Source organism: Cohnella mopanensis, from assembly GCF_022352055.1.
Taxonomy (GTDB): domain Bacteria; phylum Bacillota; class Bacilli; order Paenibacillales; family Paenibacillaceae; genus Cohnella; species Cohnella mopanensis.
In genome coordinates, this window is record NZ_JAKRWM010000001.1 from 689,122 (window position 1) to 746,792 (window position 57,671).

Sequence of the window (57,671 nt, forward strand, 5' to 3'; positions counted from 1 at the left end):
ATCGGATTTCCATATGAATATTCTGGCAACCATTACGCTCTGTTTGTCCAAGTGTCCGAAAGTACCGTGGAATCATTCGCTCAAATTTTACTTATTACGGCGTTGCTAATCAATTTACTCGTTGGATGTATAATCATCATCGTTGGCGCCCGTTACTTGGTGAAGCCGCTTCGCGGGATGAAAGCGGCTGCCGAGAGAATGGCCAAGGGCGAGTTCGACATCGAGCTTAAATGGGGGAAGCGGAAGGATGAACTGGGACAGCTCGCGCAAAGCTTCAATTACATGGCCACTCAGATGAAGCAGCTCGAATCGATGAGGCAGGATTTCGTCTCGAACGTCTCCCATGAAATTCAATCCCCATTAACGTCGATTTCGGGATTCTCTAAAGCGCTGCAGGAGAGCGATCTGTCGGAAGAGGAGAGAATCCGGTATTTAAGCATCATTCAGAACGAGAGCGAGAGACTGTCCCGTCTGAGCGACAATTTGCTAAAGCTAGCCTCCTTGGATTCGAAACGCCATCCGTTCGAACCAAGAATCTATGATTTGGATGAACAGCTGCGCAAAGCCGTCGTCGCCTACGAACCCCAATGGTCAACTAAGTCATTGGAATGGCGGCTCAATTTGCCAAAAACGAAAATCGTAGCGGATGAAGACCAGCTTAATCAAGTGTGGAATAATCTAATCGGCAACAGCATTAAATTTACGCCAGCTGGCGGTTTAATTACCGTAAGCATCGTCAAACATACCGATCTAATCGAGGTCATCGTAACCGATTCAGGAATCGGAATTCCTGCTGAAGAGCATGCGAAAGTGTTCGAACGATTCTATAAATCGGATCAATCGCATAACAAAAAGCATTCGGGAAGCGGCTTAGGACTTGCGATCGTGAAGAAGATCGTCATGAGGCACAGGGGAACGGTACAATTGAAAAACAATCCTAACGGAGGCACGATCGCCATCGTAATGCTGCCGAATCGTTTATAATCATCGCAAAAAAACCAATGGGCAAAGGACATTCCTTCCTTGCGCCGTTGGTTTTTTTTCATGTCATAGTATATTCACATTCGTGTTGTACACTGATGCAGAACGAACAGGTAAGAATTTCCACCAACGTAGTGGCATATCGATATGAACTTGCAGGAGGGTTAGCTGTTGAAGTCATTAATCCAGTTTTCTATGAACAAAATTGCGGCGATGCTCATCTTAATCGCAATCGTGCTAGGAGCAGGAGGTTTTTCGGGGAATTCGCTTAAGGTGGAGAATATGCCCGATATCTCTTTCCCTTATGTCATGATCAATACGAATTATCAAGCTTCTCCGCAAGATGTAATGAACCTTGTTACAAAACCTATCGAGAGCAAAGTAGCCAACGCGGTAGGCTTAAAGATGCTTAGCTCGACTTCGAGCGATGGCTTATCATCGATTTTCCTCGAATTCAATGAAAAGGTAAATATCGATAAGACGAAACAAGATCTGCAAAGCTTAGTTCAAGGCGTGAATTTACCGAGAGAAGCCGGTAGACCGATCGTTGCGACGATAGGATATGCTTCTTTCCCCGTCTATTATTTGGCTGTCCATGCGAAAGATAAAATGTCCCAAACAGAGCTCGATCAATTGTATGAAGAAGAGTTGAAGCCAGGCTTTGAATCCATTAATGGGCTGGACCACATCGATACGATTGGAGCACGCAAATCCTCCTTGGATATCCAGTTGGATGCGGGAACCCTGGCAGCTTATGGCTTAACGCCAACGATGGTAACGGGCTCGTTACAGTCCTCGATGACGAACGGTTCGGTGGGGATCGTCAAATTTAACGGAAATTCTCAGATCGCCCGGGTTAAGGGTGAACTAGACAGTTTGTACGAGATGGAAAATACGGAGATCGTGACGCCAACCGGCCAAACGTTACTCTTAAAGGATATCGCGGTTATACAAGCGATCAATGAATCTACCTTTATCGCTAGAATTGACGATAAGCCTGCAATTGGAATTCATTTGTACAAATCCGGGGCTACGAATGCCGTTGATTTCTCCAATGCTACGAATGATCTGATCAAGGGTTGGGAGGTAACCCATCCGGGAATAGCCTTCAACAAAGTATACGACAGCGCCGACGAAGTAAGAGCTTCGATAAGCGGTTTGTTAAGAGAAGGCTTGTTCGGTATTATCCTAGCTTCGCTGATGATCTTGTTGTTCTTGCGCAACATGAGAATGACGTTGATCGTCATCGTGTCCATCCCGTTATCCATCTTGATCACCATGGTCATGATGAAGATGATGAATCTGACGTTGAATATCATGTCTCTCGGAGGTATGTTCATTGCCGTCGGACGAATCGTGGATGACAGTATCGTCGTCATCGAGAGCATCTACGCGAATCTGCAGAAAGCGCAGAAACGAAATGAATCGGTTATTCTTCTTGCCGTGAAACAGGTTGCGATGGCCATCTCGTCTTCTACTTTCGTTACGGTAGGGGTATTCTTGCCGATCGCATTCGTGTCGGGGATCATCGGAGGTTTCTTCCGTCCGTTTGCCCTCACGGTGTCTTGTGCGTTGCTCGCTTCTTTGCTCGTTTCTCTTACGGTCATTCCGATGTTGGCGAAACTCATGGTGTTAAGGAACTCCAAAGCGGTATCCGTTAAGGAACATGAGGACGGCAAAGTGACCTTGTTCTATGAAAAAGTATTGGTGTGGTGTTTATCCCATCGGATCAAAACGTTATTATTTTCCGGGGTTTTGTTGATTATGACGATCGTGATCACGGTTCCGAACTTGCCGACCGGATTTATTCCGGAAGGCGAACCGGAGAAGAAAATGGACTTTACGATCAAACTGCCCTACGATACGTCCTTCGATAGTACCAATCTGCAGGCGGTACAAATCGAGAAATTGTTCAGGGAAGCTAAAGATAAAGAAGATAAGGCATTATTTACGTTCGTAGAATCGCTCGTCGGTTATAGCGGCAGCGAAGATCGCGTTCCTTATGTTATCGATTTGATTACGGAAGTGAACGATCAAGCCGATCCCGAGCTTATCAAGGAACAATACAGCAAACTTATGCTGGCTCAACTTCCTAAAGGTTCGGAAGTGCTTCCGGGAGCGTTATCGGGGGGGAGCGGTTATTCCTCGGTCGATTTCACGTATGTCATCTACGGGGATGACCAACAAATTCTAGAACAAGCATCTGCGTCGATCAAAGCGAAAATGAAAGAATTCAAAGAACTCAAAGAAATTAAAGACAGCTTGGGTGATGCTAAAACGGAAGTTGAAATTACGGTTAATCCGTCGAAAGCTCGACAATTCGGCTTATCCGTCTCGCAAATCCATGATTTAACCGGCGAATGGATCGGTAGGTACGAACTGGGTAACGTCCGTCTGGACAATATTGGTTATCGTACGGCGATCGAGCTTGCCCCTAAGGACAAAAACTCGATTGAACAGTTAGGCCGAATGCCGATCCAAACGACGAACGGCAATACGGTGTTCTTAAACGAGGTCGCGAAGCTCGAGGAAGTGAAGTCTCCGCTTGCGCTACAGCGAGAGAGCCAGAAGTTAATGGTGAGCTTGACGGCGAAGATTGATTCCGCGGATAAAGGCGCGATCAGCGACAAAGTGTCGAGTACATTGAGCCAGCTAGAGCTTCCTGCGGGGGTAACGACTTTGACTCGGGGAGTCAGCTCGGACATGGAGGAAGGGTTCTCGCAATTGTTTGCCGCTATGGGTGCGGCCATTGCGATCGTCTATTTGATTATGGTGCTTTGTTTCGGCAATGCCGGAACTCCGTTCGCTGTATTGTTCTCCTTGCCTTTGGCGGTCATCGGCGGATTGCTTGGTTTATTGATCGCCCGAGAGTCGATTAATGTGACGTCTCTGATCGGATTCCTGATGCTGATCGGTATAGTCGTGACGAATGCGATCGTGCTGCTTGATCGAACGCAACAGCTCAGAAAAGAAGGATATCTCGTTCGGCATGCTCTAATCGAATCCGGGAAAGTGCGACTAAGACCGATCATCATGACGGCTGGTGCAACGATAGCGGCGATGGTTCCGTTAGCGCTTGGAATCTCTCATGGCACATTGATCTCCAAGGGGTTAGCCGTGGTCGTGATCGGCGGCTTGGTTACTTCGACAATCTTGACGCTCGTCGTCGTTCCGATCATCTACGAGTTAATCGAATCCATGAAAGCGAGAGCGAGCCGTCTGTTTCGCCGCGGCGAACAAACGGACCAACACCAAAAACTGAGTATTTAATTTTGTGAATAAGGAGTTAGAGCAGATGAGAAAATCGATATGGGCGTTAGTTCTAATCATGGTTAGTTCCGCGGCGATTGCGGGGTGCTCGTCCAGCGCTTCGACGGAGGAGGCAACGGCAACGTCAGTAGCAACGGATAAAGTATCCGAAGTGAAAACCGAAGCTATACGGAAGATGAGTATGGGAGAACCGCGGGAACAATTGGCTGAAGTGATCGCATCCGCTCGGGTGGATATTACGGCGGAAGCCGGCGGTCTCCTGGTGAAACAGGTTAAGAATAATGGGGACCAGGTGAAGGCGGGAGAAGTGATCGCCATTATAGATAATAAGAATGCCTTCATCGAGAAAGAGAAAGCGGAAGCCGCGCTCAAGAGTGCCGAGATGTCGCTTCTTAATTCATCGGTAGAGTTAGCCGCTAGGCGGTTGGAATTGTCGAATGCGGTCGACAAAATGAAGGATTTAATTAAGCAGCAAACGAGAGACGGGGACGAGACCGGTAAAGACGAAACGCAGAGGAATCTTCAGGTTTCCATGAAGCAGCTGGAGGCTTTGCAAGGCAATAAAGCAACCGCGGCTTTGGAAGCGCAAGTCGATACCGCGAAGTTAGTGTTCGAACAAGCGGAAACGTCTTGGGGTAACGGAGTGATTAAAGCCTCCGCCAGCGGAGTATTAACCGACGTGAAGGCCGATTCCGGAACGAGCATTCAAGCCGGAAGCTTGTTCGGCATCGTGCAAAATACGGATAAAGTCAAGCTCAAGGCGCAATTGACGGAGCCTGCAGCTGAGCTGGCCAGTAACAAAAAGGAGCTTGTATTTAAGCTTTCGAACGATGACGGAACGCAGAGAAAAGCGAAAGTCGTCTACCTCTCGACTATTCCCGATGCTAGCACGCGCTTATATGCTATGGAGTTGGAAGTAGATAATGCGGATCATGTTCTTAAGCCTACAAGCCGGGTTCAACTTCAACTAACGACACCTGAAGAAGAGAACGTTGTTGCCGTTCCTTCATTGAGCGTATTGAGGGAGGGGACGGAAACGTTCGTATTCATCCTCGCGGCGAACAAAGCAGAGAAGAGACCGGTTACGCTTGGCCGAATTAACGGACCTTACCAAGAGGTGCTAAAAGGGCTTAACGTTGGCGATGTATTGATCGTGTCCGGCCAACATGCGTTGGAGGCGGGGCAATCCGTTAAAGTCGTCCAATAGGATGATTATTGCGAATGATGGGAAACAAGGGGAGGCATTTCGTATGGACGTGAATGGAGTATACGATACTTGGGTCACTCCCCATTTGGTTGAATTGAAAAAATATTGTTTCTATTTGACTAGATCACAATGGGAAGCGGAGGACTTGTTCCAAGAGTCGCTGCTTAAGTCCTTGGTATTCTTCGTGCATACGGAGCCGTACTTGGACGTTAAGCTGTTCTTAATGCGAGTGGCCAAAAACCTGTGGATCGACGAATGTCGCAAAAAGCAGAGAAGAAGCCGGCTAGCGATAGTCGAACAATCGAAAACCTATTACACAGATAACGATTACGTCGAAGTTCGGAGCATGATCGAGTGGTTATCCGAGAGATTTGCGAGAAGAAATATCGAGATTTGGCTCTTATTCTATTATTTCGGTTACTCCATGCAAGATATCGCCCGCGATATGGGTTGCACACAATCGACGGTCAAATCCATCCTATTTCGTACGCGTGCGCTCCTGCGCAAAAGATTTGAATTATCCGTCACTCGTAAAGTAATCCCTTTCGACGTTGAACGCTGGTCGCATGCGATAATGCAGGATCGGCCGCTAATGCTATTGACTAGAGGTTAATATTCAGAGCCCTGAACCGAATTCGGTTTAGGGCTCTTTCTATGCTATAATCAACACAGTAAATTACATGAGAGAATAGGGAGCATTCAACCTAGATGAAAATACGAAGCCGAACTGTATTCTTATTGTTTTTATTGATTACCGTCTATTCCAGCATTAATTATTATATTGGATGGCATCTCACCGATTGGCTGGATGCTCTGGAAGTTTCGTATTCGCCTTGGCTCTTCTGGATCCCGTTCGGTATTGTTGCGTTTAGTTATATCGCGGCTAGGATATCACTGCCGGGAATGCTCACGTCGGTAGGCAGACTGCTCAAAGTGATCGGTTCTTATTATATCTTCATCATGGAAGCCGGATTCCTGCTGTTCATCCTATCGGATCTGGTAGAGCTAATTCTTTATTGGACCGGAGTTTTGCCCGCGAACTACTCGCTTTATTCCGGTAGCGCCGTAATCGCCTTACTGGCCATCTTCACCGCAAGAGGGTCCCGTAATGCTTGGAGTCCGATTGTCAGGGAATACGAGCTGGATATCGCCAAAACGCCGATCGCGGGGGGGCAGAAGGAATGGACGGTTGCGATGGCTTCCGACATTCACTTGGGAAACACCGTTGGCCGCAGACATCTCGCTAAATTAGTCAGCCGGATGAACGCGATGGAGCCGGACTTGATCTTGTTGCCGGGCGATGTCATCGATGATTCGATAGAGCCGTTCCTTCGCAATCGAATGGGCGAAGTGCTCGGACAATTAAAGGCGAAACGCGGCATCTACGCGGTGCTGGGCAACCATGAATATTATGGCGGACATATCGACCAATATGTTGCCGAAATGAACAAAATCGGCATACGGGTATTGAGAGACGAGACTGTTGATATCGGGGATGAGCTCAGCATAGCCGGACGCAAGGACAAGTCGGCGGAGTCGATGGAGCCGGCTAAGAGACAAGCTGTCAGTGAACTCATTCAAACTCTGGATAAGGACAAGCCGATCATTCTGATGGACCACCAACCGACGAAGTTCGCGGCGGCAGCGGATGCGGGAGCAGACGTTATGTTGAGCGGTCATACGCATCGGGGGCAATTCGTGCCGAACCATTTGTTCACGAAGAGATTATTCGAGCTCGATTGGGGTTATATGAGGAAAGGCGCAATGCACGTCGTAGTCTCTTCCGGCTTCGGAACGTGGGGGCCGCCGATTCGCCTCGGAAGCCGTAGCGAAATCATTAAACTTAAGATTAAACTAGGTAAAGTTTAATTAATAACATTAAAGCCTTTCTATTGCATCGATTTAGATGCAATAGAAAGGCTTTTTTTATGGATTAGGCTTAATAAAGTTACATTTAAGGACATATGCGATTTTATATTGTGTCACATATAATAATATGTTATACATTAAATATGTAATAATAGTTCATTGGAGGGTTCTATATGGAGAGAGAATTAGCGTTGGAAATTGTTCGCGTAACGGAATTGGCAGCATTAGCATCCGCCCCGTGGATGGGTCGTGGAGATAAAATCAATGCGGATGGAGCAGCTACTTCCGCTATGAGGGCGATGTTTGACTCGATATCGGTTAACGGCACCGTTGTCATCGGCGAGGGGGAAATGGATGAAGCTCCAATGCTGTACATCGGAGAGCAAGTCGGAAGTTTGAATGGACCGGAAGTAGACGTCGCCGTTGATCCGCTGGAAGGAACCGAGATCGTCGCCAAGGGCTTGAACAATGCGATGTCGGTTATCGCCATCGCGAACAAAGGGGATTTACTGCATGCGCCGGATATGTATATGGAGAAGTTAGCGGTAGGTCCTCAGCTAGTCGGCAGACTCAATCTGACGGATCCGATGGAAGTAACATTAAAGAAGGCTGCGGACATCTTGAGTAAGAACGTATCCGAGCTTACGGTGATGGTGCTGGATCGCGTAAGGCATGAAGCTCTGATCAAGACGTTGCGCAAAGTCGGCGTAAGGATCAAATTTCTGTCGGATGGAGATGTGGCGGGCGCGATGGCTCCGGCATTTCCCGAGGCGGGAATCGATTTGTACGTCGGATCGGGAGGAGCCCCGGAAGGCGTATTAGCCGCTGCAGCGCTGCAGTGCCTGGGAGGAGAAATTCTAGGAAGACTGATGCCTTCGGATGCCAATGAGTATGCGAGATGCTTGCAAATGGGCATCGACGATCCCTATAAAGTATTGACGATGACGGATATGGTGGGAACGGATGATGTGATATTCGCGGCAACCGGCGTGACGCCCGGAGAGTTTTTGGGAGGCGTGCGATACTTGCCGGACGACCGCGCGGAGACGCATTCCATCGTCATGCGAGCAAAGACGAAAACGATCCGTTTTATTAAAGCGATACACTATTTGCCTAATAAAAAATTTATCAATGATTAATCCTTTAAAAAGACCCGAAAAGCTCGGGTCTTTTTTTGTTTTTGTTTGATTATCATGTATTCAAAAACAAACGGGTGTGTTAAAATCAAAACAAACACAAATAAACATCATATTCGGAGGTATTATCATGGTACAAAGCTTGTGGGAATCATCGAAAGCATCAGAACAGCAAAGCGGTTTGGATCAACTCGTATACCGTTCCAATATCATTGGCACGGATCGTCGCGTATGTAACTTCGGCGGCGGCAACACGTCCACGAAAACGATCGTTAAAGATTTCCGCGGCCTCGATACGGAAGTCATGTATGTTAAAGGTAGCGGGTCCGACCTTGCTTCGATGAAAGCCGGCAATTTCACAGGCTTGCGCATGGATGATATTCGTCCATTGTTCGAAAAACCGGAAATGTCCGATGAAGATATGGTTGCCTATTTGGCGAATTGCATGATCGATTCCAAGCATCCGCGCGCTTCCATCGAAACGCTGCTACATGCTTTTCTTCCATTCAAACACGTTGACCATACGCACCCGGATTCCATTATTAGCCTGTGCTGCGCCGATAACGGCAAAGCGCTTGCCCAAGAAATTTTCGGAGACCGTTTCGTATGGGTTCCTTATATCCGTCCTGGCTTCACTTTGTCCAAGATGATCGCTGAAGGCGTTCTGAACAATCCTAAAGCTGAGCTAGTCTTGATGGAGAAGCACGGTCTTGTCACATGGGGCGATACTTCGGAAGCTTGTTACGCGCAAACGATCAAGATCATCACGGAAGCGGAAGATTTCATCGAAGCTCGCGTGAACGAAGCCAAAGTATTCGGCGGAGTAAAACATTCGACACTGGACGCAGAAGTTCGTAAGAGCATCGCGGCACAAGTGATGCCTACTATTCGCGGCGCGGTAAGCGATGCTAAGAAAATGATTCTTTCCTTCGACGATGCGGACGATGTCCTGCAATTCGTCGGCGGACAAGATTCCGCTACATTGTCCCAAGTGGGCGCTGCTTGCCCGGATCATCTCGTTCACACGAAAGTCGTTCCGTTGTTCATCGACTGGACTCCGAACGCGGAAGATGTAGAAGGCTTGAAAGCGAAGCTTAAAGAAGGCGTTGCTGCCTATAAAGAAATGTACAAAGCATACTTCGAGCGTAACAAGAACGAGGGAGACGTGATGTTCGAAGCGGCTCCGCGCGTTATTCTTATCCCGGGCGTAGGGATGATCAATACCGGCAAGAGCTGGGCGATGTCCCAAGTAAGCGGAGCACTATACCACCGTGCGATCGCGGTTATGAGAGGCGCAACGGCACTTGGCAATTTCGTTTCTTTAGTGGAGAACGAATCCTACAACGTGGAATATTGGCCGCTTGAGCTTTACAAGCTGAGCTTGGCTCCGGCAGAAGCGGAATTTTCCCGCAAAGTAGCATTCATCACAGGCGGAGCAGGCGGAATCGGCAGCGAAACGGCTCGCAGACTCGTATCTGAAGGCGCTCACGTTGTGCTTGCAGACCTGAATCTGGAAGGCGCTCAGAAAGTTGCGGACGAAATCAACGCGAAGTACGGCGAGAACCGTGCTCTTGCCGTTAAAGTAGACGTAACCAGCGAAGAGTTGATCCAAGCGGCATATGCAGAAACGGCTCTCGCATACGGCGGAGTTGATATTATCGTCAACAACGCAGGTCTTGCGACTTCGAGCCCTTTCGAAGAAACATCTCTTAAAGAGTGGAATTTGAACATGAACGTGCTTGGAACCGGATATTTCCTCGTTGCTCGCGAAGCGTTCAAAATGATGAAAGAGCAAGCCATCGGCGGTAACATGGTATTCATCGGTTCCAAGAACTCCATCTATGCAGGTAAGAACGCAACGGCATATAGTTCCGTTAAAGCATTGGAAGCACATCTCGCGCGTTGTATCGCTGCGGAAGGCGGAGAGTACGGTATCCGCGTAAACACGATTTTGCCGGATGCGATTCTGCAAGGCTCCGCGATCTGGAACGGCAACTGGAGAAACGAACGTGCGGCCGCGTACGGTATCGAGCCAGACCAATTGGAAGAGCACTATCGTAAACGCACGACGCTGCTTGTCAACATTTACCCTAGAGACATCGCGGAAGGCATCGCTTTCTTCGCCTCTTCCAAGTCCGAGAAAACGACGGGTTGCATGCTGACGATCGATGGCGGTGTTCCTGCGGCATTTACTCGATAAACCGGAGGTTTCGTTCATGCACAGATCACGAGGAGAGAAGCTCTGGTACATTCCGGACGGCTACATTCCCGAGACCAGCGCAGGTCAATTAACAAGCCATGAATCCATTTGCGTATTGAACACGGCATCCGAGGAAGCGTTGCTGAATATTACGATTTACTTCGAGGATCGCGACCCATTGGAGAACATAATGGTTGTCGTATCCGGAAGACGGACGAAACATATCCGAACAAGCTCATTACATCAGGAAGGGACGCCGATTCCGGTCGGCGTTCCGTACGCTATCGAAGTTCAAAGCGACATTCCGGTCATCGTCCAATATAGCAGGCTTGATTCCACGCAAGCCGAGAATGCTCTTATGTCCGTTATGGCCTATCCGATTATGTAACCGCGCAGACGAAGAGGAGGAACAAGCATGCAAGAACGTATCAAACGCAATTACGAAGCCGCAAAAGAGCAATATGCTCAGCATGGCATTGACGTAGATGAAGTGCTTAACCGTCTTGAAAAAATTAAAATTTCGATGCATTGCTGGCAAGGAGACGATGTACGGGGGTTCTTGAACAAGGATCAAGACTTGACCGGCGGAATCTCGGTTACGGGCAATTATCCGGGTGCCGCGAGCACGCCGGATGAATTACGCACCGATCTGGAGAAAGCGTTCTCCCTTATTCCAGGTAAACATAAAGTTAATCTTCACGCGATTTACGCGGACACGGACGAGAAGGTCGAGTTGGACCAGCTTCAACCGAAACATTTTCAGAAGTGGGTAGATTGGGCGAAAGAGCAAGGGCTCGGCATGGATTTCAATCCAACTTGTTTCTCCCATGAGAAATCTAAGGATGGATTCACGCTTAGCCATCCGGATGCGGAAATTCGCCGTTTCTGGATCGACCACTGCAAAGCGTCGCGGAAAATCGGAGCCTATATCGGCGAAGAGCTCGGACAAACTTGCGTAACGAACGTATGGGTACCCGATGGTTTCAAAGACGTTCCAGTCGATCGTATGGCGCCAAGACAACGCTTGAAGGATTCGTTGGATGAAGTTTTCGCGGAAGAGTTGAACCCTGCTTACAACCTAGATGCGGTAGAAAGCAAGCTGTTCGGCATCGGATCGGAAGCTTACGTCGTAGGGTCCCATGAATTCTACATGGGGTACGGAATCCGCAACAACAAGCTGATTTGCCTAGATGCGGGCCACTTCCATCCGACGGAAGTCATCTCCAATAAATTGTCCTCGCTCGCTTTGTTCGCGGATGGTATTCTGTTACATGTAAGCCGCCCGATGCGTTGGGACAGCGACCATGTCGTTACGCTTGACGATGAACTGATCGAAATCGGACGCGAGCTCGTTCGCGGAGATTTGCTTGGCAAAACGCACATTGGTCTCGATTTCTTCGATGCGAGCATCAATCGCGTTGCTGCATGGGTAATCGGTACGCGTAATACGATCAAAGCATTGCTTCGCGGTATGCTGGATCCGATCGATACGTTGAAGAAGGCGGAGCTTGAAGGCGACTACACGACTCGCCTTGCCTTAACCGAAGAGTTCAAATCTTATCCGTTCGGCGCGGTGTGGGATTATTATTGCGAGAAAATGGGCGTTCCCGTTCGCGAAGAATGGCTTGCGGATGTTAAAACCTACGAAAATGAAGTGCTGCTGAAACGCGGCGTTTAATTTAACATAAGGGTGATTCAAGATGTCGAGCATTCTCGCGTTTGATCTCGGGGCTAGCAGTGGAAGAGCGCTGCTAGGCCGGCTTGAGGGCGGAAAGATCGAAGTAGAGGAGCTTCATCGATTTTCCAATGATCCCGTGCAGGTGGGCGACCGTCTGCACTGGGACATTTTACGGATATATCACGAGATTAAGCAAGGATTGCTGAAAGCCAAGCATCAAGGCATAGAACTCAAGAGCATGGCGATCGATTCCTGGGCAGTCGATTTCGGCTTCATCGGCAAGAATGGCGAATTAGTCGGCAATCCCTATCACTATCGCGATCGGCATACGGACGGCGCGATGGAAAGCTTATTCGCGCAAATTCCTCCTTCGGTCATTTTCGCGCGTACGGGCATTCAGTTTCTTCCTTTCAACACGATTTATCAGCTCTACGCGCTGAAAGAAGCGAATTCGCCTTGGCTTAAAGAAGGCAACCGATTGCTGATGATCCCGGATTTACTTCGTTATTTCCTGACCGGCGAGATGCATAACGAGTTCTCGAACGCGACGACGACGCAACTCTACAATCCGTTAACAAGGTCATGGGATTCCGAGTTGTTGCGATTGCTAGAGCTTCCGAAGTCATGGTTTGGCGACGTATTAAAACCAGGTTCGCAAGCTGGGGTTGTTCAAGCTTCCGTATGCGAGGAGTTGGGTATTCCATCCATTCCCGTCTATGCGGTTGCCGAGCACGACACCGCTTCTGCGGTTGCAGCCGTTCCGGCGACGGAGAAATCGTTCGCTTACTTAAGCTGCGGTACTTGGTCACTCATGGGAACGGAAGTAGATAAGCCGGTTATTCATGAGCTGGCGCAGAAGATGAACTTCACCAACGAGGGCGGAGTCGCGGATACTTTCCGGCTGCTTAAGAACATTATGGGGCTGTGGATTCTGCAAGAATGCAGAAGAGAGTGGGAGAGAGCAGGAAAATCGTACTCGTTCCCCGAATTGGTTCAAATGGCTTCCGATGCGAAGCCGTTAACGACGTTTATCGATCCTGACGACTCCATCTTCCTTCCAACGGGAGATATGCCATCGAGGATTACGCAATATTGCGAGCAGACGGGTCAGCAAGCCCCTTCGACGGTCGGCGAGTTCGTACGCTGTATTCTCGAGAGCTTAGCGCTGAAGTACCGTCATGTGTTCGAGTTAACCGAACGGCTGTCGGGCCAGAGCTTTAACGGATTGCACATGGTCGGAGGCGGTATCCAAAATACGCTGCTGTGCCAATGGACGGCGAACGCGCTCGGCAAGCCGGTGTGGGCTGGACCTTCCGAAGGCAGCGCGATCGGAAATCTAATCGTTCAATGGATCGCCCAAGGCGAATTCTCGGATATATGGGAAGCGCGTAAAGCGATACGTAATTCTTTCCCGATAACGGTGTATGAACCGATGAATGGGGAAGAGTGGAACGCGGCGTATGTTCGATTCCGTGCTTTGACGGGACTAACGGAAGCGGAATAATACAGGTTCGTGAAAAGAGGGCAGACATGCTAGTTGCGGAGCGCTATGAGAAAATCGTGAGCCTGGTCAATGATCGGGGAAGCATTCGGGTATCGGAGCTGAGCGATCTGTGCCAAGTGACGGAGGAGACGATCCGCAGGGATCTTGACCGGTTGGAGCAAGCCGGCCGTCTTCGCCGCTCCCATGGCGGCGCTGTTAGCGTCAAAGATACGGTGGTGCATCCGGAAATTCCTTACGCGGTTCGTGAAATCACGAACGCGGACGAGAAGAAGAGGATCGCGCTGGAAGCGATCAAACGGATACAACCGAAAGATCGGATCCTTCTGGATGCGAGCTCGACCGCATGGTATATGGCAACCGATGTGCCGGACGTTGCGCTCACCGTTCTGACCAATTCGATCAAAGTCGCGACGGAGCTTAGCAGCAAGGAGAAGATCGAAGTGATTTCGACGGGGGGCATACTGGCCCAACGTTCGTTATCCTTCGTCGGCCCTCTGGCAGAACGTTCTCTGGATGCCTATCATGTAGACAAAGTGTTCCTATCGTGCAAGGGCGTTCATCTGGATCGAGGAATTAGCGAATCCAACGAATTGCAGGCGCGCATTAAGGAGCGGATGATCGGAATGGCGGACGAGGTCATTTTGCTCGCCGATTCCAGCAAGTTCGGCGTTCAGGCGTTTACGCACGTTGCCGATCTGTCGGAAGTAGACGTGATCATTACCGACCGCCGCATGCCCCAAGAGACGATCAACCAACTGGAAGATCGGGGAATTACGGTCGTGATTGTATAAGGATTTTGGGGTTCGCACGCCTGGGATCAGAAGGAAGGGGATGGAACAGAGGACGCCATGTCCCAACAACGTGGCATAATCTGTTCCTTCTCGCCAATTAACCTATTCAACTTGTCTGATAACCTGATATTATATAGCTATAAGAGGAAAAGGGGTGCAGCATGAAAGTTTCCTTATTCATCACCTGCCTTAGCGACGCGATCTACCCAAGAGTCGGGGAAGCGATGGTGCGCTTGCTGGCGAGGTACGGCGTTAAGTTGGAGTTCCCTAACGTTCAGACTTGTTGCGGACAGCCGGCCTTTAATAGCGGCTATTGGAAAGAAGCCCGTACGACCGCCAAGACGATTATTGAAGCTTTCGAGGATTGCGATTTCGTCATCTCGCCATCGGGTTCGTGTACCGGGATGATCCATCATTATCCGAAGCTGTTCGAGGACGATGCGGTCATGCATGAGAGAGCGCTGCGGCTTCAGAGCAAATCTTACGAGTTTACGCAATTCCTTGTTCAAGTGCTTGGCGTGACGGATGTCGGAGCGACGTTCCCACATAAAGTCACTTATCACCCTTCTTGTCATGGTAGCCGCTTGCTTGGCGTCAAAGATGAGCCGATGGCGCTCATGAGCAACGTGAAAGGGCTAGAGTTCGTTCCGTTGCCGTATGCGGATGATTGCTGTGGGTTCGGCGGAACGTTTGCCGTGAAGATGTCGGATATTTCCGGAGCGATGGTTACGGAGAAAGTCGATCACGTCAAAGAAACCGAAGCCGAAGTGCTTGTCGGGCTGGATATGGCTTGCTTGATGAATATCGGCGGCAATCTGCGCTATCGTAACGAACCCGTCCGAGTGATGCACTTGGCAGAGCTTCTATATGAAGGAGTGAAGCAAGCATGAGCCATGCGCCAGGACATTCCGGCGGAGCGACGGTCAAAGCAAGAGCGGAGCTCGCGCTGAACAACGAGTTTCTTCGCAAAGCCGTCAAGTTTACGACCGAAAGGCTCAAGAACGGCAAGCTGAAAGCGATGGAGGATCACGGTAACTGGGAAGAATGGCGGGAGAGAGGCAGGCAGATTCGTCTTCATACGATCGCCCATCTCGATTACTACCTCAACCAGTTTGTTGATAATGCCCGTGCTAACGGCGTGCATGTTCATTTTGCGGATACCGCTCAAGATGCGGTTACAATTTCGCTTGCCATCGCAGAGAGAAAAAGCGCCAAATCCGTCGTGAAATCGAAATCGATGGTGTCGGAGGAACTTCACCTTAATCAAGCCCTCGAATCTATCGGCGTTGAAGCGATCGAGACAGATTTGGGCGAATATATTATCCAATTGGCGGGAGAAGCGCCATCTCATATTATTATTCCGGCCATTCACAAGAACCGTTATCAAATCGCGGATCTTCTCTCGGAAGATGCGGGAGAAAAGCTCGAAGCCGATACTAAGGTGCTTGCCGGTTACGTTCGCAGAAGGTTGCGGGCGAAATTCCTCGAAGCCGATATCGGCATGACAGGGTGTAACTTCGCGATTGCCGAGACCGGCTCGATGGTCTTGTTCGAGAACGAAGGCAATGCGCGTATGGTGACTACACTCCCGAAAACGCAAATTACGCTAATGGGGATGGAACGGATTATTCCTTCTTGGGCGGATCTCGAAGTGATGGCGACGTTGCTTCCACGTTCCGCGACCGGTCAGAAGTTGACGATGTACATGTCCGGTATTACGGGACCTCGTCGTTCGGAAGACGCGGACGGTCCAGATGAAATGCATATCATTATCGTCGACAACGGACGTTCGTTGCAGCTAGGCGATCCGGAGTTCCAGGAGCTGCTGAATTGCATTCGTTGCGGCGCTTGCTTGAACGCTTGCCCGGTTTATCGCCACATCGGCGGCCATGCTTACGGAGGAACGTATAGCGGACCGATCGGCGCCGTGTTGACGCCTTCCTTGCAGAAAAACATCGCCGAATGGGATGACATCGCCAACGCTTCGAGCTTGTGCGGCGCGTGTTACGAGGCGTGTCCCGTAAAAATACCGCTTCATGAGATGCTCGTTTACTTGCGTCGCCGTAAAGTGGAAGCCGGTCATGGGAACAAAGTCGAAGGTGCCGGCATGATGGGCTTCGGAGCTCTCTTGTCTAAATCCGGTCGCTTCAAGACCGTACTCAAACTCGGTAAACTCGGACAGAAGTTCGTAGCTCGCAACGGAGAGATTCGCTTGAAGGTCGGACCGCTTAAAGGCTGGAACACCTACCGAGTGACGCCAAGCTTGCCTAAGAAATCGTTCCGCGAGCAATGGGGTACGATGGATGCGGAAATTCGCGAAGGGCTTAAGGAAATGGCGCCCGAAATGAAACAACGGATGGAGCAAATCGTCAAAGACAGGACGAAAGGGGGAGGCAACGGACATGGACACAGCTAAATCGCACCAAAATTGGTTGTTGGAGATGGAAGCACAATCCCGCTCCAAGCAAACCAGCTTTATTAACGGCATTTCCGCTAAGCTGAGAAGACCGATGGTTACCGAACCTCCTCGTCATCCTTATCGGGGATCTCCCGATTTCTGGAATGCTTACGAATGGGATGAGCAGGAGAGAATCGATAAATTTACGGAAAACTTTCAAAGCGTGGGCGGTCACGTTGAACGTCTATCGTCGATGGATGAGGTACGGAGTTTTATCGCGGATAAAGCGAAAGAAATGAGCGCCAAATACGTCATCCGGCAAAACCAGCCTGAGCTCGAAGCTCTCCATTTGGAATCGGAGCTACCCGAAGCGAGTATTTCGGTATGGAATACGGATCCCGATCAGCATTGGAAGGCACGTTCGGCTGAAGCGGATATCGGTGTAGTGCTCGTAGACCATGCGGCTGCTTATACAAGCTCGATGGTTGTGTTATCCTCGAAGGATAAGGGGCGCTCCGTGAGTCTGCTTCCTACGGTATTGATTGCGATTATTCCCCTCGACCGATTGAAGACGCGCATGGGCGAAGTAATGGTCCATTTCGACGAAGGCGGACGTGAAAGCTTGCCGGCCGGCATCCATTTTATCTCCGGACCGAGCCGTTCCTCGGATATCGAGAATGATTTGACGATCGGTGTACACGGACCGGGAATCGTGTATGCTATAATCGTCGGTTAATAACGGAGGCTGCTAGCAGATGGAGATGACTCGTCTAACGAAGCGCAATCATTACGAGGAAATTAAAGATCAGCTGCAACGGATGATCGCGGACGGTACGCTGAAGGTTGGCGATAAGCTCCCTTCGACGAAGGAGATGTCCGAGAGCTTCGGTGTCGGAAGATCAACGACTAGAGAAGCTCTTAGCGCTTTGAAAGCGATGGGGCTGATCGAGATCCGTCAAGGCGGAGGCTGTCGGGTCATTCGCAATTCGCCGACGGAAGTCGCGTTACCGGAACTTGATTCCTTGCGAATGAACAGGAATACTTTGTTAGAGTTGCTTGAGGCAAGACAGTCTCTGGAAGTGTCGAACGCGGCGATCGCTGCAACGAAGAGGACGGATAAGGATTTGTCGGAGTTCGAATCATTGATCGAAGCAATGGCCAGATCGGTCGGCGAGGATCTGGAAGGAGAGCGAACGGATCTACTGTTCCATCTTACGTTAGCTAAGGCTACCCATAATACGATCATGGTCCGTTTATTCGAGTCCATTGCCAATCAATTGGAGACGGCGATCCGCGAAATTCGCAGGGTGGAGCTGTATGCCAATCATCAGGTTGCCAAGCAACTATACAAGGAACATTCCGCGATCTTCGAGGCAATCCGCATACAGGATTCGGAGCTTGCGGCGAAGAGAATGAAGCAGCATTTGCAGCACGTGGAGAACATTTTAACGAAATATATATGAAACAAGAGAACGAGTTCGGGTATCTATCCGGGCTCTTTTTTTATGAAAAATAAGGATATAATTACAACTTTTTTGGTAAAGTTTCGTCTATAGCTTTGTTGTATAAAAAGATTATTGGACGGAGTGAGCGGCTTGGAAATCAATAACGGTTGGTCATGGAAGCACGTATTGGCGTTAATAGCAGCAATTCTGGTTGGATTGGGATTTCCATTCTCATCCGCAAAGGGCAGCGACTTGTCGACTCAAGCCAACAGACTCTTCTCGAATGTAAAGCAGGTCGAAGCCGGGCAATTCGGCGGGTTTGCCGTTAAGGAAGACGGGAGCGCTTGGGCTTGGGGAACATACAAAGACGCTAACGTTTATTATGCAACGACATCCGCTTTCTCGCCGATCAAACTATCTATCGATAACGTGAAACAAATTTCGAGAGGCGATCGCTTCTATTTATTGCTGAAAAAGGACGGAACAGTATGGTCTGTCGGCGCGAACGAACACGGGCAGCTCGGAAACGGTACGCAGAACGATACCATCGTTCATGATCCAGTCCAAGTTAAGGGACTATCGGACATCAAAGCCGTATCGGCCGGAAGTTATCATAGCCTGGCAATCGATGGAACAGGGAAAGTGTGGGCTTGGGGCGGCAATGATCAAGGACAGTTAGGCATCGATTCCAGGGAAAATGCAGTCAAGCCGGTGCAGATCGATGGCTTACCTTCCATCTTAGCCATAGAGGCCGGTCAAAAGGGTTCCATTGCGCTCGGCAACGGGGGAGAGATTTGGTCCTGGGGACTTAAGAAAGAGGTCACTAACGGGCCTGACGAGGTTCGTAAACCCGCTCAAATCAAAGGCAATGGCGAATTCGTTGCTATCGCAGATGCCGATGATCGGGGAGTCGCATTGAGTCACGATGGAACAGTATGGACTTGGAACAATTATTCTTTCGATAAATCGGCTGACCTCTTAAATCCAATTCAAGTTACAGGCCTAAAGGACATCATCTCGATATCGGCCTATTCTGCGGTTAAATCGGACGGCACCGTTTGGCAGTGGCAACAAAATGGCAAGGGAAGCTCGTATAAGCAAGTACAAGGCATCGAGAGAGCTATTAAAGTCAGTGATACGTGGCAACATCATTTCGCATTGTTGGAAGACGGGCATGTTTTGTCTTGGGGAGACAATTATTTCGGGAATACCGGTTTAGGGTTGTTGGACCAAAGAATCGATTCTCCGCAAGCAATCAAAAACTCTATTGGCATTTTCGTAGACGGTCAAGCAACGGATATGGTAACCCCACCTCTAATCGTGAATCAAGTCACATATGTTCCTCTAAGGGGTATTTTCGAGAAGTTAGGCGTTACGGTAAAATGGGACGTTCCATCGCGGTCGGTCATCGCGACCAAAGGTGAAACGACAATCGTCTTGAATTCCGTTACTGGCCAAACGACCGTTAATGATAAGGTTATCCCTTCCGAGCAGAAGCCGTTAACCATTAGAGGCAGTACTATGGTACCCTTGCGCTTAATTGGCGAAACGATGGGGGCTACCGTGAAATGGGACCCGGAAGCCTATGCGGTGAATATTACTCAGGTCAAAGATTAAGAGGGGGTTCAGAGGTGTGCCGGATAAGTTGCGTAAATCGTTAATGTTATTAACTATATTATTCATCTTTTCTGGATGTACTTCTGAGAAGAGCGAGAGCAAACAATCAGATGTAGTCACTCCGACGGAAAAGCTTCAAATCGTCAAAGATCCTGAAGGGATAGACGAACGAGCAACAACCGTCAACTACTCGTCGGAGGCGATCAAGACAGCCGCTTCCGCTAAAGATGCCGTTGCTATGTTCGAAGGTTACATCCCACTGCTGATACCGGAACAGTTGGACTCGATGTTGTTGGAGCTGGAGGATTACTATCGCTCCGATCGAGAGAAGGTTTATGAAGCTTTAAGAGAAGCTAATGAAGCAGGAACCTTCGAAAGGTTGGATAACCCCGTTACAAGCGAGGACATCGCGCGATTCCCGGATGATGTTAAACGGATCGTTACGGATGCGATTGCGGGCAAATATAAGTTTGTCGCGGGAGAAGGCGTTATCGATCCGATCTTGGATTACCATGCACTGACGGATTACAAAGCCTATTTAAGTCCGGCGGTTGGAGCTTATTTAGAATTAATGTCAATCGACTCAGATCAGGAAATGTTTGCAGATGGCAGCATCATCATACCTTGGGAACAAATAGGGGAACGCGCATTAAAAGCGGAGGCCTATTTGAACGAGTACCCGGACTCCCCTCGATATGAACGCGTGAAGGTGGTATTGCAGGGATATATTTCGAGCTTCTTCTTAGGAGCTAGCAATAGTACGCCTTTTGAATCGGGAAGGGAACTAGACCCCGAAGTTAGTAAAGCCTTCGATGACCTCGTTTCTTCTGATGGGAATTCTTTTACGGGTCAACTAACGCAAGAGTATAGTGCGCTCGTCGTCCGCCTTGGAGAAGAACTACCAGCCGTCGCAGATGCGAACAACGATCCTTTTTACGAACATCTCATGAAGTTTCTCGACACGCTGGAGGGACGCATTAACGAACAGTTCAAATCCCCTTTTGATTCGAAGCAAGTTCGTTTTGTTTACATGTCTCCGCCGATACCGAAGCAAACGGTGAACACTTTGTATTCGGACCAAAATTCGAAACGTGTATCGCAATTGTTAAGATGGCTGGATCAAGCGGACCCCATAGAAGGAGCCGGGCTCACGGATCCGTTACATGGTCGAAGCATGGCTGTGGAGATCGTCTATGAGAACGGTTCGACGCAAACCATTCGCCCGGCATGGAGATGTAGTAGCACGAAAGACGCACAAGGGAATACGGGCACGGACTGTAAGCCGGTAGAAGATACAGTGTCGATTACGGATTCAAGCGGAGCCCATGAATTTGCGTTGTCGGCAACTTTATTTGAATTCGTGAACAAGTCGTATCGAGAGTGGATGCCTGACTTAAAGCCTTATGAAATCCCCGAGAAAATATCGCTGAATCACGCTTTTCAAGTTATAGGGCATGGATCGTTGATGGAAAAAATGTACGTTAAGCTATCCAAAGATAACAAAGTCGTCTGGCGTAGCGATGAAATTGTCGTCGATCATGGCGAGTACGTTATCGAGGGAACTCTCGATAGGAAGAATGTACTCCCAGGACAATATCAGGTTGATCTTATCGGGGTGCCTTATCCGGGATTCGAAACGGTTACAGGCGGACATGCGGGAATAGGAACGTCGGTCGAAGTTGTGAAATAGGCTTGGTTAGGAGTATCCTATAATGAATAGCTTACGGGAGCTGGTCCAAGTCGTTCGTATGACAAGGACCGGCTCCTTCCCTATACGGAACCCTTCATATTCCGGAGTTTTTCAACATCAATCGCCAATAATCGTGCAACGCTATGAATTTAATCCCGTAATCCCTATAATAGTATCAATATGGATTTTATTAAGAGAGGATTTTTCCGATGAATTTTGCCAGCAAGCTTGTTCAAATGGTCAAAGATCGTTTCGTTCAGCATAATCTCAAATCCTATTCGGACAAGCTGCGGGAGATCAGCGCGCTGAAGCTGGAGTCATGGGATGATGAACGGTTACAATCCGAATCGTTAAAGCTTAAAAATAAAGCGCAAAGCGGAACATCCTTAGACGATATTCTCGTAGAAGCTTTTGCCATTGCCGGGGAAGCGGCGAGCCGCGTACTCGGAATGCGCCCTTTCGATGTGCAATATATGGCAGGCACCGCACTTCATGAAAGAAATATGGTCGAGATGCAGACCGGCGAAGGGAAAACACTTGCCGCAGTCATGCCGGCTTATTTGAATGCTCTTCAAGGAAAAGGCGTTCATATTCTGACTTTTAACGATTATTTGGCCGGAAGGGACGCCGAGTGGATGGGACCCGTCTATCGGTTTCTCGGTTTATCCGTCAGCTACGTCAAGGAAGGGATGTCTATAGAAGAGAGACAGCGGGCGTATGCCGCCGACATTACGTACGTGACGGCCAAAGAAGCCGGATTCGATTATTTGCGCGATACGATCGCCTTGAAGCCGGAAGGCATCGTTCATCGTCCTTTTCACTTTGCGATCGTGGATGAAGCCGACTCGTTGTTGATCGACGAAGCACGGGTGCCGCTTGTTATTGCTGGGGAAATCGCTTCGACTAGCAGCGATGGAAGCCGGATGGCGAATTTGGCGAGGGAGCTTAAGCTGGGAGAAGATTACGACTTCGACGAGAATAAACGAAATGTTTACTTAACGGATACTGGCGCGGAGAAAGCCGAGCAGATATTACGCAGCGGCAATCTGTACGAAACGCATAACAGCCATTTGTTAACGTCATTAAATTGTGCGTTGCATGCGGAGTCGCTCCTCAAGAGAGACGTCGATTACATGATCCGAGACGGCAAGCTGGAATTAATCGACTTGCATACGGGCCGCGTGGCCGAGAATCGGCACTGGCCTGACGGTCTTCAGGCTGCGGTAGAAGCGAAGGAAGGCATGGTGTCGAAATCGTCCGGTAAAATACTAGGAACGATCACGTTACAGCATTTGCTGAGCTTGTATCCCAAGTTTAGCGGGATGACGGCTACCGCCCAAGATTCCGCCGAAGAATTCGATGAAACGTATTCGTTAAACGTCGTCCAAATTCCGCCGAATCGCCCTAAAATCAGAATCGACCATGAAAGCCGGATCTTCACTCATAAAGAGGCGAGATTAAAGGCGCTAGTGAAAGAAATCGCGGAAGTGCACGCGACGAAACGTCCGATTCTGATCGGGACGAGCAGCGTAGAAGAATCGGATCAGCTTTCTGAGCAATTGAACAAAGCGGGCGTTCCTTGCCATGTTCTTAATGCCAAGAACGACGAGAAGGAAGCCGAGATTATCTCGAAAGCCGGGGAGCTAGGTGCGGTAACCGTATCGACCAATATGGCGGGTAGAGGCGTGGATATTCGGTTAGGCGGAGGGGATCCGCAACAAGCGGAACAGGTAGCGGAGCTTGGCGGGTTGTACGTCATCGGCACGCATATGAACGAAAGCGCCCGAATCGATAATCAGTTAAGAGGGCGCGCGGGCCGTCAAGGCGACCCGGGCTCTTCCCGCTTCTATGTCTGTTTGGAAGACGATCTCATCAACCGTTTCGGTATTGAGAAGGCGATTCCGGCCGCTTACCGGACGAAGCAGCAGGACGAGCCTTTGGAAGCTTCCGTGTTTTCTAAAAAAATGGATCATATCCAGCGCGTTGTCATGGGACAAAACTTCGAGATGCGCAAGACGCTTAACAAATACTCCGATATGTTAGAGGAACAGCGTCGAATTCATCAAGAACAGCGCGAAGCGGTATTATATAACGACGATACGATGAGCGATACGGAAAAATACGTGAATCTTTACCACATGGATCGTCTATGGTCCGATCATCTGGCGTATGTGTCGTACATTCGCGAAAGCATTCATCTGGAGAGCTTGGCGAATCGGAACCCCGTCGATGAATTTCATAACCGGATCATTCACGCATTCGAGCAGCTGCCGGATAAACTAGAACAAGAAACGGCTAAGACGCTCCGTAAAATTAAAGCTAACGGGACCGAAGAGCAGATCGATTGGGAGAAAGAAGGACTGAAAGCTCCGTCTAGAACTTGGACTTATTTAATCCAAGACCAGTTCATAGAGAAGAAGGCGAACATTTTCGGTCTGTAGGAAAGAGGTCATCGCATGAACGTACGCAAAATGAGACTATACGACACCGAGAATATTTACTCCGGCGAAGATCGCGACGAATACGAGAAAGATTACGCGAGACTGATTCAGTCGCCTGCGTTCAGAAGGCTTCAAGGCAAATCGCAGGTATTCGGCGCCGGCTCAGGCGATTATTATCGCACCCGCCTTACGCATTCGCTCGAAGTGTCTCAGATCGCCAGAGAAGTGGCGCGGCGCTTGGGCAAACAATACGAGTTCTTGTCGAGGAAAGAGCACCCGGGACTAATGATCGATCCCGAGGTGGTCGAATGCGCTTCGCTTGCCCACGACTTGGGCCATCCGCCGTTCGGGCATAAAGGAGAAGAGGTGCTCAACCGGCTTCTTCTGGAAGAGCATGGCTTGAAATACGAAGGCAATGCGCAAAACTTCCGTATCCTCATGTTTCTGGAGAAACGCGCGGGAAGCGGAAGCGGTCTGGATTTGACGGCATCGGTGCTTCTAGCGATCAATAAATACCCTTATTGCATCGACGAGCCTGGCAGACAGAAGGGCGTATACCGCAAGGAGTGGGAAGGAATCGATTTCTTGCGCCAAACGTGGGGAATGCCTGGAAATTGCGCGACGCTTGAAGCGCAGTTGATGGATTTATGCGACGATATCGCCTATTCGACTCACGATTTGGAAGATGGAATCCGCGCTGGCAAAATCCAGATGGATCGCGGATTTTTCGAAGATGACCGAGTTGTTGCGCATGTCGTACAGGAAATTACGGATGACCCGAGCTATTCGGAAGCCAATTGGGAGAACATCGACCAAGCTGCTATGGTTAAGCAAGTGCTTCTGAATTATTTCGAGCAATGGGAAACGATCTATGCGGAATGCGATCGGGAACCGTCGCGTACGAGACGGGAGATGAAAGCGCGTTGGGTGCGCAAGTTCGCTAACGAGGTCGGCATTATCGATGACCCCGAGACGGGCTGGAAAAAAATCACTCTCGTTCGTGACGGCCAGCAGAACGTTGAACTGATGAGGACGATCGAAATACTGAAGAAGCTGGCGTGGGTAACGTTAATTAAGGACTTCCGGGTTCAACGTCTGCATAAGCGAAGCGAAGTTATGATCGAACGGCTATGGGGAAGCTTCAAAAATTATGAAACAGGCCGTTTAATCATTCCTCCGGATTGGCTGGAGAGTTACGAATCGCAGAAAGATAAGTGGACGTGGGAGAGACTTGCCGCCGATTATATCTCGGGTATGACCGATGCATACGCCGAGAAAGTGTACGCCGAGTTTTTCGCCAGCCGCTCGGGTTCGATCTACGAGAGAGATTAAATTTCCTGCTTGACCCTGACATTAATGTCAGGGTTTATACTTGGTTTGTATCGATCGACAAGGGGGAAGTTAGATGAGAATCGGAGAGCTATCCGCTCGTACCGGAGTGAGTATTCGTTCGCTTCGGTACTATGAGGAACAGAAACTATTGACCTCCGTTCGTCAGCCGAATGGCTATCGGGAATTTTCCCCTTTGGCGGAAGAGCAGGTTAGGACGATCCAGTTTTATTTGGCGCTCGGAATTTCCACGGAGCAGATCGCCAGCTTCCTCACTTGCGTCTTGATGAATAAGGAAGCTTTCTGCGAGGAAGTGCTGCCGATCTTCGAGAGTAAGCTCAAGGAAATCGATGATCAGATCCATCTGTTAAGCCAGATCAAAACGAACCTGGAGGACCGCATCCGATCGATACAGGAAAGTGACTAAACCTAGTATTGGAGGAATGGAAATGAATCTGCTTATGGTTAACGATTCGACTTTTCAAGGGAGTATTAGGCAGCAGGGTGTCACGATGGTTGACTTCGGAGCGCCATGGTGCCCGCCGTGCAAGGTGCTGAAACCGCTCCTAGATGAGCTTGGTAGCGAATATGGCGAGAAGATAGCGTTACTCGAAGTGAATTGCGACGAATCGCCCGCTACCGCATCCGATTACGGAATTATGTCGATGCCGACGGTGCTCGTTTTCAATAACGGGGAGCCTGTCGAGAAACTGATTGGGCTTCGCCCGAAGGCGGTTTACGAGAACTTGATCGCAAAATACATTTGATCAGAATTAGCCGCGATCATGCGGCTTTTTATTGTTTTAAAGGGAAAAGTTGCCTATCATAGAGAGAGAAGATTGAAAGGGGATACTCATTATGCATATCGATTTATCCAATAGAACAGCTCTTATTACCGGAGCTACCGGGCAGTTAGGTCGAGTGATGGCAAGAACGCTTGCGAAGTGCGGAGCCAATATTGCGATTCACTACCGCAGTAACGAGGCCCAAGCGTTAGAACTTCGGGACGAGATTCATTCTTACGGAGTCCGCGCTGCAATCGTTCAGGCTGATATCACGAATTATGAATCGATACAGGCAATGAAAGCTGTGATCGAAGAGCAACTGGGTTCGGTTGATATCGTAGTGGCCAACGCGGTCGTGCAATACCAATGGACGAGTATTCTCGAACAGGCTCCGGATGACTATGAGAGCCAGTTCGATTCTTGCGTGATGCAAAGCGTCTATTTGGCTAAGGCGTTCGCGCCTGACATGATTAAGCAGAAATGGGGCAGGTTTGTCGGCATCAACACCGAATGCGTCATGCAGAACTTCCCTACGCAATCCGCTTATGTTGCAGGCAAACGAGGAATGGACGGAGTATATCGCGTATTAGCGAAGGAAATCGGCGAGCATCAGATTACGGTCAACCAAGTGGCGCCGGGATGGACGATCAGCGAACGCGATCGCTTGAACAAGACGGAACATAGCGAATCGTATGAGCAAACCGTTCCATTAAAACGTAGAGGCACCGATCAAGAAGTTGCAAACGCGGTCGCTTTTCTTGCATCCGATCTAGCTAGCTTCATCACGGGTGCTTATCTACCGGTCAGCGGCGGTAATGTCATGCCTTCCATCTAATCTTTTTGTAACTTTTTGAGATGATTCCCGTAGTATAGGGAGTCGTCTTTTTTTTGACAGAGTTGCTTTGATGGGAGTATGCTGCTATGTTTCAGGACATCATCGATTATTTGCTTGATTTCGGCGTATGGGGTTTGTTTATTCATTCGTTCGCCGACGCCGTGTTTTTCCCGATTCCAGCGTTCTTCCTGCAAGTGCCTTTAAGCTTGTTGCATCCTTCCAATGCTTTATGGCTGGCGACAGTCGGCTATATCGCTTGTCTACTTGGGACACCGTTCGGTTATTTGATCGGTAAAGTGCTTGGACATTCCGTCTTATATAAGCTGCTCAAAAAATCATGGGTAGACTCCGCTACGAAGATGTTTCAGAAGAACGGCGAAACCGCTATTCTGATCGGTTCTTTTACGCCGATTCCGTTCAAAGTGTTCACGATATTGTCAGGTTGCATGAAATTCCCGTTATGGCGCTTATTAGCCTATGCAGCGGTCGGACGAGCAGTTAAATTTTACGCGGTCGGCCTGTTGTTCTACTTCTATGGGAAAGCGGCGGAGAATATGGTGGGTGACGTTTCGCTGTACATATTCGTCATCGCAATCCCGATCCTAGTTGTGTTCTTGTTAGTGAGAAAGAAATTGAGAAAAAACAAAAGCGAGCGTACGCCCGCAAATGAAGAACAATAAACATTATTTTCAACGAGGTTTACTTTCAGGACGAATCGCAAAAGCATTTATGATGGCCGCTATGAGGCTAGCCGTGGCGATAACGAAGAAGAGAACCGGGATCGATCCGCGCATAAGCAAAGCCATAACGGGCGGACCTGCGGCCACTCCAATAAATCGCATGCTACTGTACAACGAGGTCACGGTGCCTCGTTGTTTTTTGTCAATTCCTTCCGTTATGAGCGCATCTAAGCTAGGGAGAGCGGCTCCGATTCCGGCGGACGCGAATGCAAGGATAAGGACGATCAACCATGACGGATTCCAAGTCATGAATCCTAAGACGTATAATGCCGCTGACGATATTAATAATCCCGCCAGACTCGTCCATTTCATCACTTGCTTGTTCTGACCGATCCACTTACCGCTTAAATAAGAGACAATACAAAGGCCAGCGAGCGGCAGCGCTAGGATTAATCCCTTATTTATCGGCTTAAAACCGCGGTTTTCCAACGTTTCAGACAAATAAAACAAGCTACCGAACACGATGAACATACTTATTCCACCGATGGCGAATATACCGTACAGCCATTTACCTTCTTTGCGCAATAGTGCGAACAGAGCTTGCAAGAAAGGTTTCAGTTTTGTTTTCTTTGTCTTATCGGAACCTTCAGAATCTTGAGCTGGCGTTTTGACTAAAAACAAAACGAGGACGAACGAAATTAAACTAAATACGGGTATCGCGAAGAAAGGGATATACCAGGTCCAGATTGCGAGCGTTGCTCCTAGAATCGGGCTTACGACTTTACCGAACGTATTGGCCGTTTCCACTAATCCTAAACCGTTGCTGACATCCTCATCGCTTCGGAACAAATCGCCCACCAGTGGCAGAACGACCGGGAAACAGCCCGCCGAGCCTAGCCCCTGAATCAGTCTGGCCACCAAAATATAAGCGTAAGCTTGATCTTTCAGCCAAAGTGCCGCAAAGCCCGCTCCAGCGCCGGATAACGATACGAGAATGAGGGCAGGCAGAATAACTGCTTTGCGGCTGAAGCGGTCCGACAAATAGCCGGCAAAAGGAATAAATAAGATCGCAACCGCCGCATAAGCGGTTATGATCAGACTTGCTTGCAATGAGGTGATGTTAAGCGCCTTCTGCATAGCCGGCAAAACCGGAATTAGCATCGAATTGGCGAGTGTCATCGTCAGCGGAATAGAGGCAATCGAAATCAGATCCCATTTCTTGCGGGCTTCCATCCTTGCTTATCCTCCCTCATTGAACGTTATTTCCGTCTATTCCGGTCAGCATTGTCGATTCTAGACAGTAGTATAGTCGATTGCCGCATGGATTAAACATGATGGACAAGAGCGAGAAGTATCCCTCGTTTATCATGCGTTAGGGAGTAATAACGGGATAAAGCTGACCTTTGCTGGCGAAGGAAGCTTTACCCGTTTCCTCGGACACGACAAGAACGATAGCATCGCTGTGCTCGGTTAATCCAACTGCGGCTCTATGGCGGGTACCGGTAATGCGATCGTTTCCTTGAATATTCGTGAGAGGCAGGATGTTCTTCGCGGATACGATTTGGTTGGCTTTAATCAGTACTGCACCGTCATGCAACGGACTTCCAGGGTAGAAAATAGATTCGAGCAAGGAATGCGTAATGGGGGCGCCGATCGGAATGCCAGGTTGAAGCAGGCCGTCTAGAGGGTCGCATCTCTCGACGGCGATCAACGCGCCGTGCCGTCTGTCGGATAAACTTTGAATCGTGAGAGAGAGATCCATATATCGTTCGATATAAGGGGACAGGTAACAGTTCAAATAAAACGTGGCCGCGCTCGATTCGATGTGCATGAAGTTTTTTTTGATTTTCTCGAAATCGCCAAGCAGGCAATCTCCTTCGTCGTCAAGCGTATGGATAAGCTCATCTAGATTGGCGATCATTAACTCGATATCTTCTTTAATGATTTTCTTCATCGGCGAGAAATCGCAATTCAACGCGCTTGTCGGCATAGTCCTCACTTCTCCTTGAACATACTTCCAATTAGGATGCAGATATTAGCGAAGAAGTATTCAAAACCTTATGATAGCGGATATTTTCCAGTATAATGGAAGAAGGAGTTGATGAAGATCAAGGAGCGTGAAGTGGTTTTGTTAAAATCTAAGTTAGGTAGATCGTACTTGGAGGTTACCAAACTAGGTTTCGGCGCGATGGAAATCCGCGGGCCGCGGGTATGGAATGGAAGGCCGATATCGGACTCGGACTCGGAGACGATCTTGAACGCGGTTCTGGATAACGGAATTAATTTTATCGATACGTCTTATGACTATGGCCGCAGCGAGGAGCTGATCGGTAAATACATTAGCCATCGGAGGCAGGAATATATCCTCGCGACCAAATGCGGGTGTACGCTAGTAGATCATGGAGATCACGACGAGACGCCGCATGTATGGACTAGAGACAATCTGCTTCATAACATCGAGACTAGCCTAAGACGAATGAGAACGGATTACATTGATCTGCTGCAGCTTCACGGTCCGTCCGTACAACAAACGGAAGATGGCCAACTTGTCGATGTGCTGAAGGAAATCCAAGCGACGGGGAAAGTACGCTCGATCGGCATCTCGACCTATTTGCCTCATATTACTTCTTATATCGAATCCGGTAATTACGATACGTTCCAAGTTCCCTATTCGGCATTGGAGAGGGAGCACGAGAATTTGCTTCGCGCGGCGGGAGAAGACGGTGCGGGAGTTATCGTGCGCGGAGGAGTCGGAAGAGGCGAGCCGGGTGCCGGATTAGGATTGCCTGATCGCTGGTCCACATGGGATAATGCCCGACTGGACGAGCTACTGGAGGAAGGCGAAAGCCGGACGGGATTCCTGCTTCGATTCACTCTTACGCATCCACAGCTTTCCACGACGATTGTCGGTACGTTAAACCCCGTTCATTTGGCGGAAAACGTACGGTATGCCCAAAAAGGGCCATTGTCTGCCGAAGTGTATGCGGATGCGAAACGCCGTTTAGATGCTATTGGCTGTTCTCCGGTTATTTAATGAATGGAAATAGAACTCGTTAGGGGGGAGACGAATGGAAACGGGAAGTTGCTATTACCATCCTTCAGTGGATTTTAGCAAGGTTTGCGTTTATTGCGACAAGCCTCTTTGCGACGACTGCGTCCATAAGGATTACCCGATCTATTGTTGGAGTTGCGGACTTGATTTCGATAATGGGAATCTCGCTAAGAAACCGAAACCCTTCGTGATCCCTCTCCGGCTTCAATTCGTGAGAAGTAAAAAATTTATCGTCTTTAGCATAGCGGTACTTGCGGTATTGCTTATCTACGGCATATATGGGATTTCGGGTATCGTTAAAGCCAAGCAATTCAAGACGAAGATGTCCGGTATTCAGTTCGACGGGGTTCATCTGTTCATGAGCCGCGAAGAGGTCGGCAGGTTGTATGGGCTAGGCACCGATAGGACAGCAGGTTGCTTCGGGTGCGAGTTGAATTTTATTTTCCCTAACGTCCACCTGTCCGGTCGATACTCCGAAACGCTGAACCCTTATTTAGTGAAGATGATGACGACTACCGATCCTGCGAACTCCTTATTCGGTTTCAAAGTCGGGGATACGTTCGATGTAGCCGAGGAAAGCCTCGCCGAACAAGGATTTAACAGGGAGGGCTCGGACCATCGTTACGTTAAAGATCTGTATTACGTACAATTATGGAATGACGGTTATCTCAATGATTTCGACAAACACAAGGATTCGAAGCAAAAGGACGAAATCATTAGAAGCATAACGATTGGGTACAGAGTCAAGAAGGATGAGGAGATTCAGTATTAACAGTTCAGCAGTATAGTTGTTCCTAATTAACGAAATCCGTGTTACAGTTGAGCAATTATCCACTTTCGGAGGGAATTCTATATGTTTGGCATTGAGCATTACTCCCTGTTCTTGTTAACGGGAATTCTACTTAATATGACTCCGGGCAACGATACTCTGTTTATACTGGGAAGGACGCTTTCCCAAGGTAGACGCGCCGGAATGATGTCCGTTCTTGGCATTGTCTCTGGATCTTTGATCCATACCGCATTTGCAGCATTCGGCTTATCCATTATATTGATGAAGTCGGCTACGGCATTTAATGTCGTTAAATGGTTGGGTGCCGGCTATCTCATCTATTTAGGGATTAAGATTCTTATTTCGAGATCGCAAACCGAGATGAAAGTCGAAGCGGTGGACAGGAAAATGTTGAAAAAGATTTACATGCAAGGATTAATTACGAACGTATTGAATCCTAAAGTGGCTCTTTTTTACTTGGCTTTCTTGCCTCAATTCATTAGCCCTCATAACTCGTACGGGTCATTACCGTTTATTATATTAGGGTTAACCTTTATTTTTAACGGGACGATCTGGTGTTTATTATTAGTGTGGGGCTCTGAATTTATGGCACGAAAAGTTAGAAAAAGCAAAATGTCGGCTTATCTGAACAAGATAACGGGAGCTATTTTTATTTTCTTGGGCATTAAGCTGTTAAAATCCAGTAATCAGTTATAAAGAGATGATAGACGGAAGGGTGGATCGATTCCATTGCAACTGAAATGGCTGGAGTGGGCTAAACAAATTCAAGCGATCAGCCAAACGGGATTGGCTTACTCCAAAGACGTATATGACATCGAAAGATTCGAAATGCTGCGGAATATGAGTATCGAGATCCTTAATGAGTATACGAACGTGGAAACGGATCAAATACGTACGCTTTTTGCCAATGAGACGGGGTATGCCACACCTAAGGTCGATATTCGCGGGGTCATTTTTAAAGAACACAAAATCTTATTGGTCAGAGAACGGATAGACGGAGCTTGGGCATTGCCTGGAGGCTGGGCGGATATCGGATTATCCCCGAAAGAAGTCGTCGTGAAAGAAGCGAAGGAAGAATCAGGTTTGGACGTCCGCGCCTTGCGCCTGTTAGGCATCCTAGACAAGAAGTTTCATAATCATCCTCCGGCTTCATCGCACGTTTACAAATTGTTTATTTTATGCGAGATCGTAGGCGGATCTATGGAATCGGGGCTTGAAACATCAGAGGTCGGTTTTTTCGCCGAAGACGAATTGCCTGCGTTATCCGCGGAACGGAATACGGAGAAACAGGTTAGGAAGCTATTCGAGATCGTTAGGAACGACGATAGGGAAGTCATGCTGGATTGATTGGTACAGGGAGAAGAGAGGGAAGCGCAGACCATGGACAATGCGAACAGTCTTGGCGCCGAGTCGGCCTTTCACAGACAAAACGAAAGCAATAGATGGAGGAACTTATTATGAGCTTAGCATTTATATTCGATATGGACGGCGTGATCATCGATAGCGAACCGATACACTTTGAAGTCGATATTCAGACGATGCAGCATTTCGGAATGTCCATTTCGCACGAACAGCTTGAGAGATTCGTCGGGATGACGAACCCAGAAATGTGGACTATTCTGAAGCAAGAGTATGATATGCCTCAGTCGGTGGAGGAAATCATTGAATATCAACTGTCCAGCAAAATAGACATTTTGAGAACGAGCGAATTAATTCCGATAGACGGGATCACGGAGCTGCTTCAACAATTGAAAAGTCGCGATATCCCGATCGGTCTGGCTTCTTCGTCTCCCAGACGTTTTATTATGGAGGTTTTGTCGAAGTTTCAAATCGAACACTACTTTCAATGCATCGTGAGCGGTGAAGAAGTGGACAAAGGAAAGCCGGCTCCCGATGTGTATTATGAAGCTGCCAAGTTGTTAGGCGTTTCTCCTGAGAGCTGTTTCGTGATCGAGGATTCCAGGAACGGAATCAAAGCCGCTAAAGCCGCGGGAATGCAATGCATCGGCTACGTGAACCATAACTCCGGCAACCAGGATTTGTCCGCGGCGGACCGAATCGTGACTTCCATTAGAGAGATCGAGCTCGACGAGATAGAGAAGAGTAGAATATAGATCAACATAGGAGAATCAGAGGGGGCAACATGTTCGAACTCGACTATAGAGTCTGTTTTCCGAAGCAAGGCGTGTACATTTCCAGAAATCATCAATGGGCTTTCGCGGCATGGTCGATGGCTAAGAAATCCGGCAGATTAGGACCTCATACGACTTTGCTGCATGTGGACGCGCATCTAGACGATACGTGGGACGGCGTCATAGCGCCGGGCTTGCATGAAATGAAGGAGCATTCCGATTTCATGGAAGTAGCAGGCAAGCTTGAGATCGACAACTTCATCTGGGCAGCATTCGCGGCTCGTACGATCGATCGGATTGTCTATGTGTGTCCGAAGGATGCGGATCCTTCCGATCCCTTCGACCTCTCCGGTTGGAATCTGGAAGGGGAGCAGTTAAGGCCAGTCAAGAAGCTACTAGCCGATAGAGAATACTCAGGTTCAAGATTCGAGTCGATTGATCAATTACAGGATCATGTTGCCGCGAGCAAGGATGGCTTGCAAATTCTAAATCCGCCAAACTCGGTCATCTTGGATTTGGATTTGGACGTCTTCAAAGCTAAATTGACCGATCCGAAGGATCAGTCGCTCATACCGGAAGAGCTCGTCAGGGAACAGCTTCGGTTCCTGAGAGCCCTATATCCTTATGAACTCATCACCGTAGCTCTGTCGCCCGCCTTCTGCGGAGGAGCGAGCAATTGCGAGCGGTTGTATCGCTTATTTCTGGAAGTATTCGAACTGGATTTATCGGAAGCAGAGAAATGGTAGCCAATACGAATCGTTAAAACCCTTGGTTGCAAGGGTTTTTTTTATTGTGCAAACCGTATATATATACATTAATATGTATTATAATACGGAATAAAACGACTAAAAAAGGGCGTTGACGTGATGCATCTGCTGAATATCGATCATCTGACAGATACACAAATTTTAGAAATCTTCGAGCTAGCCGATCAACTCAAGACCGACCCCAACGAGGCTCATTTGAAGGGGAAAACGTTTGTATTGTTTTTTCCCGAATCCAGCATACGTACGAGACTGACTTTCGAGAAAGGGATTATGGACTTGGGTGGCCGCTGCCTCTTGTTTCCTCCGGAAACGTTGAACAAGAGAGAGGCGTTAGAAGATGTCATTCAGTATGTCCAGAACTGGGCGGATGGCGTCGTGGTAAGGCATCCTGACTATTATGTCATCCAAGAGCTGGGGCGGCATTCGACCATTCCAGTTATTAACGCCATGACATCCGACAATCATCCCTGCGAGATCTTAGCCGATCTGTATACGATCAGTAGATTAAGAGAGGATTATAGGAATTTGGTTTATACGTTCGTAGGCCATGCCGGGAATATCTCCCGTTCCTGGAAAGACATCGCGAAAGCGATGGATTTACAATTCAACCACGTCTGCGTCAATGGTCAACAATTAAGCCCCGATCACCGTAATTATCGTTTTCATACGGAGCTTGCACCGATATTGGCGAATAGCGATGTGGTGTTGACGGACAGTTTGCCTGAATCGTTCAGAACGAGGGAATACATCGAACGATATCAAATTACGATAGAGAGAATGAAATTAGCGAAACCATCGGCTCTGCTGAACCCATGTCCTCCATTTTACAGACAGGAAGAAGTCAGCGAAGAGGCGATTAACTCGGACTTTTTCGTGGGATACTCGTTCAAGCGCAATCTGATCTACGTTCAACAAGCGATCCTCCTTTACTGCTGCATTTCAAGAAGTTTTTTTGATATGATGGAACGATAGGAAATAGAGGTAACTTGCATGGAGGGGCCAAATGAAGCTGGAACGGTTAATATCGATGATCTATATGCTGCTGAACAACGAGGTCCTATCGGCTTCGGCGCTCGCGGAGAAATACGACGTATCCCAACGAACGATATATAGGGATATCGACGCGATAGGCGCGGCGGGTATTCCTGTCATCTCCTATCAAGGCGTGAACGGCGGATATGGGATCATTGAAGAATATAAAATGGACAAAAGCTTATTAGGATCTTACGATATCGGGTCGCTCATCACCATTCTTCATAGCTTATCGACGGTGTTCGACGACGAGCGCGCGATGGAAACCGTCCGCAAATTGCAAACGATCCAAAGCGAGGATCGACCGCCCAACATGTCTATGGACATTAGCGGCCGCCGTGGTCACAAAACCTCTCTGCGTATTCTGAGAAACGCGATTAACTCGCGGCAAGTGGTTCAATTCGAATACATTAACGGCAAGAACGAACGGGCTAACCGCGCCGTGGAACCGATCAGTTTGCATTATAATAACGATACTTGGTATCTCTATGCCTATTGTCGAACGCGGGCGGATTACCGGGAGTTCAAACTGTCCCGCATAGCCCATTTACTTGTTTTGCCTGAGCGATACCAACGTAGCCACGAGGTTACGCGCCAACGAACTTCCTATGAGCGGAACGCAGAGTCCGAACGTGTCGATGTGTTGCTATGGTTCTCTAGCGATTCCTTGGCAAGAGCTTTGGATTTCTTCTACGACGGGGAGAGAAGCTTTAACCCCGACGGTTCATTGACGATCAAACTGAAGCTTAACGACGTCTCGAGCGCGAAGTGGCTGCTCTCCATCATCATGAGCTTTGGAGACGGAGCGGAGATCGTTGAACCGATAGAGCTTAGACAGGCGTTAAAGTCGAACTTGGAAAAAATGATACAGCGGTACGATTAAATCCATTATCGGCAGTTGCGATAGCTAGTTACGATAGCAAACGGAGGGTAATCGTCTCATGTCGGCATATCCGGGATGGGAGCCGCAACGGCGGACGCGGGTTAGTGTAGTCCACCATCAAATACTACTCGTATGGAAAAGAATCTAGATAAATAATATACTAGCTATAACTGTTTTTTGTTGAGGTGAATCTAATGGATGAAATCAATGATTCAAAAGAAATTGTATTACAAATCGGTGTTGCCTTGAAAAAGTACAGAAAAGAAAAAAACATGAGCTTAGACGACTTATCGGAACTAACGGGCGTAAGCAAACTTACTCTGGGGAATATCGAACGTGGCGAGACAAATCCAACTTTGGCGATTATATGGAAAATTTCAAAAGGTATATCTTTACCGCTATTGGCTTTGTTCAAATCAGAAGACTCTGCTAGTTTGTATCGAGCAGGTGAAGGACTGCGGTTTTCTAATGATCAAAAAAATTGGATCATTGAACCAATCTTTAAAAGTAACGATATTGAAATGTGTCGGGCTTACTTACAGCCAAATAGCTCGTATCAGCCTGAAGGTCATCATGTCAATACAACTGAAATTGTAACAGCCATGACTGGTTCCATTGAAATTCAAGTAAATGGAGAGATTTACACATTGAATCAATATGATACTATTAGTTTTCGTGCAGATTGTCCTCATTCTTATACCAATCATACGGATAGCGAAACAGTGCTCCATATATCCTTAAAGTATGATTTCTAAAGTCGAAAATTCCACTTATTAAATACAACTCTGAATTCCACGACGGGAATTTCAGAGTTGTATTTTTGTTTTTAGATGAATGAAAGTATATTATAAATTACTTATTGATATAGATAATACATTATAATATACTTTATTTATTCGCGCGGGTGTATTTCACATAGTTTTTTTCAATCAGCAAATAATACGTATGAATTCAGGAAGGAGAAATTAAGAATGCCGAACAAACAAAATAAAAAAGCCATAGGGCTGATCATTCTAGGCATTATTGTTATTGCTGCTAATTTACGTACTCCCTTAACCTCAGTCGGTCCTTTAGTGAGTCTCATAAGGGATGACGTTCATATTTCAAATACATTAGCAGGTCTGATAACAACGGTACCCTTGCTTGCCTTTGCTTTATTATCGCCTCTAGTACCAAAATTAGGACGAAGGTATGGGGTTGAACGTATCATAATGACCGCCCTAATCTTTCTGACTGTGGGTATTGTAATACGATCTTTATCTGGCGCAGCTTATCTGTTTATTGGGACAGCAATTCTTGGATTCGCAATCGCCGTATGTAATGTATTATTGCCAAGTATAATCAAAAGGGATTTCCCCAATAAAATTGGCTCCATGACAGGTGTTTACTCCATTTCAATGAATTTATGTGGAGCAATCGCATCTGGAATCAGTGTACCGCTAGCCGTGAATGCAGGTCTAAAATGGCAGGGAGCATTGGGAATATGGGGGATTCTAAGTTTTGTATCGATCCTCTGTTGGTTACCCCAATTAAGAAATCAAACGAAGCAAACAGCCACGACGAGTCAACAGATGTCCAGCAACGATGTGAATGTTTGGCGATCTCCGCTTGCCTGGCAAGTAACCATGTTTATGGGTATACAGTCCATGGTTTTCTATGTGTTGATCGCTTGGTTGCCTGAGATTTTAAAGCAGCAAGGAATTGACTCAAACCAATCGGGATGGTACCTCTCGATCATGCAGTTAGTTATGCTTCCATTTGCCTTTATTGTCCCCGTTATTGCTGGGCGCATGTCTAGCCAACGTTTGTTAGTGGTCATCACAACCATTTTGCTTTTGACGGGAACGCTCGGACTTCTTTACGGAAGCTCCAATATCATTTTGTTGTGGATCATCTTACTTGGAATAGGTGGAGGCTTCGCCTTTAGTTTGTCCATGATGTTTTTCGGGTTACGTACTGAAAATGCGCATCAAGCAGCGGAACTGTCTGGCATGGCGCAATCGATCGGATATCTTCTTGCCGCAATCGGTCCTGCCCTTATAGGATATCTGCATGATGCGACAAATAGTTGGAACCTGCCACTTTTCATTCTGTTGGGCGCTTCGGTCTTACTCTTTTTATTCGGTATAGGAGCAGCAAGAAACCGTTTTGTAGGTAGCCGAAATAGCTACGAGCTGCCACGGAAAGGATGATAAATATGTTTAACAAAATTATAGTGACCATTGATAAAGCAGAAATAACGAACAAACTCCTCGATGCAACCATTGAAATAGCCCGAAACAAACAAACTCAAGTTACCTTGGTTAATGTCAGCCACAAGGTTTCACAGCTATCAAGTTGCCCAGTCCTCATTGTGCATTAACTCTTTCGGGGATTGCAGAGATGATGCATTATTATACTAAAGGGTACGTTATTTGAATGACTACAGCGGCAGTCTAAAAATTTATTATCACCGAACATAAACTACGGTTCGTCGCTTATTCTTGGCGTATTCGGAATGATTAGCTTTTATCATTTTGTTAATCGTTTAATCTAATTGTATGATGTAAGATGAGATAGTTAAATTGGGGGGAAGAGTCATGCAACAACCCTTCGAAATCGTTCATGCCACGAGGGATGATTTGGAGACGATCGTAGACATCTACAATTCGACGATCGACAGCCGGATGGTGACGGCGGATCTAGAGCCCATTGGGGTGGAAAGTCGTATCAAATGGTTTGAAGAGCATAATGAAGCTCGCAGACCGTTATGGGTAATGAAGGTTGAAGGCGAAATTATCGCTTGGTTAAGCTTTTCCGATTTTCATAGCAGGGCTGCATACAATGCAACCGCCGAGATTAGTATCTATATTTCTCCCAAGAGCCGATCGCAAGGCATTGGCAGCCGATTTCTCCGTAAAGCGATTGACGAATGCCCGCGATTACATATTCGCAACATCGTTGCCCTTGTATTCGGTCATAATGAGCCAAGCTTAGCGTTACTGCGGAAGTTCGGCTTCGAGCAATGGGGCTTTCTACCCGGAGTTGCGATTTTGGATGGAATGGAAAGAGATTTGGTCATGATGGGAAAAAAGGTGTAAAGGAACGATTACTAAAACAAGCCTCTAGTTAGTTGCATAACTAGAGGCTTGTTTTTAGTTTGTCCGTTTTCTTGTCCATGCCCTTTTTGCATTGTGCGAAAGCGATTAGAACACTTTAGTCGTCCAAGATTCGCAATTCCAAATTTCCGTCGCAACGTCGCGATAGAATTCCGGTTCGTGGCTGATTAGAAGAATGCTTCCTTTGTAAGCTTGAAGCGCGCGTTTCAACTCATCCTTAGCGTCCACGTCCAGATGGTTGGTCGGCTCATCGAGCACGAGTAAGTTCGTTTCCTTATTGATTAAGTTACATAAGCGAACTTTTGCTTTCTCGCCGCCGCTTAGGACGGAAATTTTGCTCTCGATATGTTTGGTCGTTAAACCGCATTTGGCAAGCGCCGCCCGTACTTCGAATTGAGACATCGAAGGGAAGTTCTTCCATACGGCTTCGATGCAGGTTTCATCCGCGCCGCCTTTGATCTCTTGCTCGAAGTAGCCGATATAGAGGTTGTCGCCTTGCTTAGCGGACCCGGAGAGCGGAGGGATCTGGCCTAACAAGCTTCTTAACAAAGTTGTTTTACCGATTCCGTTGGCGCCGACAATTGCGATCTTCTGACCGCGCTCCATGAGCAGGTCGATATTCCGGCACAAAGGTTCTTCGTAACCAATGACCAAATCTTTGGCCTCGAAGATGAGACGACCTGACGTACGAGCTTCCTTGAAGCGGAATTCCGGCTTCGGTTTCTCGCGCGCAAGCTCGATGACATCCATGTTGTCGAGCTTCTTCTGGCGGGACATCGCCATGTTACGGGTGGAGACGCGCGCTTTGTTACGCGCCACGAAATCCTTGAGATCCTCGATTTCTTGCTGTTGGCGCTTATACGCAGATTCTAGCTGCGATTTCTTGGCTTCGTATAATTGAACGAAGTTATCGTAATCGCCGACATAACGATTCAGCTCTTGGTTGCCCATATGATAGATAAGGTTAATGACGCTGTTCAAGAAAGGAATATCATGAGAGACGAGAATGAACGCATTCTCGTATTCTTGCAAATAGCGTTTCAACCACTCGATGTGTTGCTCGTCCAAGTAGTTGGTCGGCTCATCGAGGAGCAGAATGTCCGGCTTCTCAAGCAAAAGTTTCGCTAAGAGAACTTTCGTGCGTTGGCCGCCGCTCAGATCGTGAACGTCCCGATCCAAGCCGATATCGCCGAGACCAAGCCCGCGAGCGATTTCCTCGACTTTCGCATCGATCAAGTAGAAGTCGTTGTTCGTCAGCGTATCCTGAATGGTCCCGACTTCCTCCAGCAACACTTCTAATTCCTCCGGCGTAGCCGAGCCCATCTTGTCGTACATTTCGTTCATTTCCGTCTCCAGATCCATCAGGTAGCGGAAGGCTCCGCGCAGAACGTCGCGGATAGTCATTCCCTTCTGCAGGACGGAGTGCTGGTCCAAATAACCTACGCGAACTTTTTTTGCCCATTCGACTTTGCCGGCATCCGGTTCGAGGCTTCCCGTAATAATGTTCATGAACGTGGATTTGCCCTCGCCGTTGGCACCGATTAGTCCTACGTGCTCGCCTTTGAGCAAACGAAAGGAAACATCATTGAATATGGCGCGGTCGCCGAAACCGTGAGTTAATTTTGTAACCGTAAGAATACTCATAAGTATACACCTTTTTCTCTGTTCTTCATTTTCTGCACACTATCTCTCATTATAAGGTGCAGGAGTGATAAAACTCAATGGTATCCGCGTTCGTTAAACGGTTGAAGCTTCTCGATCCATTGCTCGGTAAGTTTCTTTAATTCGTCCTTAGGATCGACGAACGGATTTTCATTCGGTTTAAGCACCTCCAGAACTTCCATGACGAAGGCATCTGGACCGAATTGTGTCCATTCCTTCTGAAGCGCTTTGTTCTTATCGGTGCCCATGTTCAAAGACATGTTTCTTCCGTTAAGGGATTTAAGATTGTTTGATTTGTCGACGAGTATTTTGCCGTTTACGGTATTCCTGATTTGATATACACCGGCTTCTATCGGAATGTCTTTATATTGTTCGAGTAATTTGGCTCTGTCTGCTTTGTTTTTCATTGTGGCCAACTCCTATTCTTTAATCCAATATTTGCTGCCGTCCGGCTGGCGATCCATAAAACCGTATTCGATCAAATAACGGCGGAGCACCGCGAAATCCTCGAATGCCGTCTTAAGGATTTCATTGACTTCCTTCTCGGTATAGACGCGATCGCTCTTGAAACGCTTAACGATTTCGCGTAGCACGATTAGCTTATGCTTTTCCTTAATATCGAATTTGAGCAGAGGACCGTCAGTTCCGTCCGGAAAATACTTTTTTAACGCTTTCTCGGATTCTTCAAGCGTAACGTTGTATCGATCGTCGACCATTCGGGCCGTTTTGTGCATATTCACGATCGTAGGCGCATGCTGGTCTTTTTCCTTCAACAGTTCCATTAGGACAAGAAAAACTTTGGATTGCCGCTCCTTTTCCTTCAGCACGAAGCGGTGGTTTCGAATCGTGGACGCACTGCCGATGCCCATTTCCTTCTGGATGTCGCTGTCGCTCTTCCCTTGATGAAACAATTTTAAAAGTCCGTTCTGATGGTCCGTTAATCCCGTAAGCTTCTTGTCGAGACCGATTAAGTAATCGAATACGGAATCATGAGCGTTCTCGATATGCTTTCGCATAAACCTCTTGGCGTCATAATAAACCCCGTCTTCCGGGTAAATGATTCCGATTTCGGTTTTCTTACCGCATATTAAACAGACGTATTGTTCGCCTTCTTGAATAAAGCCTTGTTTCAGTTCCTCCGAAGACGAATTCCAGAACGATTCCGGAATGGTCATTAAACAAACACTTCCTTATGATGTTTATATTAATATAGACAATATAAAGTATTGTTTGAAAACAGTCAATCTGGATATCAGCCATTAGTAGACCTTCTAACGGGAGGGTTGTATAATCGTGAAAGAGCACAAAGCGCTGGGAGGACTACACATTGAGTAAATATTGGAACGAGTTAACGGCTTCATTGGTCCCTTACGTACCAGGAGAACAACCGAAAGACCAACGATATATTAAACTCAACACGAACGAGAATCCATATCCGCCTTCACCCAAAGTTATAGCGGCTATAAAAGACGCCACGAACGCGGATCTTAGGTTATACCCGGACCCGAATTGCGATCAATTGCGGGATACGTTAGCCGATTATTATCGACTATCGAAGGAACAGATTTTCGTCGGAAACGGGTCGGACGAAATACTGGCTTTCGCGTTTCAAGCTTTCTTCTCCCCTAACAAGGCGATCCTATTCCCGGATATAACTTATACGTTCTACCCCGTATACGCGAATTTGTACGGTTTACGGTATGAGACCATTCCGACGGACGATGAATTTAACATCGATGCACGACGCTTCTGCATTCCCAATGGGGGAATCATTATTCCGAACCCGAATGCCCCGACGGCGAGGTTTATGATGACGGAGCAGTTAAAAATCATATTGGACGCGAATCCCGATCAGGTCGTTCTCGTCGACGAGGCGTATATCGATTTCGGCGGTGATACGGTCGCGACTTGGGTTACGGAATACCCGAATCTATTAGTCGTACAGACCTTGTCCAAGTCTCGTTCATTAGCCGGATTGCGAGTCGGAATGGCGTTCGGCCACCCTGATCTGATCGAGGGATTAAACCGGGTCAAAAATTCGTTTAATTCCTATACGATCGATCGGTTAGCATTGGCCGGAGCTGTGGCGGCCATTGAAGATAGAGCCTATTTCGACGAGACGAACCGCAAGGTCGAGAGCACAATACAGTGGACGAGCGAAGCGCTGAAGTCGATCGGTTTCCGCGTGATTGAATCGAAAGCCAACTTTGTCTTTATTTCTCATCCGTTGGTAACGGCTCAAGAGATTTTTCATACGTTGAAAGGTAGAGGCATTCTCGTTCGCCATTTCAACAAACCGAGAATAGACCAGTATTTGCGAGTGAGCATCGGAACCGACGATGAGATGGATACTTTCATTTCGGCGCTGAAAGATATCGTAAGCAAACATTAAGGCACAAACCCATAATCGTTCGAAAAAAGGGGATGGCTAAATGTCTAGCTCTTCGGATCGTTGGCCCAAATGGGCTATGGAGGAAGTATGGCTTGCGGATGCAAATCCGCGATGGTTGGCAGCGGGGGAACAATTAATTGAGCAATTGGATTCTGCGTTGCAAGAATTCGGAGCTAGCGGATTCGAGCATGTTGGAAGTACGGCAATCCCAGGCCTTCCCGCTAAGCCGATCCTCGACATCATGGCCCAGGTTGCTTCGTTTGATCGCATGCCTGAAATCGTCGAAGCCTTAACATCCGAAGGGTGGCATTATGTGCCTCCAGAATTAGATTTACGGCCTTACCGCAGATTCCTAGTGAAAACGGACAAAGATAGAAGAGTCGCCCATCTCCATCTGTTTCTGACAGATGAACCCCGATACGAGGAGCAATTGATCTTCAGGGACGCGCTGCTGGATCGAAGAGAGTGGGCCATGGCTTACGGCCAGCTCAAGATTGAGTTAGCCGAGCGTTATCGGCGCGATCGGGAAGCGTATTCCGATGCGAAAGCGGAGTTCATTGAAAAAATACTTCTAGAGCGGAAAGTCAAGGTGACCAAATCGATGAACCAGGATCTTCGTTATCCGATCGGCCCATTCCGCCATGAGGGTGAGGTTAGCGCTCAGCAACGGCTGGAATGGATCTCCGATATCGCGAGCTTGCCGACAAAGCTTGCGGCTGCTATCGAAGGATTAGGCAGGGAACAATTGAATACGCCTTATCGGCCGGACGGATGGACGGTCAGGCAGGTGACCCATCACCTCGCGGATAGCCATCTGAATAGCTTTATGCGTTATAAGCTGGCCCTAACAGAAGAGCAGCCTACGATCAAACCTTATTTCGAAGAACGCTGGGCGCTTCTGCCGGATACTCTTCAAGCTCCGGTTGAACTTTCAGCCACATTGCTCGCTGCCTTGCATGAACGTTGGGTGATCCTTCTACGTTCCATGACGGATGAAGATTATGCAAGATCGTTCTATCATCCGGAATCGAAGAAAGTTTCCCGCCTGGACATTGTACTAGGTACGTACGCTTGGCACGGTCGGCATCATGTCGCGCATATTACTTCTCTTCGTCAACGTATGGGCTGGTAATCCCGCGATAAAAACCTCTTCGGATTGTTCCGAAGAGGTTTTTATTACGATTCGAGGACAATGATCCGAAGGTTAGACGGCCTGGATGAGCGGAGGGAGCTGCGCTTCGGATAAAGGCTTGCTGAACAGATAACCTTGGGCGAAGTCGCATTCGTTTTTTTTCAAGTAGATTAACTGCTCGTAAGTTTCCAGACCTACGGCGATGACGCCGCATCGTAGCTGCTTAATAAACTGGAGCATCGATCCGGTCACTTCTTGGTCGGGGGAATGGCCGATGCTGTGAATGAAACTTTTGTCGATTTTAATCATATGGAAAGAAAGCTTGCGTAAATATTGCATGGAAGAATAACCGGAACCGAAGTCATCCAATACCAATCGGATACCGAAATCCTGCAGTTTTCTTAATTGGCAATCCGCATGATCGAGAGAGTGTAACAGGGTGCTTTCTTGCAGCTCCAATTCCAACCGTTCGGCCGCCAAGCCGGTGTCATCCAAGATAGATCTCACCTTCTCCGGGAACTGTTCATCCAATAAATGGGCTCCGGATATATTGACGGATATCTTAAGCAGGGAAGGCGAGGGAGCTATACGTTGCAACATTAGGCAAGATTGTAGCAGAACCCATTCTCCTATAGATAAGATTAAGTTAATCTTTTCGGCGATGGGGATAAATTCATTTGGCGGAATGTCACCAAGTTCCGGGTGATTCCAGCGAAGGAGCGCTTCGAATCCGCGAAGAGAACCGCTTTGCAGCTCATATTGGGGCTGATATTGTAAGGATAGCTGATTCTCTTGAATAGCTTGCCTTAGATAAATTTCTATAAGCGTACGTCGCCGTATGAGATCGTTAAGCTTCTCATGATACTGAACGGTCTCGTTGATCCTGTTGATCTTCGCATGCTGCAAAGCCGTAAACGCGCGAGGAAGAAGCTCTTCCCAAGTTAACTCGTCACCTTCATATCTTGTCATTCCCGTACTTACCGTGACATGGCAAAGCTCATGCTGAATCACGTAAGGCGCGGACAACAACGTTTGCATTTCCTGCCACAGTTCGGAACGGTTAGAAGATGCGCTTGAAGGAACGGAATCCGAAATGTAAAGGATAAAATCCATGCCCTCGAATCGGCATGCGGCTGCGTTAGCAGGGAGCCAGTTGTTCAGTCGTTGACCAATCTGGCGAAGTAATTCGTTTCTAGCGCTAGCAGTGTTCAATGCGTTAATCGATTTGAATTCGTCAATATTTAATACCGTTAAGTAAAGTGGATTGCGATGATGAATAGCCTTGCGAAGTTGGCCCTTAAACTGATCATATTGGAGCAAACCGGTAATCTCATCGATGACGAGACCGCGTTTTCTGGACCATTCCACATTCATGAAATAATAAAATAAAATGCCGATGATGGCAGCGGTTACAGTAGCCGCAACGCCGGAGTACATTCTCAAGCTAACTAGACTATCCCATAAGAGCACTAAGATTCCTCCTGCACATCATCATAAGCTTCAATATACAGGGTAAACATTTAGAAAATTACTGGATAAATATTAGGTAAAACGTATAAGAAAACAGACTCCTCGATCGAGGAGTCTGTTTTCTTATGTATTGCTTTAGTTAATTGATGAATTTATACCCTACGCCCCATACGGTTTTAATAAATTGCGGTTCTTTCGGGTTTTTCTCCAACTTACGCCTGAGATTGGTGACATGAACGTCAATTGCCCTGTCATTAATGAAGGAATCAATTCCCCTTACGGCATTAATCAATTCTTCCCGGCTAAATACGCGATTCGGATGTTGATAGAAGAGTCTCATGATTTCATATTCGGAGAAAGTCGTTTCAATATGTTCGCCGTCCAGAACGATCGTTCTGCGTTCAAGATCCAAAAGAAGACCTTGCGAAGACTCTAATGCAACAGAGGAAACATCATGCGTTCGCGCAGTCGAGACGGCTCTTGCGTTCGCTGTTCGCCTAAGCACGGCATCCATGCGCACCTTAAGCTCCTGCATGCTGAACGGTTTAACCAAGAAATCATCTGCGCCTGAACTAATGGCCTGAATTCGAACGGTGACGGATGGCTTCATGGAGATGACGATAATGGGAATCGCAGTAAGCTGCCTGAATTCCGCACAAAGTTCTGTTCCGCTCGCATCGGGCAACATTAAATCTAATAACAGAATATCTGGATTATACGTTCCTAAGGCGAACTTTCCTTCGCGAGCGGATTCGACACGCTGAACGTCAAAATTCTCTTCGCTAAGATAGAGGGTGAGCATCTCTCCGATGATGGGATCATCTTCAATAACAAGTACTCTCGTCATTACCAGTCACCCCCTTTAAGAAATTGTTAGGAAAGCTCATAGTTTGCTAACATTTGGATGGCAAATCTATTATATAATGCCGAACCGTATACGTCTAATTTCTTTTTTGTAGAAGTAGGTCATGAATGGATAGCAACGTTTCTCGAACTTCTTGAACAAGTCGATCTTGAGCATGTCGCCAGTCCTTATCGGCTTTTAATGCGATTTCCATAGCGGAAGCCGATTCCTGAACGGATATAGCTCCAAGATGGCCGGCAGCTCCGCTAAGAGAGTGAACGAGGCGTATGGCATCTGTACGGTCATCTTCGCTTAACAAGTTATTTAATCGTGACTCTACATCCGAATATTGCTGAACGAATTTGTCCAATAACCGCAAGTAAAGCTTGTTCTTCCCGGATAAACGTTGTAAGGCGATCGATACTTGAAGGCGCGGAGAATCCGGCCATAGCTCGTTCGTTTGAACTGCTTCGTCAGCGACGATGAGTAGAGGAGCAGAGAGCCATTTGCCAAGCATGGCGTATAGAATATTAGGATCAATTGGTTTCGTCATAATATCGTTCATGCCCGCATTCAAGCACCTTTTGTGTTGCTCAATCGTCATATCGGCGGTTAAGGCGATAATCGGCAACTGTTCCTTAGTATAGGATTTGCGGATGAGGGTCGTCGCCTCGATTCCGTCCATGACCGGCATATGCAGGTCCATAAGTATCAAGTCGATCGGCGGTTGATTCATCTCGGCTAAAGTTACGGCTTCCGTTCCGCTTTCCAATAGTTCGACCTCGTAGCCTTGTTGACCTAGTAGTTGTTGGACAACCAATCGGTTAATGACCTGATCATCGACGACTAGAATTCGATAAGAAGCAGAAGCGCCATCTTGGGTATTCGATGAATGAATAGGTCCTTCGATGTTTGTAGTCTTAGCTGCTTCGAGCGTGACCAAGGAATGCTGCTTCGATTTGTGTATGACCTGCAACGCTTGTTGGATTTGAATAGAAGAAGCTGGTTTAACGAGAACGGCAGCCGGTTTATACTCATCTGGCAATTGAAGCAAGGCATCTCTTCCTAGCATCGTGGTTGAACAAATCGCTAGAATGCCATGAGCGTCCAAGCTCATCTTCCAATCTACCCACGTTTCTTCGCCATGCATGTCTCCCGCTTCCATATCGACGATAAACAGATCCCATTGCCGATCTTGAAGCAATGATTTCGCTTGATCCCACGCGGATAACGTAATGACATGGCATCCGAAAGAGGAGAGAAGATCGCGCCAATGCTCGGCAACTCGTGGGTGATCTTCCAGAACAACGACTCTGAGATCGAATTTCCGGTGATCCGAGGCCGACGGAACCGAATCCTGTACATGCAAAGGGAAATCGAGTTCGAAGCTAAACGTACTTCCAACCTGATAGCTGCTCTCTACGGAAATGAATCCGCCCATGAGTTCGACTAACGTATGCGAGATGACTAGCCCGAGTCCCGTTCCGCCGTATTTGCGGCTTGTTTTTTCGTCGGCTTGAACGAATGGCGTGAACAATTGCGCTTGTTGTAGCTCGGTCATCCCGATACCTGAATCTTGCACGCTAAAGAGCAGTCTCACATGATTTTCCTTGGACTCAACCAAAGATATCGTCATTTCTATTAAACCGAAATTCGTGAATTTGATCGCATTGCTGCCCAAATTTAATAGAACCTGCTCCAAGCGAATAGGGTCCCCGATAATCCGATCCGGCACTTGCGGGTCCATATGAACGATAAAATCGACAGGTTTAGGTCCTAGAAGCACGGAGAATATGCCGCATAACCGCTGCAAGGAGTCCTCCAGTTTGAACGGAACCTTCTCGAGCATTAACTTATCTGCTTCGAGCTTGGAGAAGTCCAATACATCGTTCAGAATACGCAATAAATTTTGCGAAGAATCGGATACTTGACGAATATATTCGGCTTGAAGCTCCGTTAGTTCGGAACGCTGCAGCAAATAAGATAGACCGATAATCCCATTAAGCGGCGTTCTAATCTCATGGCTCATGCGAGCAAGGAAGGAACTCTTCGCTTCGTTCGCTTCGTCAGCTTCGTCCTTGGCTTTCACGAGTTGGCGTTCAATTTCCTTCTGTTCGGAAATGTCTCTTACGATAGTAGAGAAGAACGTATCCCGTTCGTCCTCGGATTGATGGGCGACAACGGTTATCGAAGCTGTTTGAATCGTGTTGTTCACGCCAATGATCTCAATCTCGCTTTGCCAGAAGCCAAGCTTCTGCGCTTCGGTCAAACCATCCGCGAACCTAACGGTCGTCGGAATGGGCATATATTGGCTAAGGCGGTTATTGTGTTCGCTCAGAGCTTGAATGCCTAAGAAAGAATGACCAGCTTGATTGAGATAGAAGATATGCCCCCGCATATCGAAGGTGGCAATCATGTCATGCGCGCTTTCCATAATTTCTAAAAGCCTAGTGTTCGTTTCAACCGCTTTCTTAATCTCGCTAATATCCCTCGCAATCAATACGTAACCTTTAATCGTCCCGTCCGGATATCTCATGACGCTCGTATTTAGCGATACTCGCATCCTTTTTCCTTCACGGTTGATCCATATCCATTCCCAATCCGGCAAAAACCCCTTATGAGCGAGTACGAACAAAACATCCTCATCCGGAGAAATCGTACGTTTCAGCTTATCGGAGTAGAATTTCGCCCGTTCGTATAGCTGGTCATGATCGTGCCAGAGCAGCAACGATTTTCTCCCGATGACTTCGTGTTCCGCATAACCTAGCATTTCCTCTGCTCTTTTGTTAAAGGAAGTTATGATAAATTTGGAATCTGTTACAAGCATAGCATATTGATTGTGCCGGATGAAAGCTTGGAAAGGCTCGAACAGCTCTTGCAAATTATCGATCATTCCGTTTACGGATTTGGCCAACATTCCGATTTCGTCTTGGCTCTCAATATGCAATAACGGGGGGTAGAAGTTGCCTGCCGCTACGTTCTTGGTCACCTTAACGATTTGTTTCAAACGTTGCAGGATGGAGCGTTGTGTTATCAGGTACAAGAAAGCGCCGAATATGATTTCCATAAGAGCGATTAAGCCCATATTTATCCAAGTCGAATTACGAAGCGGGGCTTCGAATTCCTTCTTTGAGACGGAGAAAACGACATACCAATCCATTTTCGGCATTTTCATATAGAACATTTTCAGCACCCGCCCGGACACGTCCGCTTCCCCGTATCCTTCCCGGCTGCTTCTAAGCTGTTCCGCGAAATCGCGAATACCTGGTTCGTCTTTGATGTAATTGCGTTTAAGAATAAGAGAAGCATCTTGATAGTAAAGAAGATTAGTATCCCGGTCGATTAGGATAACGGAGCTGTCTTTGTAATTGCCGGCACTCTGGTCCAATTGACCGTCGAAGAGCTTATTGGAATTAATGGCTAAGCCAATGACGCCATCAATTTCATTATGGAGGTTGCGAAGCGGAACCATTAACCAAAGGATTGGATTACCGTCCTTATCGAGCATGATGGAAGAATAGGAGCTAGTGCCTGCTAACGCCAGATGATACGCAGGGATGCCGTCTATCTGAAGCGATGAACCGTCGGCTAACGAAAGAATCCCGTCCTGATCCGCGATCCCGATACATCGGGTGGAGATATCCGTTAAATGAATCTCGTCCTGCAGGTAGGTAAGTTTCTGAGGGATCGTCTGCATCCGTATTGGGATAGATCTGCTAAGCAATTCTGCTTGTTTAACCCTCAAATTCAGCATCGTGTCCAAATTGGCTACCGTGTTCTTCAGGCTCGCCAGACTATGGTCGATCAGTTGATTGTTCATATGTTTGTTAGTGGTTTCATAGTTAATCAACGACATCAGCAAGAAAGAAGCGGTGTTGATCAAGATTAATACGATGACGATCTTAAACCGAAGAGACCGTAACATGTTGATTGACACCCCCGAATTGAAGTGGTTCCGCGATCTATTAGTGATATTCATACAAAACAAACAGAAGTTATGGAATTCTACTAATACTTTGACTCTATCATAACGAAAGAGAGCAAGAATCGACAGACCCAACTTCAATGGCATGGAGAGGTGTTCAATCAAGTGTCCAACCAAACGATGGAATGGCAGATCGCGAAGGGAGAGGAAACGGAATCGGGGAAGTGGCATGAACGGTTCGGAGAAAGATATGGATTTACGCAGGGCGAAAAGGAAGTCATGCGTTTATATATGCTGTTCGGATTAGAGGACAGGGAAATCATGAAGGTGATGCAGATAGCCGAGCATGAACTTGAGGTGTATCTGAGGTGTTTAACCGGTAAAACGAGGACGAACACAATGCGGGAGATGCAAGCCTTATTTTTGCGATACCTCATACAGAAGCTTCCATCCTAGACGGAGGAAGCTTCTTTAATTGGCAATAGAACGGTGAACATTGCCCCCCATTCCTTATGATTGCTTGCGTACACTTCTCCTCCGTGCATTTCCACGATCTTTTTAACGATTGATAATCCCAACCCGCTACCGCCACCTTCTCGATCGCGCGACTTGTCTTCTTTATAGAACCTCTCGAAGAGATGAGGGAGGGACTCTGCGGAAATCCCGTTACCTGTGTCCACGATCTCGAACTGTATGCGGTTATTCCTCTGAGCCAGCTTGATTTGAATCGTTCCGCCTTCCGGCGTAAATTTAATGCTATTGTGAATGAGGTTGATCCATACCTGACTCATTAAATCTTCGTCCGCGCTGACCGTCAGCTCGGGCAATTCGACTTCCATTTCAATGCGCTTGCTCTGCCATTGCGGCTCGCAGCTCAGAATAAGATGACGGATCTGTCGATCTAAACGATATCTTTTCGCTTCGAAAGGATGTTGGTTGGATTCCAGAGAGGTCAGCTTAAGCAGATTGTCGCTCATTCTAGATAAGCGCTTGCTTTCCGTCTCGATAATACTCAAGTAGTGCTTGCGCGTCTCGGGCGATAAGTCATCGCGTTGCAGCGCTTGAGCGAAGCCGGCAATGGACGTAAGGGGAGACTGGATCTCGTGCGAGACGTTGGATATGAACTCTTGGCGCATTTCCTCCATCTGGTTGAGATCGGACACCATCTCGTTAAATCCCGTAACTAACGGCCCGAATTGCCCCATGAACCTAGGTGACATATCCAGTTTCACGTTGAAATTTCCTTTGGACAACTCTTTCATGGCATTAATCATTTCCAGAAACCAATCCATCTGACGACGAACCGGGGCGAAAAATATACGAACAAGGTTCATGGTCACGAAGATAATCGAAACGGCCAACACGACCGTTAAATACTGACGGAGTACGATATGCTCGAATTGGGGAAACCAAGTTCGATAGAATAATCCCATCAATAAGTAAGCAATTCCCCAGCTTGAGGCAAGCGCGGCATGAATAAATAGGATAAAGAGAAAAATAAACTTTTTGGGCGGTCTGAATTGTTTGCTTAATTCCTTCATGCGTTGGCGATTGACTTTGCTTTCTCGAATGGCATGCCTGAAATGGTTTATGTGGTGCCGACCCTCATGACGGTGATTTCTATTTCCTCGCCTCATGACGTTACCTCCAAGCGATAACCTAAGCCCCGAATCGTCGTTATCCGAAACCCGAATTGTCCGTCTGGAAATCGCTCCCTCAGCCGTTTAATATGAACGTCGACGGTACGTTCGTCCCCTTCGTAATCATAACCCCAGATTTGCTCGATCAGTTGCTCTCTAGAGAAGGTTTTGCCGGGATAGCTGGCCAGCTTAAATAATAGTTCGAATTCCTTCAGAGGAATCGTAATCGATTGATCGTCCGCAAGCAGGGTGAAGGTTTGCCGATTGAGCTGCAAGCTTCCGATAGTCACGTTCTGGGAGACGGAGATTCGATATCGTTTCAACAGAGCTTTGACGCGGGCTACGAGCTCGACCGGCTCGAACGGTTTCACCATATAATCGTCCGTCCCTAGTTGGAAGCCTTTAAGCTTCTGCGCGGTTTCTCCTTTGGCGGTCAGCATGAGTAAAGGCAATTCATAGTGCTCGCGCAGTTCCCGGCACAATTCCCAACCGTCCATCTGCGGCATCATAATATCCAAGATGACGAGATCCGCGGTGGTCGTTTCCAGCAATTGAAGGGCATGCACGCCGTTCGTCGCTTCCAGTACTTCTAATCCCTCTTGTTGGAGGAAAACTTTTACCAGCTCTCTGATGTGCGGATCATCGTCGACGACGAGAATTTTTGTCATGTTCGTCAGCTCTTTTCTTCTGGATACTGTTCATTCCGTATTGTCATTGATCCTATCATGCAACAGGTTTATGAACGGAATATGAACGGGCAATCCAACCATGTTACAATAAGTGGACAGAATGGATGGAGGGACACTACCGATGACAGACCTTTGGATCGATAATGAACGACTGACCAAACAAATTTCATTTTTGGTGGAAATCGATAAACTTAAAACCGTACTTCGTAAAACATTCCTTATCGACAAGAGCCGTCTGGAAAATACGGCAGAGCACAGTTGGCATGTATCTCTCATGGCCGTCGTACTACTGGAACACGCGAATGAACCTTCGCTTGATCTCAATCGAATTATCCGCATGCTGCTTCTTCACGATCTAGTGGAGATCGATGCCGGCGATACGTTCGCTTATGATTCGCAAGGTTATTTAGATAAAGAAGAACGCGAGCAGGCGGCGGCCGCAAGATTGTTCGGAATGCTTCCCGACGACGTGAAGGGAGAATGGATGACTTTGTGGCGCGAATTCGAGGACGGAACTACTCGAGAAGCGAAATACGCTGCGGCGCTCGATCGCTTGCAACCTGTCATTCATAACCATTATACAGGCGGAGTAAGCTGGAAGAAAAACGGAATCGTGAGGTCGCAGGTGCTTAAGAGGCTGGACCCCGTGAGAGAAACTTCGGATACGCTATGGAAATTCGCGCAAGAGATTATTCAGAGATCGATTGATATGGGTATTCTGTTTGACGATCCTACCGCCAAGGAGGTCTGAATATGCCACGACTTCAAGGTAAACTAGTCATGCTACGGGAATATCGCAAAGATGATCTGCCTTGGATGCGCCAATGGGTGAACGATCCGGATATCGTACATCAATTGTCGGACATTTTTCTGTATCCGCAAGCGCTTGAGTCTACCGAAGCTTACTTGGAATCGATGCTAGACGGCAGTTCGGATAGCAGAGGTTTCGTCATCGCGGATCCAGCGACGGAAGCTTATATCGGGCAAGTGAACTTGGATTCCATCGATTGGAAAAACCGGGTTGGCAAAATAGGGATCGTTATTGGATCAACGGACAATTTCGGTCGTGGATTCGGTACGGAAGCCATGAGATTGCTTATTGATTTCGCTTTTCTCGATATGAATTTGAACCGATTGGAGCTCGAGGTATACGACTTCAACGAACGTGCCATTCGATGTTACTTGAACTGCGGATTCATACAGGAAGGCCGATTACGGGAAAAGCTGTATAAGCAAGGCCGATACCTGGACGTGATTCAAATGGGTATGCTGAAATCGGATTGGAAAACGTTAAGAGGCGAACGTAAGCAACAGGTAGTCGTTCCAGATCCTACGCTGGTAAACGGAGAGGGAGAGGATACGCAATGATGCCCGAGCTCCGTCCCATTGCTCGATCTCCGCTGCGACTTCGGATCGGCAAATGGGCGTACACGTCGCGAAGGTATATGGAGTGGATGTTCGGTAACGTTAAGTTTGCCCGATTGAAAAGTGCTTCTGATTTGCCATACAACGTGAAGCACCACCGAACGCCTCTTCTCAGGAAGCTTGCAAATACGGAAATGTGGTTGCAGCACAACAAAATCATCAACCTTAAAGTCGCCGTTCCTCGCCTTAACGGGATTGTGCTTCGACCTGGCGAGACTTTCTCCTATTGGCGCTTGCTTGGCAAACCTACCCGGCGTAAAGGTTACGTCGACGGCATGATCCTATTCTGCGGCGAAGTTAGAACGGGCGTTGCGGGCGGTTTGTGCCAACTGTCCAATCTAATCTATTGGATGACGCTGCATACGGAGCTGACGGTCACCGAACGCCACCGTCATAGTTATGACGTGTTCCCGGATGCAGGACGTACCCAACCGTTCGGAAGCGGGGCTACTTGTTCTTACAATTACCGGGATTTGCGAATTACGAATCGTACTTCCGTGACTTATCGTTTGCAGCTGCAGTTGGATGGCGAATATTTGCTTGGTAGCTGGCAAGCCGATCAGCCTTCTCGTTATCGTTACGAGGTGAAGGAGAGGGGGCATGCAATTACCTCAGAACCTTGGGGCGGATATGTTCGGCATAATGCACTCTATCGGGACGTCTATGCTCTCGATGGAGATTGGCTGCGGGAAGAGGAAATTACGGAGAACCACTCTCTGATGATGTATTCGCCGCTGTTGAGCGAGGGCGAGGGCTAGATTCAATAGCATATTAGATTGATCACAGACAAGCGAGGCTGCTCCGTAAATCATTTTACGGGCAGTTTTTTTATGTAACGGCACGGTTTGCCGCTATTGAGTAAGCTTTATCGCCGTATTTGCTGACGAACGGCACCGCGTGCTGTTATTTCGAACATAATCGGACATTTCATTGTAACTTTGCTCGAATAGCGGCACCGGGTACCTCTATCATGGAACAATCGCAGCTTTGTATCGGAATAACGGCACCGCGTGCCGCTAGTCTGAAACCTTGTATCTATCGGAAGAGCCAAACTCAACGAAACAAATCGAAATAGTCCCAGGGGCGGTTACGGCATTCGGGTAAGTTCTGTTATAATTCTCCTATTCTAGCAAATGAAATGGGAGATTAGCCTATGAAACCTTGGGAGAAATCGGTAGCAGCCGTAATTGCGAGTCTATGTATCTTGGGAAGCTCTACGCTAGGTTCTTCATCGGCGATGGCGAACACTACTGAAATAAAAATCGTGCTGGATGATGTTCCGTTATCTATGGGAGTATCGCCTATCATTAAGAATAACGTTACGATGGTTCCTTTTCGGTCGTTGGCAAAAGCACTTGGCATCAAAGTCACTTGGGACAGTAAGACAAAGACGGTGCTAGCAAGTGGAGTGATTAATGGTGCGGAGAAAAATGTCAGCCTTCAATTAGGTCAAAAAACAGCTGTCGTGGACGGGCAATCTGTAGCCTTACTAACCGCTCCTCTTATGATGAATCAGCAGGTGTTCATTCCTCTTAACTTCTTCGGCACGCAATTCGGCGCTAAGGTCGGTTGGAGCCAACAGACGAATACCGTATCAATCACATCCGCGAAAAAAGCGATGCATCTTCGTGCCTTCTACGCCATGGGCTCGTTCGCTCAGCGCGAGAGAATCCAATCGATGGATTCCGTTGCATTCGGATGGGCAAGAATAGACGAGAATGGCGGGCTTACCCTAGAAGGAAAAGACTACTATTGGCCCGCAGCGGCAGGTGAGACGACACCGGAATCGCTTGTGAGCGATGCCGTCGCAAATGGGGCTAAGCCTTATCTCATGGTTTACGCTGTGGATGGTAAAGGCGAGTTGACGAAAATGCTTAGCGATGAGTCGTTAAGGAATAGCTCAATCGACAAGATTGTAAGCTTAGCGTCTGATCATGGTTTTGGCGGTGTGTTGCTTGATTTCGAAGGTCTCGGTTTGCGTCTTGATCCTTTAGGTCAGCAGAAGCTTCTTAATGATTACGTACAAGCGATCGACAAGAAGCTGGAAGCAGTAGGGGTTAAGCTTAGCTTGGCCGTTCCGCCTCCGAATAGCTCGTTCAAAGGTTACGATTACAAAACATTGAGCAAATTGGCCGATGATCTCGTCGTCATGGCATATGACTATAATCCTAAGGGAACGCCAGACCATACGCCCGAACCCTATGCCAAAGTGGAGGAGGCCATCACTCAAATGCTGCAAGCGGGAGTGCCGGCCAATCAAATCATTCTCGGTATTAGCCTATGGAGCGAGACGACGGGGACGGTTGACGATAAACTCGGTCTTGCCAAGCGCTATGGATTAAAAGGAGCTTCCTTCTGGAGGCTAACATTTTACGGAAATGACTTTGCAACAGCTATCGATAACGTCGTTGAGAAAGTAGGAAAGTAAGTTGTCGTTTGATCAAGTTTTGCGGAAGTACTTTAAGCATGGACGTTGGACGATCACGGAAGGATTATCGGGTTGGAACAACACGACAAGGTTCGTCGAAACGGAAGAAGCTCGATGGGTACTACGGATCTATGAGACTCACCAGGATGAAGCTAAAATCCGTTATGAGCACGAGATTTTGCTAGTGCTGAATGAACAGCCATTGCCTTTCCAGGTTCCGATGCCCGTTCGATGCTTGGATGGCGGCACAATAGTTAGGCTAGAGGATGGAAGCGGGAGACTCGCGTGCTTGTTCACGTATATAGAGGGGCAACGTCCGGATGAAGGAAGCTTAGGCATCGGATATGCATTCGGGGTAGTTACGGGACAATTGAGCAAAGCTCTTGCGAACGTAAAGGTCGTGAGTCTGCCTTTATATCCGCCGTACTATGAGATGGATTCATCTCATCCGTTA

The 57,671-nt window shown here is 47.8% G+C and carries 52 protein-coding genes and 1 pseudogene (2 of these 53 only partly in view); 43 read left to right on the plus strand and 10 right to left on the minus strand.

Annotated elements, in window-relative coordinates:
- The 23 genes from L3D05_RS03175 to L3D05_RS03285 all read left to right on the plus strand — a co-directional run.
- Positions 1–984 carry the 3' portion of a sensor histidine kinase gene (locus L3D05_RS03175; protein WP_239614491.1) on the plus strand. It extends 387 nt beyond the left edge of the window, so the window shows 984 of its 1,371 coding nt (coding positions 388–1,371); its start codon lies off the left edge, out of view; the stop codon is at positions 982–984.
- Positions 985–1,152: 168 nt separating this feature from the next.
- The gene (locus L3D05_RS03180; protein WP_239614493.1) at positions 1,153–4,251 is read left to right on the plus strand and encodes an efflux RND transporter permease subunit; all 3,099 of its coding nucleotides are present in this window, start codon (positions 1,153–1,155) and stop codon (positions 4,249–4,251) included.
- A gap of 25 nt (positions 4,252–4,276) precedes the next feature.
- On the plus strand, positions 4,277–5,458 hold the full coding sequence (locus L3D05_RS03185) for an efflux RND transporter periplasmic adaptor subunit (RefSeq protein WP_239614495.1): 1,182 nt from the start codon (positions 4,277–4,279) through the stop codon (positions 5,456–5,458).
- Between the two features lie 43 nt (positions 5,459–5,501).
- A complete protein-coding gene (locus tag L3D05_RS03190) occupies positions 5,502–6,071 on the plus strand; it encodes an RNA polymerase sigma factor (protein ID WP_239614497.1) in 570 nt (189 codons plus the stop codon).
- Between the two features lie 95 nt (positions 6,072–6,166).
- On the plus strand, positions 6,167–7,327 hold the full coding sequence (locus L3D05_RS03195; protein WP_239614499.1) for a metallophosphoesterase: 1,161 nt from the start codon (positions 6,167–6,169) through the stop codon (positions 7,325–7,327).
- A gap of 173 nt (positions 7,328–7,500) precedes the next feature.
- On the plus strand, positions 7,501–8,466 hold the full coding sequence (gene glpX / locus L3D05_RS03200) for a class II fructose-bisphosphatase (protein ID WP_239614500.1): 966 nt from the start codon (positions 7,501–7,503) through the stop codon (positions 8,464–8,466).
- Positions 8,467–8,593: 127 nt separating this feature from the next.
- Complete coding sequence (locus L3D05_RS03205) at positions 8,594–10,663, plus strand: bifunctional aldolase/short-chain dehydrogenase (RefSeq protein ID WP_239614502.1); 2,070 nt, start codon at positions 8,594–8,596, stop codon at positions 10,661–10,663.
- Positions 10,664–10,679: 16 nt separating this feature from the next.
- Positions 10,680–11,051 (plus strand): sensory rhodopsin transducer, encoded by a 372-nt coding sequence (locus L3D05_RS03210; RefSeq protein ID WP_239614504.1) that lies wholly within the window; start codon positions 10,680–10,682, stop codon positions 11,049–11,051.
- 27 nt (positions 11,052–11,078) lie between these two features.
- A complete protein-coding gene (gene rhaA / locus L3D05_RS03215; RefSeq protein WP_239614506.1) occupies positions 11,079–12,341 on the plus strand; it encodes an L-rhamnose isomerase in 1,263 nt (420 codons plus the stop codon).
- A gap of 22 nt (positions 12,342–12,363) precedes the next feature.
- Positions 12,364–13,845, plus strand: a complete 1,482-nt coding sequence (locus L3D05_RS03220; RefSeq protein WP_239614508.1) for a rhamnulokinase — start codon at positions 12,364–12,366, stop codon at positions 13,843–13,845.
- Positions 13,846–13,871: 26 nt separating this feature from the next.
- On the plus strand, positions 13,872–14,636 hold the full coding sequence (locus L3D05_RS03225; protein ID WP_239614509.1) for a DeoR/GlpR family DNA-binding transcription regulator: 765 nt from the start codon (positions 13,872–13,874) through the stop codon (positions 14,634–14,636).
- Between the two features lie 161 nt (positions 14,637–14,797).
- Entirely contained in the window at positions 14,798–15,526 is a 729-nt protein-coding gene (locus tag L3D05_RS03230) for a (Fe-S)-binding protein (RefSeq protein ID WP_239614511.1), read from the plus strand.
- Positions 15,523–17,052: a LutB/LldF family L-lactate oxidation iron-sulfur protein gene (locus tag L3D05_RS03235; RefSeq protein WP_239614513.1), complete on the plus strand. Its 1,530-nt coding sequence runs from the start codon at positions 15,523–15,525 to the stop codon at positions 17,050–17,052. Before L3D05_RS03230 ends, L3D05_RS03235 begins: the two co-directional genes overlap by 4 nt.
- Positions 17,039–17,770 carry a LutC/YkgG family protein gene (locus L3D05_RS03240; protein WP_239614515.1) on the plus strand — a complete coding sequence of 244 codons (732 nt, stop codon included), beginning with the start codon at positions 17,039–17,041 and terminating at the stop codon, positions 17,768–17,770. The genes L3D05_RS03235 and L3D05_RS03240 overlap by 14 nt, the downstream gene beginning before the upstream one ends.
- A 19-nt stretch (positions 17,771–17,789) precedes the next feature.
- Positions 17,790–18,497 (plus strand): FadR/GntR family transcriptional regulator, encoded by a 708-nt coding sequence (locus L3D05_RS03245; RefSeq protein WP_239614516.1) that lies wholly within the window; start codon positions 17,790–17,792, stop codon positions 18,495–18,497.
- Positions 18,498–18,629: 132 nt separating this feature from the next.
- Complete coding sequence (locus tag L3D05_RS03250) at positions 18,630–20,096, plus strand: RCC1 domain-containing protein (RefSeq protein WP_239614518.1); 1,467 nt, start codon at positions 18,630–18,632, stop codon at positions 20,094–20,096.
- Positions 20,097–20,112: 16 nt separating this feature from the next.
- On the plus strand, positions 20,113–21,786 hold the full coding sequence (locus tag L3D05_RS03255; RefSeq protein WP_239614520.1) for a hypothetical protein: 1,674 nt from the start codon (positions 20,113–20,115) through the stop codon (positions 21,784–21,786).
- 209 nt (positions 21,787–21,995) lie between these two features.
- Positions 21,996–24,227 carry an accessory Sec system translocase SecA2 gene (secA2, locus tag L3D05_RS03260; protein ID WP_239614521.1) on the plus strand — a complete coding sequence of 744 codons (2,232 nt, stop codon included), beginning with the start codon at positions 21,996–21,998 and terminating at the stop codon, positions 24,225–24,227.
- Between the two features lie 15 nt (positions 24,228–24,242).
- A complete protein-coding gene (locus L3D05_RS03265) occupies positions 24,243–25,559 on the plus strand; it encodes a deoxyguanosinetriphosphate triphosphohydrolase family protein (RefSeq protein ID WP_239614523.1) in 1,317 nt (438 codons plus the stop codon).
- 73 nt (positions 25,560–25,632) lie between these two features.
- Positions 25,633–25,983, plus strand: a complete 351-nt coding sequence (locus L3D05_RS03270; protein ID WP_239614525.1) for a MerR family transcriptional regulator — start codon at positions 25,633–25,635, stop codon at positions 25,981–25,983.
- A 22-nt stretch (positions 25,984–26,005) separates the two neighbouring features.
- Positions 26,006–26,323 carry a thioredoxin family protein gene (locus tag L3D05_RS03275; protein WP_239614527.1) on the plus strand — a complete coding sequence of 106 codons (318 nt, stop codon included), beginning with the start codon at positions 26,006–26,008 and terminating at the stop codon, positions 26,321–26,323.
- A gap of 91 nt (positions 26,324–26,414) precedes the next feature.
- On the plus strand, positions 26,415–27,176 hold the full coding sequence (locus L3D05_RS03280; RefSeq protein WP_239614528.1) for an SDR family NAD(P)-dependent oxidoreductase: 762 nt from the start codon (positions 26,415–26,417) through the stop codon (positions 27,174–27,176).
- Positions 27,177–27,262: 86 nt separating this feature from the next.
- On the plus strand, positions 27,263–27,856 hold the full coding sequence (locus L3D05_RS03285) for a YqaA family protein (RefSeq protein ID WP_239614530.1): 594 nt from the start codon (positions 27,263–27,265) through the stop codon (positions 27,854–27,856).
- Positions 27,857–27,865: 9 nt separating this feature from the next.
- Here the strand turns inward: L3D05_RS03285 and L3D05_RS03290 are convergent, their stop codons facing one another.
- Together L3D05_RS03290 and cdaS are read right to left on the minus strand one after the other, a co-directional pair.
- The gene (locus L3D05_RS03290) at positions 27,866–29,089 is read right to left on the minus strand and encodes an MFS transporter (protein WP_239614532.1); all 1,224 of its coding nucleotides are present in this window, start codon (positions 29,087–29,089) and stop codon (positions 27,866–27,868) included.
- A 139-nt stretch (positions 29,090–29,228) separates the two neighbouring features.
- Complete coding sequence (gene cdaS / locus L3D05_RS03295; protein WP_239614533.1) at positions 29,229–29,846, minus strand: sporulation-specific diadenylate cyclase CdaS; 618 nt, start codon at positions 29,844–29,846, stop codon at positions 29,229–29,231.
- 138 nt (positions 29,847–29,984) lie between these two features.
- On the opposite strand from cdaS, the gene L3D05_RS03300 reads away from it, so the two are divergent.
- From L3D05_RS03300 to L3D05_RS03350, 11 genes are all read left to right on the plus strand, one after another.
- A complete protein-coding gene (locus L3D05_RS03300; protein WP_239614535.1) occupies positions 29,985–30,890 on the plus strand; it encodes an aldo/keto reductase in 906 nt (301 codons plus the stop codon).
- A gap of 34 nt (positions 30,891–30,924) precedes the next feature.
- Positions 30,925–31,680: a hypothetical protein gene (locus tag L3D05_RS03305; RefSeq protein ID WP_239614537.1), complete on the plus strand. Its 756-nt coding sequence runs from the start codon at positions 30,925–30,927 to the stop codon at positions 31,678–31,680.
- Positions 31,681–31,761: 81 nt separating this feature from the next.
- Positions 31,762–32,394 carry a LysE family translocator gene (locus L3D05_RS03310; protein WP_239614539.1) on the plus strand — a complete coding sequence of 211 codons (633 nt, stop codon included), beginning with the start codon at positions 31,762–31,764 and terminating at the stop codon, positions 32,392–32,394.
- Between the two features lie 33 nt (positions 32,395–32,427).
- The gene (locus L3D05_RS03315) at positions 32,428–33,045 is read left to right on the plus strand and encodes an NUDIX hydrolase (RefSeq protein WP_239614540.1); all 618 of its coding nucleotides are present in this window, start codon (positions 32,428–32,430) and stop codon (positions 33,043–33,045) included.
- Between the two features lie 110 nt (positions 33,046–33,155).
- The gene (locus tag L3D05_RS03320; RefSeq protein ID WP_239614542.1) at positions 33,156–33,812 is read left to right on the plus strand and encodes an HAD family hydrolase; all 657 of its coding nucleotides are present in this window, start codon (positions 33,156–33,158) and stop codon (positions 33,810–33,812) included.
- 29 nt (positions 33,813–33,841) lie between these two features.
- Positions 33,842–34,576, plus strand: coding sequence for a peptide arginase family protein (locus L3D05_RS03325; RefSeq protein WP_239614544.1), 735 nt, complete (start codon positions 33,842–33,844; stop codon positions 34,574–34,576).
- A 120-nt stretch (positions 34,577–34,696) separates the two neighbouring features.
- The gene (locus L3D05_RS03330) at positions 34,697–35,569 is read left to right on the plus strand and encodes an ornithine carbamoyltransferase (RefSeq protein WP_239614546.1); all 873 of its coding nucleotides are present in this window, start codon (positions 34,697–34,699) and stop codon (positions 35,567–35,569) included.
- A gap of 31 nt (positions 35,570–35,600) precedes the next feature.
- Positions 35,601–36,512: a helix-turn-helix transcriptional regulator gene (locus tag L3D05_RS03335; protein ID WP_239614547.1), complete on the plus strand. Its 912-nt coding sequence runs from the start codon at positions 35,601–35,603 to the stop codon at positions 36,510–36,512.
- 194 nt (positions 36,513–36,706) lie between these two features.
- Positions 36,707–37,267 (plus strand): helix-turn-helix domain-containing protein, encoded by a 561-nt coding sequence (locus L3D05_RS03340; protein ID WP_239614548.1) that lies wholly within the window; start codon positions 36,707–36,709, stop codon positions 37,265–37,267.
- Between the two features lie 216 nt (positions 37,268–37,483).
- A complete protein-coding gene (locus L3D05_RS03345) occupies positions 37,484–38,704 on the plus strand; it encodes a CynX/NimT family MFS transporter (protein WP_239614549.1) in 1,221 nt (406 codons plus the stop codon).
- A 387-nt stretch (positions 38,705–39,091) separates the two neighbouring features.
- Positions 39,092–39,592, plus strand: coding sequence for a GNAT family N-acetyltransferase (locus tag L3D05_RS03350; RefSeq protein ID WP_239614551.1), 501 nt, complete (start codon positions 39,092–39,094; stop codon positions 39,590–39,592).
- Positions 39,593–39,697: 105 nt separating this feature from the next.
- Here L3D05_RS03350 and L3D05_RS03355 read toward each other — a convergent pair whose 3' ends face one another.
- The 3 genes from L3D05_RS03355 to L3D05_RS03365 form a co-directional block, all read right to left on the minus strand.
- A complete protein-coding gene (locus tag L3D05_RS03355) occupies positions 39,698–41,254 on the minus strand; it encodes an ABC-F family ATP-binding cassette domain-containing protein (protein WP_239614552.1) in 1,557 nt (518 codons plus the stop codon).
- 74 nt (positions 41,255–41,328) lie between these two features.
- On the minus strand, positions 41,329–41,679 hold the full coding sequence (locus L3D05_RS03360) for a GIY-YIG nuclease family protein (protein ID WP_239614554.1): 351 nt from the start codon (positions 41,677–41,679) through the stop codon (positions 41,329–41,331).
- Between the two features lie 12 nt (positions 41,680–41,691).
- Complete coding sequence (locus L3D05_RS03365; RefSeq protein ID WP_239614555.1) at positions 41,692–42,447, minus strand: DUF2087 domain-containing protein; 756 nt, start codon at positions 42,445–42,447, stop codon at positions 41,692–41,694.
- Between the two features lie 152 nt (positions 42,448–42,599).
- On the opposite strand from L3D05_RS03365, the gene hisC reads away from it, so the two are divergent.
- The 3 genes and pseudogenes from hisC to L3D05_RS03380 all read left to right on the plus strand — a co-directional run bounded on the left by hisC (position 42,600) and on the right by L3D05_RS03380 (position 44,796).
- On the plus strand, positions 42,600–43,664 hold the full coding sequence (gene hisC, locus L3D05_RS03370) for a histidinol-phosphate transaminase (protein WP_239614557.1): 1,065 nt from the start codon (positions 42,600–42,602) through the stop codon (positions 43,662–43,664).
- Between the two features lie 76 nt (positions 43,665–43,740).
- A pseudogene (locus L3D05_RS03375) lies at positions 43,741–44,223 on the plus strand (GrpB family protein); the annotation flags it as partial.
- A gap of 42 nt (positions 44,224–44,265) precedes the next feature.
- Positions 44,266–44,796 (plus strand): YfiT family bacillithiol transferase, encoded by a 531-nt coding sequence (locus tag L3D05_RS03380; RefSeq protein ID WP_239614748.1) that lies wholly within the window; start codon positions 44,266–44,268, stop codon positions 44,794–44,796.
- Between the two features lie 72 nt (positions 44,797–44,868).
- Here the strand turns inward: L3D05_RS03380 and L3D05_RS03385 are convergent, their stop codons facing one another.
- The 3 genes from L3D05_RS03385 to L3D05_RS03395 all read right to left on the minus strand — a co-directional run bounded on the left by L3D05_RS03385 (position 44,869) and on the right by L3D05_RS03395 (position 51,035).
- The gene (locus L3D05_RS03385; protein WP_239614558.1) at positions 44,869–46,266 is read right to left on the minus strand and encodes a putative bifunctional diguanylate cyclase/phosphodiesterase; all 1,398 of its coding nucleotides are present in this window, start codon (positions 46,264–46,266) and stop codon (positions 44,869–44,871) included.
- 139 nt (positions 46,267–46,405) lie between these two features.
- Positions 46,406–47,113, minus strand: coding sequence for a response regulator transcription factor (locus L3D05_RS03390; protein WP_239614560.1), 708 nt, complete (start codon positions 47,111–47,113; stop codon positions 46,406–46,408).
- A gap of 94 nt (positions 47,114–47,207) precedes the next feature.
- The gene (locus tag L3D05_RS03395; protein ID WP_239614561.1) at positions 47,208–51,035 is read right to left on the minus strand and encodes a response regulator; all 3,828 of its coding nucleotides are present in this window, start codon (positions 51,033–51,035) and stop codon (positions 47,208–47,210) included.
- Positions 51,036–51,200: 165 nt separating this feature from the next.
- On the opposite strand from L3D05_RS03395, the gene L3D05_RS03400 reads away from it, so the two are divergent.
- Positions 51,201–51,491 (plus strand): helix-turn-helix transcriptional regulator, encoded by a 291-nt coding sequence (locus L3D05_RS03400; protein WP_239614563.1) that lies wholly within the window; start codon positions 51,201–51,203, stop codon positions 51,489–51,491.
- On the opposite strand, the gene L3D05_RS03405 is transcribed toward L3D05_RS03400, so the two are convergent.
- Both L3D05_RS03405 and L3D05_RS03410 read right to left on the minus strand, forming a co-directional pair.
- Entirely contained in the window at positions 51,488–52,672 is a 1,185-nt protein-coding gene (locus L3D05_RS03405; RefSeq protein ID WP_239614565.1) for a sensor histidine kinase, read from the minus strand. The two genes, L3D05_RS03400 and L3D05_RS03405, sit on opposite strands and share 4 nt — an antisense overlap.
- Positions 52,669–53,343: a response regulator transcription factor gene (locus tag L3D05_RS03410; protein WP_239614567.1), complete on the minus strand. Its 675-nt coding sequence runs from the start codon at positions 53,341–53,343 to the stop codon at positions 52,669–52,671. The genes L3D05_RS03405 and L3D05_RS03410 overlap by 4 nt, the downstream gene beginning before the upstream one ends.
- A 142-nt stretch (positions 53,344–53,485) precedes the next feature.
- Between L3D05_RS03410 and L3D05_RS03415 the strand changes: the two genes are divergently transcribed.
- The 5 genes from L3D05_RS03415 to L3D05_RS03435 form a co-directional block, all read left to right on the plus strand.
- The gene (locus L3D05_RS03415; protein ID WP_239614568.1) at positions 53,486–54,115 is read left to right on the plus strand and encodes an HD domain-containing protein; all 630 of its coding nucleotides are present in this window, start codon (positions 53,486–53,488) and stop codon (positions 54,113–54,115) included.
- Between the two features lie 2 nt (positions 54,116–54,117).
- Entirely contained in the window at positions 54,118–54,732 is a 615-nt protein-coding gene (locus tag L3D05_RS03420) for a GNAT family N-acetyltransferase (RefSeq protein WP_239614570.1), read from the plus strand.
- Positions 54,729–55,547, plus strand: coding sequence for a VanW family protein (locus tag L3D05_RS03425; RefSeq protein ID WP_239614573.1), 819 nt, complete (start codon positions 54,729–54,731; stop codon positions 55,545–55,547). The genes L3D05_RS03420 and L3D05_RS03425 overlap by 4 nt, the downstream gene beginning before the upstream one ends.
- A gap of 395 nt (positions 55,548–55,942) precedes the next feature.
- Positions 55,943–57,217 carry a stalk domain-containing protein gene (locus L3D05_RS03430; RefSeq protein WP_239614575.1) on the plus strand — a complete coding sequence of 425 codons (1,275 nt, stop codon included), beginning with the start codon at positions 55,943–55,945 and terminating at the stop codon, positions 57,215–57,217.
- 1 nt (position 57,218) lies between these two features.
- Positions 57,219–57,671, plus strand: the start of a protein-coding gene (locus L3D05_RS03435) for a phosphotransferase (protein WP_239614577.1). The gene runs 555 nt beyond the window's last position; only the first 453 of its 1,008 coding nucleotides appear in the window; its start codon is at positions 57,219–57,221; its stop codon lies beyond the right edge, outside the window.

What these genes read in the sequence shown, in the direction of transcription:
- L3D05_RS03185 (WP_239614495.1), top strand. Translation starts at nt 4,277, where the DNA reads ATGAGAAAATCGATATGGGCGTTAGTTCTAATCATGGTTAGTTCCGCG.
- L3D05_RS03190 (WP_239614497.1), top strand. Translation starts at nt 5,502, where the DNA reads ATGGACGTGAATGGAGTATACGATACTTGGGTCACTCCCCATTTGGTT.
- L3D05_RS03195 (WP_239614499.1), top strand. Translation starts at nt 6,167, where the DNA reads ATGAAAATACGAAGCCGAACTGTATTCTTATTGTTTTTATTGATTACC.
- glpX (WP_239614500.1), top strand. Translation starts at nt 7,501, where the DNA reads ATGGAGAGAGAATTAGCGTTGGAAATTGTTCGCGTAACGGAATTGGCA.
- L3D05_RS03205 (WP_239614502.1), top strand. Translation starts at nt 8,594, where the DNA reads ATGGTACAAAGCTTGTGGGAATCATCGAAAGCATCAGAACAGCAAAGC.
- L3D05_RS03210 (WP_239614504.1), top strand. Translation starts at nt 10,680, where the DNA reads ATGCACAGATCACGAGGAGAGAAGCTCTGGTACATTCCGGACGGCTAC.
- rhaA (WP_239614506.1), top strand. Translation starts at nt 11,079, where the DNA reads ATGCAAGAACGTATCAAACGCAATTACGAAGCCGCAAAAGAGCAATAT.
- L3D05_RS03220 (WP_239614508.1), top strand. Translation starts at nt 12,364, where the DNA reads ATGTCGAGCATTCTCGCGTTTGATCTCGGGGCTAGCAGTGGAAGAGCG.
- L3D05_RS03225 (WP_239614509.1), top strand. Translation starts at nt 13,872, where the DNA reads ATGCTAGTTGCGGAGCGCTATGAGAAAATCGTGAGCCTGGTCAATGAT.
- L3D05_RS03230 (WP_239614511.1), top strand. Translation starts at nt 14,798, where the DNA reads ATGAAAGTTTCCTTATTCATCACCTGCCTTAGCGACGCGATCTACCCA.
- L3D05_RS03235 (WP_239614513.1), top strand. Translation starts at nt 15,523, where the DNA reads ATGAGCCATGCGCCAGGACATTCCGGCGGAGCGACGGTCAAAGCAAGA.
- L3D05_RS03240 (WP_239614515.1), top strand. Translation starts at nt 17,039, where the DNA reads ATGGACACAGCTAAATCGCACCAAAATTGGTTGTTGGAGATGGAAGCA.
- L3D05_RS03245 (WP_239614516.1), top strand. Translation starts at nt 17,790, where the DNA reads ATGGAGATGACTCGTCTAACGAAGCGCAATCATTACGAGGAAATTAAA.
- secA2 (WP_239614521.1), top strand. Translation starts at nt 21,996, where the DNA reads ATGAATTTTGCCAGCAAGCTTGTTCAAATGGTCAAAGATCGTTTCGTT.
- L3D05_RS03265 (WP_239614523.1), top strand. Translation starts at nt 24,243, where the DNA reads ATGAACGTACGCAAAATGAGACTATACGACACCGAGAATATTTACTCC.
- L3D05_RS03270 (WP_239614525.1), top strand. Translation starts at nt 25,633, where the DNA reads ATGAGAATCGGAGAGCTATCCGCTCGTACCGGAGTGAGTATTCGTTCG.
- L3D05_RS03275 (WP_239614527.1), top strand. Translation starts at nt 26,006, where the DNA reads ATGAATCTGCTTATGGTTAACGATTCGACTTTTCAAGGGAGTATTAGG.
- L3D05_RS03280 (WP_239614528.1), top strand. Translation starts at nt 26,415, where the DNA reads ATGCATATCGATTTATCCAATAGAACAGCTCTTATTACCGGAGCTACC.
- L3D05_RS03285 (WP_239614530.1), top strand. Translation starts at nt 27,263, where the DNA reads ATGTTTCAGGACATCATCGATTATTTGCTTGATTTCGGCGTATGGGGT.
- L3D05_RS03290 (WP_239614532.1), bottom strand. Translation starts at nt 29,089, where the DNA reads ATGGAAGCCCGCAAGAAATGGGATCTGATTTCGATTGCCTCTATTCCG.
- cdaS (WP_239614533.1), bottom strand. Translation starts at nt 29,846, where the DNA reads ATGCCGACAAGCGCGTTGAATTGCGATTTCTCGCCGATGAAGAAAATC.
- L3D05_RS03305 (WP_239614537.1), top strand. Translation starts at nt 30,925, where the DNA reads ATGGAAACGGGAAGTTGCTATTACCATCCTTCAGTGGATTTTAGCAAG.
- L3D05_RS03310 (WP_239614539.1), top strand. Translation starts at nt 31,762, where the DNA reads ATGTTTGGCATTGAGCATTACTCCCTGTTCTTGTTAACGGGAATTCTA.
- L3D05_RS03320 (WP_239614542.1), top strand. Translation starts at nt 33,156, where the DNA reads ATGAGCTTAGCATTTATATTCGATATGGACGGCGTGATCATCGATAGC.
- L3D05_RS03325 (WP_239614544.1), top strand. Translation starts at nt 33,842, where the DNA reads ATGTTCGAACTCGACTATAGAGTCTGTTTTCCGAAGCAAGGCGTGTAC.
- L3D05_RS03330 (WP_239614546.1), top strand. Translation starts at nt 34,697, where the DNA reads ATGCATCTGCTGAATATCGATCATCTGACAGATACACAAATTTTAGAA.
- L3D05_RS03335 (WP_239614547.1), top strand. Translation starts at nt 35,601, where the DNA reads ATGAAGCTGGAACGGTTAATATCGATGATCTATATGCTGCTGAACAAC.
- L3D05_RS03340 (WP_239614548.1), top strand. Translation starts at nt 36,707, where the DNA reads ATGGATGAAATCAATGATTCAAAAGAAATTGTATTACAAATCGGTGTT.
- L3D05_RS03345 (WP_239614549.1), top strand. Translation starts at nt 37,484, where the DNA reads ATGCCGAACAAACAAAATAAAAAAGCCATAGGGCTGATCATTCTAGGC.
- L3D05_RS03350 (WP_239614551.1), top strand. Translation starts at nt 39,092, where the DNA reads ATGCAACAACCCTTCGAAATCGTTCATGCCACGAGGGATGATTTGGAG.
- L3D05_RS03355 (WP_239614552.1), bottom strand. Translation starts at nt 41,254, where the DNA reads ATGAGTATTCTTACGGTTACAAAATTAACTCACGGTTTCGGCGACCGC.
- L3D05_RS03360 (WP_239614554.1), bottom strand. Translation starts at nt 41,679, where the DNA reads ATGAAAAACAAAGCAGACAGAGCCAAATTACTCGAACAATATAAAGAC.
- L3D05_RS03365 (WP_239614555.1), bottom strand. Translation starts at nt 42,447, where the DNA reads ATGACCATTCCGGAATCGTTCTGGAATTCGTCTTCGGAGGAACTGAAA.
- L3D05_RS03380 (WP_239614748.1), top strand. Translation starts at nt 44,266, where the DNA reads ATGAACCAGGATCTTCGTTATCCGATCGGCCCATTCCGCCATGAGGGT.
- L3D05_RS03390 (WP_239614560.1), bottom strand. Translation starts at nt 47,113, where the DNA reads ATGACGAGAGTACTTGTTATTGAAGATGATCCCATCATCGGAGAGATG.
- L3D05_RS03395 (WP_239614561.1), bottom strand. Translation starts at nt 51,035, where the DNA reads ATGTTACGGTCTCTTCGGTTTAAGATCGTCATCGTATTAATCTTGATC.
- L3D05_RS03405 (WP_239614565.1), bottom strand. Translation starts at nt 52,672, where the DNA reads ATGAGGCGAGGAAATAGAAATCACCGTCATGAGGGTCGGCACCACATA.
- L3D05_RS03410 (WP_239614567.1), bottom strand. Translation starts at nt 53,343, where the DNA reads ATGACAAAAATTCTCGTCGTCGACGATGATCCGCACATCAGAGAGCTG.
- L3D05_RS03415 (WP_239614568.1), top strand. Translation starts at nt 53,486, where the DNA reads ATGACAGACCTTTGGATCGATAATGAACGACTGACCAAACAAATTTCA.
- L3D05_RS03420 (WP_239614570.1), top strand. Translation starts at nt 54,118, where the DNA reads ATGCCACGACTTCAAGGTAAACTAGTCATGCTACGGGAATATCGCAAA.
- L3D05_RS03425 (WP_239614573.1), top strand. Translation starts at nt 54,729, where the DNA reads ATGATGCCCGAGCTCCGTCCCATTGCTCGATCTCCGCTGCGACTTCGG.
- L3D05_RS03430 (WP_239614575.1), top strand. Translation starts at nt 55,943, where the DNA reads ATGAAACCTTGGGAGAAATCGGTAGCAGCCGTAATTGCGAGTCTATGT.